At 71.1% G+C, this 57,671-nt stretch carries 45 protein-coding genes and 1 pseudogene (1 of these 46 running past the window's edge); 20 read left to right on the forward strand and 26 right to left on the reverse strand.

The annotated features are described in order from the left end of the window. The first annotated feature begins 453 nt into the window (after positions 1–453). The 5 genes from ACFRMN_RS08565 to ACFRMN_RS08585 all read left to right on the forward strand — a co-directional run bounded on the left by ACFRMN_RS08565 (position 454) and on the right by ACFRMN_RS08585 (position 11,595). Positions 454–1,209: a thioesterase II family protein gene (locus ACFRMN_RS08565; protein ID WP_383015315.1), complete on the forward strand. Its 756-nt coding sequence runs from the start codon at positions 454–456 to the stop codon at positions 1,207–1,209. Positions 1,210–1,904: 695 nt separating this feature from the next. Continuing rightward, positions 1,905–4,811: an AAA family ATPase gene (locus ACFRMN_RS08570; RefSeq protein WP_383015318.1), complete on the forward strand. Its 2,907-nt coding sequence runs from the start codon at positions 1,905–1,907 to the stop codon at positions 4,809–4,811. A 24-nt stretch (positions 4,812–4,835) separates the two neighbouring features. Further along, positions 4,836–7,679: an AAA family ATPase gene (locus ACFRMN_RS08575; protein ID WP_383015321.1), complete on the forward strand. Its 2,844-nt coding sequence runs from the start codon at positions 4,836–4,838 to the stop codon at positions 7,677–7,679. Then, positions 7,669–10,509 (forward strand): AAA family ATPase, encoded by a 2,841-nt coding sequence (locus ACFRMN_RS08580; RefSeq protein WP_383015324.1) that lies wholly within the window; start codon positions 7,669–7,671, stop codon positions 10,507–10,509. Before ACFRMN_RS08575 ends, ACFRMN_RS08580 begins: the two co-directional genes overlap by 11 nt. Positions 10,510–11,013: 504 nt before the next feature. Beyond that, positions 11,014–11,595, forward strand: a complete 582-nt coding sequence (locus ACFRMN_RS08585; RefSeq protein WP_383015803.1) for a LuxR C-terminal-related transcriptional regulator — start codon at positions 11,014–11,016, stop codon at positions 11,593–11,595. Positions 11,596–12,423: 828 nt separating this feature from the next. Here the strand turns inward: ACFRMN_RS08585 and ACFRMN_RS08590 are convergent. Further along, entirely contained in the window at positions 12,424–13,158 is a 735-nt protein-coding gene (locus tag ACFRMN_RS08590; protein ID WP_383015327.1) for a hypothetical protein, read from the reverse strand. 494 nt (positions 13,159–13,652) lie between these two features. Between ACFRMN_RS08590 and ACFRMN_RS08595 the strand changes: the two genes are divergently transcribed. Continuing rightward, positions 13,653–15,800, forward strand: coding sequence for an FUSC family protein (locus ACFRMN_RS08595; RefSeq protein ID WP_383015330.1), 2,148 nt, complete (start codon positions 13,653–13,655; stop codon positions 15,798–15,800). 108 nt (positions 15,801–15,908) lie between these two features. Here the strand turns inward: ACFRMN_RS08595 and ACFRMN_RS08600 are convergent, their stop codons facing one another. The 6 genes from ACFRMN_RS08600 to ACFRMN_RS08625 form a co-directional block, all read right to left on the reverse strand. Next, complete coding sequence (locus tag ACFRMN_RS08600; protein ID WP_383015333.1) at positions 15,909–17,186, reverse strand: acyltransferase family protein; 1,278 nt, start codon at positions 17,184–17,186, stop codon at positions 15,909–15,911. Between the two features lie 158 nt (positions 17,187–17,344). Then, a complete protein-coding gene (locus tag ACFRMN_RS08605) occupies positions 17,345–18,382 on the reverse strand; it encodes an iron-siderophore ABC transporter substrate-binding protein (RefSeq protein WP_383015336.1) in 1,038 nt (345 codons plus the stop codon). A gap of 24 nt (positions 18,383–18,406) precedes the next feature. After that, entirely contained in the window at positions 18,407–19,219 is an 813-nt protein-coding gene (locus ACFRMN_RS08610) for an ABC transporter ATP-binding protein (protein ID WP_383015339.1), read from the reverse strand. Between the two features lie 24 nt (positions 19,220–19,243). Next, positions 19,244–20,287, reverse strand: coding sequence for a FecCD family ABC transporter permease (locus ACFRMN_RS08615; RefSeq protein ID WP_383015806.1), 1,044 nt, complete (start codon positions 20,285–20,287; stop codon positions 19,244–19,246). 65 nt (positions 20,288–20,352) lie between these two features. Beyond that, the gene (locus ACFRMN_RS08620; protein WP_383015342.1) at positions 20,353–21,408 is read right to left on the reverse strand and encodes a FecCD family ABC transporter permease; all 1,056 of its coding nucleotides are present in this window, start codon (positions 21,406–21,408) and stop codon (positions 20,353–20,355) included. A gap of 140 nt (positions 21,409–21,548) precedes the next feature. Beyond that, the gene (locus tag ACFRMN_RS08625) at positions 21,549–22,406 is read right to left on the reverse strand and encodes a LysR family transcriptional regulator (protein ID WP_383015345.1); all 858 of its coding nucleotides are present in this window, start codon (positions 22,404–22,406) and stop codon (positions 21,549–21,551) included. A gap of 184 nt (positions 22,407–22,590) precedes the next feature. Between ACFRMN_RS08625 and ACFRMN_RS08630 the strand changes: the two genes are divergently transcribed. The 5 genes from ACFRMN_RS08630 to ACFRMN_RS08650 all read left to right on the forward strand — a co-directional run bounded on the left by ACFRMN_RS08630 (position 22,591) and on the right by ACFRMN_RS08650 (position 26,028). After that, positions 22,591–23,523, forward strand: coding sequence for a DMT family transporter (locus tag ACFRMN_RS08630; protein WP_383015809.1), 933 nt, complete (start codon positions 22,591–22,593; stop codon positions 23,521–23,523). Continuing rightward, the gene (locus ACFRMN_RS08635) at positions 23,516–23,863 is read left to right on the forward strand and encodes an MmcQ/YjbR family DNA-binding protein (RefSeq protein ID WP_383015812.1); all 348 of its coding nucleotides are present in this window, start codon (positions 23,516–23,518) and stop codon (positions 23,861–23,863) included. Before ACFRMN_RS08630 ends, ACFRMN_RS08635 begins: the two co-directional genes overlap by 8 nt. 658 nt (positions 23,864–24,521) lie before the next feature. After that, entirely contained in the window at positions 24,522–24,743 is a 222-nt protein-coding gene (locus ACFRMN_RS08640) for a hypothetical protein (protein WP_383015347.1), read from the forward strand. Next, complete coding sequence (locus ACFRMN_RS08645; RefSeq protein WP_383015350.1) at positions 24,740–25,333, forward strand: sigma-70 family RNA polymerase sigma factor; 594 nt, start codon at positions 24,740–24,742, stop codon at positions 25,331–25,333. Before ACFRMN_RS08640 ends, ACFRMN_RS08645 begins: the two co-directional genes overlap by 4 nt. A gap of 5 nt (positions 25,334–25,338) precedes the next feature. Beyond that, positions 25,339–26,028, forward strand: a complete 690-nt coding sequence (locus ACFRMN_RS08650) for a hypothetical protein (RefSeq protein WP_383015353.1) — start codon at positions 25,339–25,341, stop codon at positions 26,026–26,028. A gap of 266 nt (positions 26,029–26,294) precedes the next feature. On the opposite strand, the gene ACFRMN_RS08655 is transcribed toward ACFRMN_RS08650, so the two are convergent. The 7 genes from ACFRMN_RS08655 to ACFRMN_RS08685 all read right to left on the reverse strand — a co-directional run bounded on the left by ACFRMN_RS08655 (position 26,295) and on the right by ACFRMN_RS08685 (position 34,243). Then, on the reverse strand, positions 26,295–27,293 hold the full coding sequence (locus ACFRMN_RS08655) for an alpha/beta fold hydrolase (RefSeq protein ID WP_383015356.1): 999 nt from the start codon (positions 27,291–27,293) through the stop codon (positions 26,295–26,297). 203 nt (positions 27,294–27,496) lie between these two features. Then, positions 27,497–28,030, reverse strand: a complete 534-nt coding sequence (locus tag ACFRMN_RS08660; RefSeq protein WP_383015359.1) for a DinB family protein — start codon at positions 28,028–28,030, stop codon at positions 27,497–27,499. 88 nt (positions 28,031–28,118) lie between these two features. Continuing rightward, positions 28,119–29,087: a polysaccharide lyase family 1 protein gene (locus tag ACFRMN_RS08665; RefSeq protein WP_383015362.1), complete on the reverse strand. Its 969-nt coding sequence runs from the start codon at positions 29,085–29,087 to the stop codon at positions 28,119–28,121. 130 nt (positions 29,088–29,217) lie between these two features. After that, complete coding sequence (locus ACFRMN_RS08670; protein WP_383015365.1) at positions 29,218–30,726, reverse strand: ATP-binding protein; 1,509 nt, start codon at positions 30,724–30,726, stop codon at positions 29,218–29,220. After that, a complete protein-coding gene (locus tag ACFRMN_RS08675) occupies positions 30,723–32,381 on the reverse strand; it encodes an FAD-dependent oxidoreductase (protein ID WP_383015368.1) in 1,659 nt (552 codons plus the stop codon). The genes ACFRMN_RS08670 and ACFRMN_RS08675 overlap by 4 nt, the downstream gene beginning before the upstream one ends. A 96-nt stretch (positions 32,382–32,477) precedes the next feature. After that, a complete protein-coding gene (locus tag ACFRMN_RS08680; protein WP_383015371.1) occupies positions 32,478–33,674 on the reverse strand; it encodes a thiolase family protein in 1,197 nt (398 codons plus the stop codon). Next, the gene (locus ACFRMN_RS08685; protein ID WP_383015373.1) at positions 33,671–34,243 is read right to left on the reverse strand and encodes a winged helix-turn-helix transcriptional regulator; all 573 of its coding nucleotides are present in this window, start codon (positions 34,241–34,243) and stop codon (positions 33,671–33,673) included. Before ACFRMN_RS08685 ends, ACFRMN_RS08680 begins: the two co-directional genes overlap by 4 nt. A gap of 243 nt (positions 34,244–34,486) precedes the next feature. Here ACFRMN_RS08685 and ACFRMN_RS08690 point away from each other — a divergent pair, with 243 nt between their 5' ends. The 6 genes and pseudogenes from ACFRMN_RS08690 (at position 34,487) to ACFRMN_RS08715 (ending at position 40,434) form a co-directional block, all read left to right on the forward strand. Further along, on the forward strand, positions 34,487–35,449 hold the full coding sequence (locus ACFRMN_RS08690) for a RimK family alpha-L-glutamate ligase (RefSeq protein WP_383015376.1): 963 nt from the start codon (positions 34,487–34,489) through the stop codon (positions 35,447–35,449). Further along, the gene (locus tag ACFRMN_RS08695; RefSeq protein WP_383015379.1) at positions 35,446–36,276 is read left to right on the forward strand and encodes a RimK family alpha-L-glutamate ligase; all 831 of its coding nucleotides are present in this window, start codon (positions 35,446–35,448) and stop codon (positions 36,274–36,276) included. Before ACFRMN_RS08690 ends, ACFRMN_RS08695 begins: the two co-directional genes overlap by 4 nt. A gap of 124 nt (positions 36,277–36,400) precedes the next feature. Beyond that, complete coding sequence (locus ACFRMN_RS08700) at positions 36,401–36,904, forward strand: O-acetyl-ADP-ribose deacetylase (protein ID WP_383015382.1); 504 nt, start codon at positions 36,401–36,403, stop codon at positions 36,902–36,904. A gap of 94 nt (positions 36,905–36,998) precedes the next feature. Beyond that, positions 36,999–38,204: a cysteine desulfurase-like protein gene (locus ACFRMN_RS08705; RefSeq protein ID WP_383015385.1), complete on the forward strand. Its 1,206-nt coding sequence runs from the start codon at positions 36,999–37,001 to the stop codon at positions 38,202–38,204. Between the two features lie 201 nt (positions 38,205–38,405). Next, a pseudogene (locus tag ACFRMN_RS08710) lies at positions 38,406–38,702 on the forward strand (nucleotidyltransferase domain-containing protein); the annotation flags it as partial. Positions 38,703–38,952: 250 nt separating this feature from the next. After that, positions 38,953–40,434, forward strand: a complete 1,482-nt coding sequence (locus ACFRMN_RS08715) for an MFS transporter (RefSeq protein ID WP_383015388.1) — start codon at positions 38,953–38,955, stop codon at positions 40,432–40,434. Between the two features lie 155 nt (positions 40,435–40,589). On the opposite strand, the gene ACFRMN_RS08720 is transcribed toward ACFRMN_RS08715, so the two are convergent. Further along, a complete protein-coding gene (locus tag ACFRMN_RS08720) occupies positions 40,590–41,585 on the reverse strand; it encodes an alpha/beta hydrolase (RefSeq protein WP_383015391.1) in 996 nt (331 codons plus the stop codon). A 232-nt stretch (positions 41,586–41,817) separates the two neighbouring features. After that, positions 41,818–43,479, reverse strand: coding sequence for an ATP-binding cassette domain-containing protein (locus ACFRMN_RS08725; RefSeq protein WP_383015393.1), 1,662 nt, complete (start codon positions 43,477–43,479; stop codon positions 41,818–41,820). A gap of 497 nt (positions 43,480–43,976) precedes the next feature. Here ACFRMN_RS08725 and ACFRMN_RS08730 point away from each other — a divergent pair, with 497 nt between their 5' ends. Together ACFRMN_RS08730 and ACFRMN_RS08735 are read left to right on the forward strand one after the other, a co-directional pair. Then, positions 43,977–44,801, forward strand: coding sequence for an LLM class F420-dependent oxidoreductase (locus tag ACFRMN_RS08730; RefSeq protein WP_383015396.1), 825 nt, complete (start codon positions 43,977–43,979; stop codon positions 44,799–44,801). Between the two features lie 16 nt (positions 44,802–44,817). Next, positions 44,818–45,249 (forward strand): TIGR03668 family PPOX class F420-dependent oxidoreductase, encoded by a 432-nt coding sequence (locus tag ACFRMN_RS08735; protein ID WP_383015399.1) that lies wholly within the window; start codon positions 44,818–44,820, stop codon positions 45,247–45,249. Positions 45,250–45,298: 49 nt separating this feature from the next. Here the strand turns inward: ACFRMN_RS08735 and ACFRMN_RS08740 are convergent, their stop codons facing one another. Next, the gene (locus ACFRMN_RS08740; RefSeq protein ID WP_383015402.1) at positions 45,299–46,492 is read right to left on the reverse strand and encodes a hypothetical protein; all 1,194 of its coding nucleotides are present in this window, start codon (positions 46,490–46,492) and stop codon (positions 45,299–45,301) included. A gap of 220 nt (positions 46,493–46,712) precedes the next feature. Between ACFRMN_RS08740 and ACFRMN_RS08745 the strand changes: the two genes are divergently transcribed. Further along, the gene (locus tag ACFRMN_RS08745; protein ID WP_383015405.1) at positions 46,713–46,943 is read left to right on the forward strand and encodes a hypothetical protein; all 231 of its coding nucleotides are present in this window, start codon (positions 46,713–46,715) and stop codon (positions 46,941–46,943) included. A gap of 111 nt (positions 46,944–47,054) precedes the next feature. Here the strand turns inward: ACFRMN_RS08745 and ACFRMN_RS08750 are convergent, their stop codons facing one another. The 9 genes from ACFRMN_RS08750 to ACFRMN_RS08790 form a co-directional block, all read right to left on the reverse strand. Further along, complete coding sequence (locus ACFRMN_RS08750; RefSeq protein ID WP_383015408.1) at positions 47,055–47,969, reverse strand: S1 family peptidase; 915 nt, start codon at positions 47,967–47,969, stop codon at positions 47,055–47,057. A gap of 196 nt (positions 47,970–48,165) precedes the next feature. Further along, on the reverse strand, positions 48,166–49,128 hold the full coding sequence (locus tag ACFRMN_RS08755) for an amidohydrolase family protein (protein ID WP_383015411.1): 963 nt from the start codon (positions 49,126–49,128) through the stop codon (positions 48,166–48,168). 203 nt (positions 49,129–49,331) lie between these two features. Beyond that, a complete protein-coding gene (locus ACFRMN_RS08760; RefSeq protein WP_383015414.1) occupies positions 49,332–50,171 on the reverse strand; it encodes an HpcH/HpaI aldolase/citrate lyase family protein in 840 nt (279 codons plus the stop codon). Then, the gene (locus ACFRMN_RS08765) at positions 50,168–51,379 is read right to left on the reverse strand and encodes a CaiB/BaiF CoA transferase family protein (protein WP_383015418.1); all 1,212 of its coding nucleotides are present in this window, start codon (positions 51,377–51,379) and stop codon (positions 50,168–50,170) included. The genes ACFRMN_RS08760 and ACFRMN_RS08765 overlap by 4 nt, the downstream gene beginning before the upstream one ends. 61 nt (positions 51,380–51,440) lie before the next feature. Then, positions 51,441–52,838, reverse strand: coding sequence for an ADP-ribosylglycohydrolase family protein (locus ACFRMN_RS08770; protein ID WP_383015421.1), 1,398 nt, complete (start codon positions 52,836–52,838; stop codon positions 51,441–51,443). Beyond that, positions 52,838–54,010 (reverse strand): ADP-ribosylglycohydrolase family protein, encoded by a 1,173-nt coding sequence (locus ACFRMN_RS08775; protein WP_383015424.1) that lies wholly within the window; start codon positions 54,008–54,010, stop codon positions 52,838–52,840. Before ACFRMN_RS08775 ends, ACFRMN_RS08770 begins: the two co-directional genes overlap by 1 nt. Continuing rightward, positions 54,007–55,185 (reverse strand): ADP-ribosylglycohydrolase family protein, encoded by a 1,179-nt coding sequence (locus ACFRMN_RS08780; protein ID WP_383015815.1) that lies wholly within the window; start codon positions 55,183–55,185, stop codon positions 54,007–54,009. Before ACFRMN_RS08780 ends, ACFRMN_RS08775 begins: the two co-directional genes overlap by 4 nt. Before the next feature lie 59 nt (positions 55,186–55,244). Beyond that, positions 55,245–56,351, reverse strand: a complete 1,107-nt coding sequence (locus ACFRMN_RS08785) for an ADP-ribosylglycohydrolase family protein (protein ID WP_383015427.1) — start codon at positions 56,349–56,351, stop codon at positions 55,245–55,247. 37 nt (positions 56,352–56,388) lie between these two features. Then, positions 56,389–57,671 carry the 3' portion of an ABC transporter substrate-binding protein gene (locus ACFRMN_RS08790; protein WP_383015429.1) on the reverse strand. The gene runs 37 nt beyond the window's last position, so the window shows 1,283 of its 1,320 coding nt (coding positions 38–1,320); the start codon falls outside the window, past its right edge; the stop codon is at positions 56,389–56,391.

Genomic DNA, 57,671 nt, shown 5'->3' on the forward strand with positions numbered 1-57,671 from the left:
CCCGTTGGTGGGGCGGCACTCGTTCCACTACCGGGTTTGGTCGCCACGGGGGGGGGGCCGGGCCCCGTAACCGTCCCCCCCCCCACCCCCGCAGTCGGCCGGGAGCGTCGAAGGCGACGAAGGCGGTTCCTTCACTCACGAGTGGGTTCCGCCATCGATGTCCATACGAAGTCCATACAGAGACTAGGGAATTTCCCACTGTCCGTCCTAGTGGAATGGGGTGGTCGGTCCCCGGGCCGACAAGTGGCGGTCGGTGAGACTGCGAGACGGGTGACATGAGTCGCCCGCCCGCTCTGTTGGGTAGGAGTGCCGCATGGAACGTTCGGTCGCGTCGGCGAGATCACGGCGCTCGCGGTGTGCCACGTCCCGTCAGGTTCCGCTGTCACCGGCCCGGAGGCCTGGACCGCTGCGCGGTCCGGACCGCTTGGCCCACCTCTAGGAGGATGCAACACGATGACGACGTCCACCGAGGAGAGCCTTTGGGCGCGGTGCTTTCATCCAGCACCGGCCAGCTCGGAACAACTCTTCTGTTTCCCCCACGCGGGTGGCTCGGCGTCTTTCTACTTCCCGGTATCCGCTCAACTGTCGTCCGTGGCCGAGGTGTTCTCGGTGCAGTACCCCGGACGTCAGGACCGGCGCAAGGAGACCACCCCCGGCGATCTCGGGGTCATGGCCGATCAGATCTACGAGGCGCTGCGCAAACAGCTCCGCGCCCGGCCGACCACATTCTTCGGGCACAGCATGGGCGCGACGATCGCTTTCGAGGTCGCGCGGCGGTTCGAGGCCGATGGCGGTGAGCTGTCCCATCTGTTCGCCTCCGGTCGGCGCGCCCCGTCGCGCCACCGGGACGAGAGCGTGCATCAGCGCGACGACGACGGCATCGTCGCCGAGCTGAAGCTGCTGTCCGGTACGAATACGGCGCTGCTCGGCGACGAGGAGATCCTGCGGATGATCCTCCCGGCGATCCGCAGTGACTATCGGGCCATTGAGACCTACCGCTGCGATCCAGCGACGACGGTCCGGGTCCCGATCTCCGCGCTGACCGGCGACAACGATCCGAAGACCACGCTGGACGAGGCCGAGGACTGGCGTGGCCACACCACGGGGGCCTTTGACCTGAAGGTCTACCCCGGCGGGCACTTCTTCCTCAGTTCACAGGCGCCGGCGGTGATCGCGCTCCTGCGGAAACATCTCTCCACTCAGGCCTAGGCCACTCAGGCCTGGCCCACTCAGGCCTACCCCACTCAGGACTGGTTCGCTCAGACCTGGCCCACTCAGGACCGGCCCACTCAGGACCGGCCCACCCAGGCCTTGTTCGCGGGACCGGGCTGAAGACGGGATCGGTCGCGGCGACCGCGGCGACCGATCCCGCTGGGCGATCGACTCCGATGAGCGACCGAAATCACTGAGCGACCGACCTGTCCGCGTCGCCCACCCCAGTGATCAGGGGCTCCGAGTGGTCAACACCTATCGGATGATCAACACCTTCGGGTGGTGTGTGCCCTCTGACGCGCTTCTAGCGCGAGTGGTGGCGTGGTCGTGCTCGCCGCTCTGGAAGAATGTCTTCTTGTTCGGTCATCCGGATCATCCGGTTGTCCGGACATCCGGGTTTCCGGAGCGGGGTGCTGCCCGGAGAACGGGCGGCTCTCCGGGCGGGCGTGCCACCAACTCCCGGACGGTGCAGTGGCGTCCAGCGGACAGTAGTGCTTGATCCAGTTCGCGCTGGGTAGTCCCCAAGTGCCGAAACGGGCCTCGTGGGCTTCGTGGGTTACGGGATCTTGTGATCATGTAACCTCGCGCCGTCGATCGTGGAACGTTCAGCTGTTTTTGCGAGATGTGCGGGATGTGCGGGACGCGTCGACGAGTCATCGCGTCTGTTGTGTCCCCCGAGAGGCGAGGAGACCATGATGCTGGAACGGGCCGACCTCTCCGGTTTGTCCAGCACTCTGGTCGGTCGCGCCCGTGAGCTGCGGGTGCTGAGCCGCCATGCCGAGGCCGCGCGCGCCGGACGCGCGGGCCTGGTGATGCTGTCCGGCCCCGCGGGCATCGGGAAGACCTGCCTTCTGCGGGCGTTCCTCAAGAGCGACGCGTGCCACAACATGGCCGTGCTGTACGGCTCGTGCGGCGAAGTCGCCGCGGGCGCGGGGTACGGCGGCGTACGGGAGCTGTTCGGCTCGCTGGGGCTCAGCGGCGAGGACGCCAGGAACTCCCCGCTGCTGCGCGGTCTCGCCCGTCGCGCGCTGCCCGCCCTCACGGCCGGCCCCTTCGAGCAGGAGACGTTGGGCGCGTCCGCCACCTATCCGGTGCTGCACGGGCTGTACTGGCTCGCGGCGAATCTGATGGTGGACCGCCCGCTCGTGCTCGTACTGGACGATGTGCACTGGTGCGACGAACGCTCCCTGGCCTGGGTGGACTTCCTGCTGCGCCGCGCGGACGATCTGCCGCTGCTGGTGGTGCTCGCGCACCGCAGCGAGGCCGAGCCGGTCGCGCACTCCGCGCTGGCCGACATCGCCGCGCAGCGCCGGCCCGCCCTGATGCGGCTGGCGCCGCTCACGCGCGCGGCCGTCGGTGAGCTGGCCCGGCAGGTCTTCCAGGTGCCTGTCGAACCGTCCTTCACCGAGCGCGCCGCCGCCGTCTCCGGCGGCAACCCCCTTACGCTCAGCCGGCTTCTGGGCGAACTGCGCGCCGAGGGCGTGCAGCCCGACGAGAAGGGCGTACGGAGAGTGGCCGAGGTGGGCGGCCAGGTGATCGCGTCCTCCGTGAGCGCGCTGCTCGACAACCAGCCGCTCTGGGTGCGTGAGGTGGCCCGGGCGATCGCGGTCCTCGGCGAGGAGTCGCCCGATCTGGTCGGCATGCTCGCAGATGTGCCCCCCGCGCTCGTCACGGAAGGCGTTGTCGCCCTGCGGCGCGCCGAGGTGCTCGCCGCGGACCGGGCCGACTTGGTGCATGACGTGGTGCGCTCGGCCGTGCTGGAACCCCTCGGCGCCGAAGCGCTGGCCGGGCTGCGCACCAGAGCCGCCCTGCTGCTGAGTGACGCGGGCCGGCCCGCCGAGGAGGTCGCGGGCCGGCTCATGCTGTTGCCCGCCCTGACTCAGCCGTGGATGCCGGCGGTGCTCCGTGACGCGGCCGTCCAGGCCGAGGGGCGCGGCGCTCCCGAGGCCGCGGTGCGCTATCTGCACCGTGTGCTGGAGGTGGAACCGGACAGCGTGCCGGTACGTATCCAGATGGCCACGTCCCTCGCGGAGATCAATCCGGTGGAGGCCATCCGGCTGCTTGAGGAAGCGCTGTCGCTGGCCGATGACCCACGCGCCAGGGCGATGGTCGCCGTGCGGTACGGAATGGTCTGCCTGGCCGTTCAGCGATCACCCGCCGGCGTACGGGTCCTCGAAGAGGTCCTGGCGGAGCTGGAGGCCGAGCTGGGTCCTGGCCCGGATCCCGCCGACCGTGAACTGCACACGCTCGTCGAGTCGGTCCTGCTGATCGTCGGGGCGGACGAGAAGGCGACGGTCCCCGCGACCCTGGACCGGGCCGCGCTGCTGACCGCGCCTCCCGGCGATACGCCCGCCCAGCGCCAGATGCTCGCGATGATGACCGTACTGACCGCGATGGAGGGCCGCTCGGCGGAGCGGACGGTCGAACAGGCCCGCCGCGCGCTGGGTTCACCCGGGACGGAGCTGGAGAGCTGGCCGCTGCTCGCCTCGTCGTTCGCGCTCAGCCTCGCCGACGAGGTCGACGAGGCGCTGGACGCGCTGGACCGCATGCTCCAGCACAGCCAGGACAACGCCGCCGTCTGGACCTTCGTGCTCGCGCTGTCGACCCGCGCCCTGGTGCTGCACGGCGCGGGCGCGTTCCCCGACGCGCTGGCCGACGCGCAGACGTCCATCGAGATCATCGGCGAGGAGAGGTGGGGTGACGGCGCGGCGCTGCCGCAGATCGCGCTCGCGACGATGCTGGTCGAACGGGGCGAGGCCGAACGGGCCGAGGAAGTGCTCCGCGGTATCAAACGGGGCGGCCTCGACCGGTTCGTCATCGAGTACCACTGGTCTCTGATGGCGCGAGCCCGCGCCAGATCGGCGCTCGGCGACCGGGAGGCGGCGCTCGGTCTCTACCTCGAATGCGGCAGATCGCTGGAGGAGTCCCGGTTCAGCAATCCGGCGTTTCTGCCCTGGTGGTCCGAGGCGGCCTGTCTGCTCGCGGTCATGAACCGCGGCGACGAGGCCCGGGAGATGGCCGAGTACGGCGGCGAACTGGCCCAGCGATGGGGCACCCCGCGCGCCCTCGGACTCGCCGCGCTCGCCCGCGGTGTGATCGCCCCCGGCGGCACGGGCATCGAACCGCTCAAGGAATCGGTCCTCACCCTGGCCGCCTCGCCCGCCAGAGCGGAGCACGCCAACGCGGAATTCGTCCTCGGCCGCGCGCTGCTGAAGACCGGCGACCAGCGCGGCGCCCGTGAGCATCTGCGGACCGCCACCGACCTCGCCCAGCGCTGCGGGGCCCTGGCACTCGCGGGGGTCGCCCGCAGGCTGCTGGTCACCGCCGGCGGCAGGATGCGGAAGATGAGCGCCTCACCGCTCGACATGCTGACCGGAATGGAACGCAGGGTGGCCGGCCTCGCCGCGGCGGGTGCCAGCAACCGCTCAATCGCGGAGACCCTGTTCGTCACGGTACGCACCATCGAAACACATCTGACCGGCGTGTACCGGAAACTGGGGGTGAGCGGGCGTACCGAACTGGGCGCCGTACTGCGCACGCCCGACATCCCCGATGGGCAACCACCGGGCTGGGTATCCGAATCACGCTGGCGACGCTGAAGCGAACGGGGCGAGGCGGTGCGTGTGACTGGCCGGAACGACAATTGTCTGAGCACGCGGTCCCTGGAGTGGACGTACGGACCGGACACCCGTCGAGACGGGATGGACCTGCTCGAACGCGGGCGTGAGCAAGCGGCGCTGACCTCCCTGCTCAGCTCGCTGGGCACAAGACGCGCGGGCCTCGTGACCCTGACCGGGAGACCGGGCCACGCGCAGAACGCTCTGCTGAGATGGGCCGCCCGGCGAGCCCGGGACGCCGGACTGTGTGTGCTGCACGCCCAGGCGGCCCCGGCCGAACGTGAGGTGCGCTACGGCGTGATCGCGCAGCTCATGACATCAATGGCAGGTCAGGCCGAGGAAGGCCCGGCCGGCGGCTCGCTACGGGAACTGATGGAGCACCGGCAGCCCGATCCGCTGCCCGGACTCGACGGAACTCTTCACTTCGCACAGACGATGCCTACCCTGCTGGTGATCGAGGACACCCAATGGCTCGATCCCGCCTCCCTGCGCTGGCTGCACGCGCTGGTCCGGCGGCTGACCCCGGACACACCGGTCGCGGTGCTGGCGAGCGGCAGCGGCGTGTCGGCCAAGGGCAGGGACTGGCTCAGCCTGCTGCCCGCCTCCCCGGTGCCCAGCAAGCAACTCGTACTGCGCGGACTGACCGAGAACGGCGTCGCCACCGTCGTGGAGACGATGTGCGGCACCCCCGGCGACCAGCGGTTCACCGCGACGGCCGCGGCGGCCACCGAGGGCAATCCCGCCGTACTGTGCGATGTGCTGCGCCGGTTCACCGACCGCGGCCATGAACCGGTCGCCGCCCGGCTGCCCGAGTTGCGTACGATCACCGCCGCCGTCGTCGGCGACCACGCGACGCGCTCCCTGAACGGCCTGCCCGCCGAGGCCGTCGCGCTGCTGCGGGCGCTGGCCGTCTGCGGCGAGCTGCTCAGCTTTCCCCTGGTCCGCGCGCTGGCCGGGCTGAGGCCCGTACGCGGCCAGGAAGTACACGTGATGCTGGAGGCGGCCGGACTCACCGTCTCCGGAGGAACGAAGACACAGGTACGCCACCCCGCGGTGAAGACCCGGGTGCTGGAGGACATGGCCACCGACGAACGGGCCCAGCTGTACTCCCGGGCCGCGGAACTGGCCCACCGGGCCTGGGCGAACGACGAGGACGTCGCCCAGATCCTGCTCCGTACGCCACCCCTGGGAGCCCCCTGGGTGGTCAGCACGCTGTGCGAGAGCTTCGCGTCGGCCCTGGAAACGGAGGACCACGGCCGCGCCGCCGCGTATCTCTCCCGCGCCCTGCGCGAACCGCTGGAGCCGGGCGAGCGTGCCCGGCTCACCCTGGAACTGGCCGCGGCCGAAACGATGTCGGCGCCGCTGGCGGGGGACCGAAGGCTCGGTGAACTCGTCCGGTCCGGCAGCGGCGCCCCCGAGGGACTGCGGGCCCGCGCCGTCGACCTCGGACTGGCCCGCGGCGACAGCGACTGGGCACGCCGCGCGGCGGCCGAGGCGCTGTACGACGTCCTGCCCGGCGAACGCGACAGTCTGACCGCGCTGTTCTGGCTCGCCGCCGAGTCCCTGGACGACGCCGAACCGATGGTGCCCGAGGTGCCCGTACTGCCCGACCGCCCCTCGACCCCCGCGCAGAGCGGCGTACGCGCCTGGCAGCTCGCCGTGCGCGGCGAGGACCTGGAGACGACCAGGACGCTGGCCCGCGCCGCCCTCGCTGGCGACGGCCCCGCCACGCCCCTGGTACTGCCCAGGCTCGCCGCCTGCCGGGCGCTCATCCTGACCGATGACCACGAAGAAGCCGCCGTCGAGCTGGACGCGCTGCTCACCGTCGTACGGCACGGCCATCGCAGGGCGGCCACCGCGCGGATCCTGACGGCGCGCGCCGAACTGTCCCTGCGCGCAGGGCGGTTGGACGCCGTCGAGCGGGACATCGAGGCCGCCGAGCGGGCCCTGCCCATGCCGAACAGGCATCCGCTCATCGTCCCGAGCCTGACGGCCCTGCGCATCTGTACCGCGGTGGAAGCCGGCAGCCAGGGGTACGCGCGCTCGCTCGCCGCCGCGCCCATGCCGCCCGGGGCGGAGGAGGGCGTGCCCTGGTCCGCCCTCCTCTTCGCCAGAGCGCGGGTCGCCGCCGTCGACGGGCGCTGGACCGAAGCGATGGAGCTGGCGAAGGAGAGCGGCCGACGGCTGCTGCGCAGACAGTGGAGCAATCCGGCGCTGCTGTGCTGGCGTCCGCAGGCCGCCGCGGCCTGCCACGCCCTCGGCGACCGCGAGGAGGCGGCGCGGCTGAGCCTGGAGGAGCTGCGGCTCGCCCGCCGGTGGGGCTCGCCGAGCGCGCTCGGCCTCGCCGAGTTGTGGACCACCCCGATGACCGGCGCCGGCGGCAGGCCCGTGATCGCCGCCCGCGAGGCGGTCCGCGTCCTGGGCGACTCGCCCGCCCGGCTGACCTACGCGTGGGCGCTGGCCCGACTGGCCTCCTGCGAGCTGAGGGAGGGCGACGGCCGGGCCGCCGCGCGCTCCCTCGCCCAGCTCTCCCCGTTCACCGCGGCTTATCCGTCGAGCCGACTGGCGGCGGCGGTACGCGGGCTCACCGAGCGGCTGGAAAGGCCGGCCGGGCCGGTGCCCCCCGCCCTTCCCCCGGAGTGGACCACGCTCTCGGAGGCCGAACAGCGCACCGCGACCCTCGCCGGACGCGGCTACGCCAACCGCGAGATCGCGGAACTGCTCTCCGTGAGCAGGCGCACCGTCGAGCTACGGCTGAGCAACACCTACCGGAAGCTCCGTATCACCGGACGTGAGGAACTGTGCGTGCTGGTGGAGAACATGGGAGAACGGCAGAGCGATGCTTCTTGAGCGGGATTCGGAACTGGCGCGGGTCGGGGCCGCGCTGAGCGCCGCGGACGAGGGCACCTCATCGGTGATCCTGCTGTCCGGACCTCTCGGCATCGGAAGATCCGCCCTGCTGCGACAACTGCCCTGTGTCGTCCGCGGCACGGACGTCCGGGTCCTGCGGGCGAACGCCGCCCCGATGGAGCGGGACTTCGCGTTCGGTGTGGTCAGGCAACTGCTCGACAGTCTGCTCTCCGGCGCCCCGCAGGCGGACCGCGAGCGCTGGGCGCGCGAACCCGACCGGGCCACCGGCCTGATGTTCGGCGCCGACGACATCCCGTCCGGCCGGCCGCTCGCCCACGACACGCCAATGGGGGACTCGCCAGGCGACGCGGGCGCCGACGGCATCCCGGGCGGCGCCGCGTCCGAGGCGGCCCTGCACGGCCCGCGCTCGCTGCTCGCCGACATCAGCGAACACGCCCGGCTGCTCATCCTCGTGGACGACCTCCAGTGGGTGGACATTCCCTCCCTGCGCTGGCTCGCGTACCTCACCAAACGACTGCGCGGACTGCGGGTCGTGCTCGTCTGCACGCTCCGGGACGGAGACCAGGGCGCCGGACACGCCCTGGTGCGCGAGATCGCCGCCGCCTCGACCGAGATTCTGCGCCCCGCCCCGCTGTCCCGCGACGCCACCCGGGCGGTGATCCGCGAACGGTCCGGCATGCCGGGGGACGAGGAGTACGTACGCGTCTGTCATGAAGTGACCGGCGGCAACCCGCTGTTCCTGATGTCCGTACTGCTGGGCATGGAAGCACGGGGCTACGAGCCGACCGCCGACCACGCCGACCGGGTGCGCGCCCTGCGGCCCGCAGCGCTGCGGGAGCGGCTGGCGAGCTATCTGCGGACCCGGCCACAGGCGGTACGTGACACGGCCGCGGCGATCGCCGCCTTCGGCGGCCATGGAGACCCCGGGCTCATCACGGAACTCGCCGGACTGGACGAGATCGGCTTCGGCGCCGCCCGGCGCGCGCTCCGCGAGGCGGGGCTGCTGACCGACGCGCGCGAACCGCGCTTCATTCACCGCGTCGTCCAGGACGCCATCGAATCCGCGATGTCCGTGGCCGAACGCGAGCGCTGGCACGCCGCCGCGGCCGACCTGCTGTACCGCAGCGGCCGTCCCGCCGAGCAGGTCGCCGCCCATCTGATGGCCGTCACCACCTTCGGCCGCCCCTGGTCGGTGATAGTGCTGCGCGGCGCCGCCGACAGCGCGCTGCGCCGGGGCGCGCCGGAGACCGCGGCCCGCTATCTGCGCCGCGCTCTGCTCGGACACCGCCCCCAGGACGAGAGCCGGGCCAGACTGCTGATCGAACTGGCCACCGCGGAGCGCGGATTCGACCCCGAGGCATGCCGGCGCCATATCGTCCAGGCGATGCCTCTGCTGACCACGGTCAGGGACCGGGCCGCCGCCGCGCTGCGCATCCCGCCGCCGCTGCTCGGCGCCGTACCGCCCTCCACCGCCGCGCTTCTGCGCGGTGTCAGCGAGGAGCTTGGACGGCCCGCCGAACTGGACGGGCCGGCACGGGAGATGGCCCTGCGGCTCGAAGCCCGGCTCAGACACGACGGACACGAGAACCCGGGAGAGCTGGCGTCGGCCATGGAACGCCTGCGCGAGCTGGGGGAGGAACCCCCGCTCGGCTCCGCGGCCGAACGCGAGCTGATGGCCGTACTCCTCTTCTCCGGCACGCTCACCGGGGGCCTGACCGCGGCCGAGGCGGCGCGCACGGGCGGCCGCGTCCTGGAACGCGAACCGGCCACCTCGGCGGGCGCGCACACCGCGCTGCCGCTGGTCGTCATCACCCTCTTCGCCGCCGAGTCGGTACAGGACGTGGGCTCGTGGCTGTCGACCGAGCAGCAGACCCGATGGCAGAACGCGACCGGCGCCGACAGCGTCCTTCTCCTCGCGGAACGGGCGTTCGTCCTCGTCTCGCAGGGCAGGCCCACCCAGGCACGCGAATATGTCGAGCGTGCCATGGGGGCGGCCGAGGCGGACTGGCGCGAGGCCTCCATCATGATTCTCTCCACGGTCGCGCTCGAACTGCGTGACCCCGCGCTCAGCGAGCGGATCCTCGCCAGGGCCCTGCGCCGCCGGACAGCGGGGCTGGCTCTGACCGCCGCACTCCAGATACTCCAGGCATCGGTGGACGCCCAGCGGGGGCTGCGGCCCAGAGCGCTGGAGAGTCTGCTCGCCTGCGGCCGTCAACTGGACGTCTCCGGCTGGCGGAACTCGGCGCTCTTCCCATGGCGTCCGCACGCCATCGGCCTCTACCAGCGGCTCGGCGACTCCCGTTCCGCGCTGCGGCTCGCCGAGGAGGAACTGGCCTGGAGCACGGCGTGGGGAGCACCCGCCGGGCTCGGCCGCGCCCTGCGGCTGAAGGGCTGGCTCCAGGGCGCGCAGGGTGTCCCGCTGCTGCGCGAAGCGGTCGCCGTACTGCGCGGTTCATCCTTCGAACTGGAACTCGCGAGGACGTTGGTGTTGTTGGGCCGGCAGCTGGGCACCGGCCCCGAGGCCGAGGCGGCGCTACGGGAGGCGGGCACGATCGCGGCCGCCTGTGGCGCCCCCTGGCTGGTCGAGCGGGCCGAGCACGGCCTCGGTACGGCCTCCGCGCCGAAGACCGCCGTGCTCACCCGCAGCGAGCGCAGAGTGATCACTCTCGTCGGCCGGGGGCTCACCAACCAGGAAATTGCGGGTGAACTCGGCGTGAGTTCGCGCGCCGTTGAGAAACATCTTACGAATTCCTATCGGAAGCTTGGCATCTCGGGCCGGCATGAGCTGGCGGATGCTCTTCCCGCGTAGACTCCGACGGAAACTGTTAACGGCATGCTACGTGACGCTGTGGCCTGTGCGGCCCCTGTGCGGCCTGGTTCGGCCCGGTTTGCCGCACGAACCTCAACGGAACCTCAAACAAGGCTGAATTGCGCGGATGCGTCGCCAATCCGTCCCGCCCGGCATGCCGGGTTTTTCCCACCGTAGACATCGTCATTGCGGACCGAACCTTCCCGGGGTGGGACCACAGCTTTAGCCATGTGAACAGGGCTCTTGTTGACTAGCAACCGCAAGGCTACCTACTCTCAATTCAGTAAATGGATAACCCCCGTCAATGAGGTCACGTGAGACCGACTGCCGGTGTTATCCGCCCCGGATAACGATGTCGAGTATTCCCAATGAATCGGGGGGACCCGAAAGGATGGCGGTCTCGTGGCGATTGCTGCACTCGCAGATTCGGCGCAGGTCACAGCGAGCGACCTCAAACCCGACCAGAACGGGCACGGACGCGCCCAGCAGTTCGACCAGCCGGGGCTGTGCATGGCCTCACTCGACCCGGCTCTGACCATCCAGCAGGCGAACGAGGAGTTCTTCCGCCGGTTCGGCGGCTCCTCGGCAGGTGTCTGCGGCCGCAGCTTCCGCGATCTGGTGCATCCCAGCGTCCAGCAGCCGCTGATGCGCCAGTTCTCCCGCCTGGTGGAAGGCAAGCGCCAGCGGTTCGCCTCGCACGTGGTGGCCGTGGGACCGGAGGACTCCGCGTTCGCCGGGACACTGACGGCCGCGGCCGTCAGCGGGGAAACCCCCGACGTGGCCGCGATCCTGGTGCTCATGCGTTCCTCGGAGGGGTCCGAGGACGCGGGCGTGCTGACCAACCAGAAGAAGATCCTCACCGAGATCGACGCGCGCATCCTTGAGGGCATAGCCGCAGGTCTGTCCACGATCCCGCTGGCCTCCCGGCTCTATCTGAGCCGGCAGGGCGTCGAGTACCACGTGACAGGGCTGCTCAGGAAGCTCAGGGTGCCCAACCGGGCCGCCCTGGTCTCCCGGGCCTACTCGATGGGCGTGCTGAACGTCGGCACCTGGCCGCCGAAGGTCGTCGAGGACTTCATCAAATGACTACGGCGGCGGAGCCGGCCGCCAACGGCTCCGTCCGACGCGGTCGATACCGCCTGTAGCGCGGGAATCCGCCGCACCGCGCATCCACCCGCCGGACCGTGACGCCTCTACCGGGCGCCACGGTCCGGCGGGTTTCTGCGTTCTTGTCCGACTTCCCTCATCGATCCGCTCCGCCGGTTATTTCGCCCGGTAAGCGTCGCGGGTTCGGTTGGTCATGCGACCGTAAAATCTTTCTCGCCGAGTCCGCTTGCGCCTTCCCGGTTGTCTGTTTGCCCGGAGCATTGCCGAGGATCGCGCCGAAGGCGTCCGGCGCGGTCGCGCGGTGAGTGAACCCGGCGGCATGGCGATAGTGGAGTTCACATGTATGTGCTATTTCTCATGGATGGCGTGCGAGAAACGTTCCACTTCGGCTGTACGGTGCGCACCCCGCGCCATCGAGATCGAAGGGTCCACAGTAATTGTGCTGTGCGGCACATTTCGAAGCCCGATGTTCGAATGGAATGGTTACCGTGTGGTTTTGGCCACCGCGGCTTGTGGTTTCGCTGACCGATTCGACCGGCGATTCGGGCCGGGGCAACGGCGATCGGGGATACCGTCGAGCGGTATTCGGCCGGAACATGTGGCCGAGAAGTGCCAGGCGCATAGTCACGCGTCCCGCGGTGTCGCCGGACGGCCTTTCCCCTCAAGTCATCCTCTTAATCCTGTGGCCGCGACCGAATCCGGACCGACCATGGCTGAGCCACAGTCGGTCCGGAAGGAACCTCGATACGCTCGATACGAGGGGCGGACACAGGCGGTGTGGGGGGCGGTGGTTGATCAGACCGGTCCTCAGCCGGCGGAGGCCTGGTAGAGGCCACGGCCGGCGCGGTGGGCCCGCGAGCTGCCGACGAGCCGGTCGAGGGTGCTGCGTACCGCGTTGATGCTGCCGGGGGTGCCGTCACGGCCGAGCGCCTGCGCCACATCGCGGGCACGGACGGGGTTGCCGTCGGATGCCGCGAGCACCGCGAGGATCTGCTCGGTCAGTCCGCTCGCCTGCTCGTCCGCCGTGGCGGGAGCGGCGGCAGCCGTCTTCGCCGCACGGGTCTTCGTGGCCTTGGCGGGCGCGGACTTCTTGGCCGGGCTGCTCTTCCGCTCCTTGGGCGCCTGCGACTTCGCCTCGGAGCCCCCGCCGGAGGTACGCGCCGACGCCGACGCCGAAGCGGACTTACGGGACTTGCCCGCCTTGGCGGGTGCGGGCTTCTCCGCGGCGGGTGCTTCTTCGACGGGTGCTTCCGCGACGGGCGCTTCTTCGACGGGAGTCACCACAACGGGAGCCTGGGCGGCGGGAGTCTCCAGAGCCGACGGCTCCGCGGCCCGCTGCTCCGGCACGGTCTCCTGCGCCTGGGGCGCGGGGCTGAGTGCCTGTAGGGCGCCCAGGGCGATACGTACCGACTCCAGGCGTTCGGTGACGCCGGCCAGCTCCCGTTCGAGGGACTGCTGCTGTGTTTCCAGCTGCGGCAGTTCACCGCGCAGGAGCGCCGTCGTGGTTTCGATGCTGTCCGGTGTGTTGGATGGGGATGTCATGGTGTAGCCCTCTCGTTCTGCGTCACCGCTGTAGTTGCCCCCGTTGGTGACCGCTGGAGAGCAGACTAGGCGCTGTTGCGTTGTGATTGGTAACGGATGAACGCGGTACGGCCCAGGGTTCGCGGCGCGACGCCCGTACGCCGAGGTGTGAAACGGTCGCCACCGCGGGTCAACTCCCGCCTGATTCAAGGGTGGTGTGAGCCCGGGGAGTGAACTGCCCCCCGAGTCGGAGCCGTCGGATCTGCCGCCGGGTCCGGAGAGGTGTGGTCGCGGGATTCGAACGGAGAGCCTGGCGGCCCGAGCGGAGCCGGGGGCCGCACAGACCGGGAGCCGCACCGGCCAGGAGCCGCACCGCCTCGGAACGCGTGTGACATCCGCGCGTAACAGAACGGCGGCTCGAAGGGCGAACGTTGGTGTTACGGTCGGGACACGCGGTCGCCGCTGCCCGCCGGTCTGCTTCCCTCGCTCTACGAGACCGGTCGTACAGGAGACTCGTGCCCGCACCGCCTTCCTCCCGCCCCTCTTCCCCCGCCGGGCGGTCCCTGCCCGCGTGGCTCACGCACCCCCTGGGCTGGCGCTCCGCGCCCATCCCGTGGACCGCCGCGCTCCGCGGCGCCCTGAGCGCCGGACCGCTGCTGGCGCTCGGACTGCTGTCCGGACACCTGAGCCCGGCGGTCCTCGCCGGGCTCGGCGCGATGCTCGCCGGTGTCAACGACCGGCCGGGTACACGGCGCACCGGTGTGGTCCACATCGGTCTGCCCGCCGTCGGCGGCGCCCTCGGGCTGCTGTGCGGCGGACTGCTCGCCGACGCCGGGAGCCGCTGGACCGCCGTACCCGCGCTCTTCGTGGTGGGCTGGCTCTCCGGCGCGCTGAGTGTGACCGGCCCGGTGTGGTCGGCGGCGGCCATGCAGTATCTGGTCACCGCGGCTATCGGCGCCGGGATGCCGATACCGGGCCCCGCGTGGTTCAAGGCCGTCTGCTATCTGGGCGGCGCGGTCTGGCTCCTGCTGCTCCGGTTCCTGCTGCGCGCCCCGCGGCACATCCTGCGGCGCGGCGCCCGCCGCGAGGGCGAACGCGAAGCCGTCGCCGCGGTCTTCGACGCGCTCGCCGACGCCCTGCACGCCCTCGGCGGACCCGACGCGGAGCCCGCCCGCCGACGGCTGATCGCCGCACAGCACCGCGCCGACGAGTCACTGCGCCTGATGCGGCTGCTGCCCTTCCCCGGCCGGCGCGAGGGCCGCGGCTCCGCTCAGGAGCGTCGGATAACGGAGCGCTTCGCCGCCGCCACCGCCCTGTGCGAGGCCGGGATCGCACTGCTCTGGGAGGGCAGGCCGCTGCCCGGGCAAGTGACGGACGCACCGCGCCTGCTGGCCGCCGCCGTACGCGCCGACTCCGCCCCCGGTGCTCTGGCGAGCCCCGTCTCCGACACGGTCCAGCGCGGCGCGTTCGACCGGGCGCTGCTGGCCGCGGCGGTGACTTTCGACCGCACAGCGCTGCGCGAGAGGCCCGTACCGCCTGTACCGCCCGTACAACCCCTACCGCCCCTACCGTACGAGCCGACGCGCCCGGTGCGTCCCCCGCGTCGCCCGCGTCCGTCCCTGAACACCCGAAGCGCCCGCCGGGCGCTGAAGGAGCTGACCGGGCCCGGCTCGCTCCGTACGCTCGGCCGCGCGTTCGCCCCCGCCAGGCGCGAGAACGCGCTGCGCGTGGCGCTCTGCGTGGCGGCCAGCGCCGCCGTCGCGCTCAGCCTCCACCAGACCCACTGGTACTGGCTCCCGGCCACCGCGGCCTTTCTGGTGAAGCCCGATCTGGGGCCGCTCTTCTCCCGTGTGGTCAACCGTGTCGCCGGCACCGCCACGGGCGTGCTCGTCTTCACCGTCCTCACTCTGGCCATGGCGGGACTCGGCGGCCTGTGGTGGCTGGTCGCCGTGGTCGTGGCGGGCGGCGCGCTCATACCGGTCGCCACCCGCCACTTCGGCTTCCAGACCGCGGTGGTGACCCTGCTCGTCCTCTCCTTCGTGTACGCGGTGGGCGACACCGAGGCGACCGCCGCCCGGCTGCTGGACACGGCACTCGCCTGCGGGATCGTCCTGCTCGTCGGCCACCTTCCGCATCTGACGGACCCGCGCGTGCGGGTGGGCCACCGCTTCGCCGTCGCGCTGCGCCATACGGAACGCTATCTGCGGCACGTTCTGGACGACCCGGGGACCGCGCCCGCCACATCCACGGGCGCGCCGGGCCCATCGGTGGCGCCGCGCGGCGGAGACGCGACGGGCATCGCGCTGCGGTACGCCGCGTACCGGGCGCTCTCCGAGGCGCGGGCCGCGGCGGAGACGGCCGCGGCCGAACTGCCGGGGCTCCACCGCGCACACCGCCACGACTGGCTGGCCGTCATGGCACGCGCGGAGCGCGTCGTCGACGCCGCCACCGTCTGCGCCGTACGCGTCGAGCAAGGGGTGCCCCTGCCCACGGCCACCGAGGCACGGTGGGTGACCGGAGCACTGGCCGCGATGGCGGACGCGCTGGAGGGCGGTCGTGGCACCCCGATGCCCGCGCTGCCGCCGGTCCCGAAGGACTGCCGTTCGCTGCGCGATGTGATGACCGAGCTGCACGGTATCCAGTCCCTGACCACCGTCGCCTGAGACGGTGCCCGTCACCACCACGGCACCACCACGGCCGTCGATCCCGTCCCGGCCCGTCCCTGACATCGTCATGCCATGACACCGTCATGCCGTCATGCCGTCATGCCGTCAGGTGACCGCGGGGACGGCGGGGACGGCGGCGGGCCGTGCGCGTGCCCGCCGGGTGAGCGGGTTCTCGATCAGGTAGTGGGAGGCCGTGGCGGCGGCGAGGCTGGCGGCGACCGTGACGGTCGCGTGCCACGTGGCGCCCACCCCCAGATCGGAGACGAGCCGACTGAGCGGGTAGTGCCACAGGTAGAGGCCATAGCTGAGGTTGCGGCCGACCCAGACGAGCGGGGCCAGGGACAGTCCCCGGGAGAGCCAGGTACGCGGCTGGAGTTCCAGTGCCGCCACCACCGTCGCCGACAGCACGGCGGTCATCAGGAAGCCGACGGTGTACCAGGGCATGGTCCAGGCACTCGCGCCGGTCATCGGTACGTACCGGACGATCAGCGCCAGGACCCCCAGCGCGGGCCAGGCCAGCCGCGCCGACCAGCGCCGCAGCGCGGCCAGCCGCGGGTCGTCCGTACGCAGCCGGGCCACCAGGAGCGCCAGTACCGCACCGGCCAGCAGCTGGTCCGCGCGGGTGTCGACGCCGTTGTAGATACGGTGCGCCGCGGTCGGGTTCCACAGGATCACGCGCCAGACCAGCGGCAGCAGACATAGCACCGCGGCGCAGAGCAGCACGGTCCGCGCGCCCACCCGCCGCAGGAGCAGCACCAGTACGGGCGGCCAGACCAGGTAGAACTGCTCCTCCACACTCAGGGACCAGGTGTGGGACAGCAGAGAGGTGTCGCTCGAATAGACGCCGGGCTGGGCGGCCCTGACGATATTCATCAGGAAGGTGGCGGCCAGCACGATCGCCGCCCAAGCGCCGTCGAAACTCCGCAGCCCCGTGGTGAGCGCCAGCACGGCGCACACCGCGCAGACGGCCAGCAGGGCGGGGACCAGCCGCAGCCAGCGCCGCCAGTAGAAGGACCGCATGGCGACATCGCCGGTGCGGGCGAACTCGGCCAGCAGCAGCCGGGTGATGACGAAGCCGCTGATGGTGAAGAAGACATCCACCCCCAGGGCGCCACCCGGCAGCAGGCCCGGTTCCAGGTGATAGACGATGACCACCCCGACGGCCAGCGCCCGCAGACCGTCCACGCCCCGGACCCGCCCGTCGGCCCGTAGCGCGGAGGGGAACCCGCGCCCGCCCCGGACGAGCCGGCCCTCGACCCGTCGTGGGAGGAGAGCCAGGGCGACAGCGGGTCGGGTGGTGTGGTGTCCGGCCCGGTCGGGTAGGTGTGCGGCAGCGGTGCCCGCGCTGCCTCGTGTGTCCGCGGTGGTGGGTGGGGAGTCCATTCAGTGCCCGTGCCCACGATGCGGCGAAGCACGCGGGAGTTAATCGAAAACTCAGAAACACCACCCGTCCGTCCCACACCACCCGTCCACCCCACACCGGTGTCCCCGGGCCCGCCCTCCGGGCGAACGACGCCACTTCGGACCTGCTCGTCCAGCGGCTACCTCAGCGGTTCGGCGAACAGCGGGACGACCTTCTCCAGCGCGTACGCCACCGAGATCACCGAGTCCGTCGAGAAGGCCGCGCTGAGGGTCTCGTCATCGAACACCACCGAGCGGCCTGCCTTGACGGAGGGCACGGCCCGGTACAGCGGGTCGTCGCTGATCTTCGCGGCGGGGATCCCGATGGGCGTCATCACCGTCAGCTCGGCGTCGAGCAGATCGAGGTTCTCGCGCGAGACGTCGATGTAGAACGACGCGCCGGCCTTGGCGTCGACCGCCGGGTTGTTCTTGAAGCCGAGGCGCTCGACGAAGTCGACACGGCCCGTGCCGTGCACATACGCGCCGAAGCCATCGCTGGTCCGGGAGCCGAGGGTGATGGTCTTGTCCTTGAACTCGGGGTGGGCGGCGGCCGAGTCCCGGAACTTCTTCTCGGTCTCGGAGATGAGCGCCTTGCCCTTCTCCGGAACGCCGAGGGCGGTCGAGACCATCTCGGTCTGCTCGCGCCACGAGATCTTGTACTGATCGCCGCCCTTCGGGACGCCGACGGTGGGCGCGATCTTGCTGAGCGTGTCGTAACGGGACTGGTCGCCGCTGGACTTGGTGTCCAGGATGAGATCGGGCTGGAGGGCCGCTATCTTCTCGAACTCCGGCTCCAGTGTGCCGATCAGCTGGGGGCTCTTCTTGTAGAGGCCCTTCGCCCAGGGGCCGACCCCGTCGCCGCCGAACGCCAGCCAGTCGCTCGCTCCGACGGGCTGCCCGCCGAGCGAGAGCACGGCCTCCGCATCGCCCCAGCCCAGCGCGACAACGCGCTCGGGCCGCTTCCGCACGGTGATGTCGCCGAATTTGGTCGCGACGGTGGCGGGGAAGACACCGTCCTCGGCACCGGACGATGCTTCCGATGAGGCGCTGCCGGAGTCCGTCGTCGTGCCGCAGGCCGTCAACCCCACGACGAGGGCGGCGAGTACGGCCCACAGCGCGAGGGGCGCCGGCCGGGAACGGTGTGCGGGGGGAGCGGAGGGATTCTTTCGCGATGACATGAGATTAGGTTAGCCTACCCTAAATCACGCCTGAAGCGGGGTGATGTGATGACGCCCGATCGGTACGATCATGGGCGTGCCCGACGCGGGGTCCTCGGCGATCGAGCAGCGCATCCCGAACACCTCCGTCACCAGCTCCGCCGTCACGATCTCGGCGGGAGCGCCCTCCGCCACGATCCGCCCGTCCTTCATCGCGACCAGATGGTCGGCGTACCGGCAGGCCAGATTCAGATCGTGCAGGACGACCGCGATGGTGGAGCCGTACTCACGGTTCAGATCGGTCAGCAGGTCCAGTACATCGAGCTGGTGGCTGATGTCGAGGAAGGTCGTCGGCTCGTCCAGCAGCAGGATGTCCGTGCGCTGGGAGAGCGCCATGGCGATCCAGACCCGCTGCCGCTGGCCACCGGACAGCTCGTCGACCGGCCGCCCGGCGAGCTCCAGCACATCGGTGGCCAGCAGCGCCCGTGCCACGGCCTTGTCGTCCTCGGCCGTCCAGCGGCGGAACCATCCCTGGTGCGGATAGCGGCCGCGGCCCACCAGATCGCTCACCGTGATGCCGTCCGGCGCCACCGGGCTCTGCGGCAGGATGCCGAGCACCGACGCCACTTCCTTGGTCGGCATCTCCTGGACGCTCCTGCCGTCCAGGAGCACACTGCCCGAGGACGGCGCCAGCAGCCGGGCCATCGAACGCAACAGGGTGGACTTCCCGCAGGCGTTCGGGCCGACGATCATGGTGATCGCCCCGGGCGGTACCTCCAGACTCAGCCCGCTGACGACCTCGCGGCCGCCGTAGCCGAGCCGGACGTCCCGCGCCGCCAGCGTGTGCTCCGCACTCATGCGCAGCTCCTTCCGTTCCATCGATCAGCCGCCCTTGCCGACACGGTTCGACCGGGCGAGCAGCCACAGCAGATACGGGGCGCCGATCATGCTCGTCACCACGCCCACCGGGAGCTGGACGGGGCCCAGATGTTGTGCCGCGAAGTCGGCGACGCTCACGATCAACGCTCCCGTCAGCGCGGCGGGCAGCAGGGCGGCGCCCTGGCGCGGCAGCAGCCGGCGCGCGATCGGCGCCGACAGGAGGGCCACGAAACCCACCGGTCCCGCCGCGGCCGTCGCCACCCCCGCGAGCGCTACCGCGCAGCCGATCAGCGCCAGCCGGCCACGCTCCACCCGAGTGCCGAGCCCCCGCGCGGTGTCGTCCCCGAGTTGCAGCGCCGGCAACGACCGGGCCGCCAGGAACGTCAGTGGTACGAGCACCACCATGGACCCGAGCAGCGGCCACATCTGCTGCCAGGACAGGCCGTTGAGGCTGCCCGTCAGCCATGCGAGGGCCTTCTGCGCCTCGGTCACCTCAGAGCTGGTCAGCAGGTACGAGACCAGGCTGGACAACCCCGCGCCGATGCCGACACCGACCAGCACGAGCCGGTATCCGGCGACGCCCTCCCGCCAGGCCAGTACGTAGATCGCCACCGCGGTCAGCACCGCGCCCCCCAGGGCACAGACCGAGAGCGGGAGACCGCCGGCGCCGAAGAACGCACTGGCCAGCACGCCGGCGGCGCTCGCACCCCAGGTGATACCGATCATGTCGGGGCTGGCCAGCGGGTTGCGCAGCAGCGTCTGGAACACCGCCCCCGAGAGTCCGAAGGCGGCCCCCACCAGCAGACCGGTCAGCGCGCGCGGCAGCCGCAGCTCGATGATGACGAACCGCGAACCGGGGTCGCCCCCGCCCGCCAGGGTGGCGATGACCTCGCGGAGCGGTACGACGAAATCGCCCACGGACAGTGCCAGACCCAGCGCGGCGAGCACGGCGGCCAGCAGGACGACCGAGACGGTGGTGGCACGGGCCCGGCCCGCCCGGCGCACCAGGGCGACCTCCCGTACGGCGCCGGCCAGTCGCTCATCCATGAACGCGCCGCCGGGGGCCCGTAGCTTCCCGGCCACGTCACGTGTCACTTCCGCCGTCAACTTCCTCACAGCTCCACCAGATTGCGGCGGCGCACCAGCAGCACGAAGGGAACCGTACCGATGGCGGCCGTCACGATTCCCACCTGTGCCTCGCCGGGCTGGGCGATGACCCGCCCCACGATGTCCGAGACCAGCACGAGAACGGGCGCCAGAAGCGCGCTGTACGGCAGGATCCAGCGGTAATCGGGGCCGGTGATGACCCGCGCGGCATGCGGGACGAGGAGGCCGACGAAGCTGATGGGTCCCGCGATCGCGGTGGCCGCGCCGCACAGCAGCACCACGGCCATGGCCGACGCGAGCCGGGCCAGGCCCACACGCTGCCCCAGCGCCCGCGCCAGGTCGTCACCGAGTGAGAGGGCGTTGAGCCGTGGCCCCAGCGCCAGCGCGAACACGGCGCCCACCGCGATGAACGGCAGCGCCTGCCAGAGCACCGCGGTGTCCCTGTCGGCGATCGATCCGACCTGCCAGAAGCGGAACTGGTCGAAGGTCTGACGGTCGGCCAGCAGCATGGCGGTGGTCAGCGAGGTGAGGACGGCGCTGGTCGCCGCGCCGGCGAGCGCGAGTTTCACGGGCGTGGCGCCCTCCCGGCCGAGCGAACCGACTCCATAGACCAGGAGAGCCGCGCCGAGCGCACCGAGAAACCCGAACCAGATGTACTGCGGCGGCTCCGTCAGTCCGAGCACACCGATCGCGAACACCACGACCACCGACGCACCCGCGTTGATCCCGAGGATGCCCGGGTCGGCCAGCGGATTACGGGCCACCCCCTGCATCAGCGCACCGGCCAGGCCCAGCGCCGCGCCCGCCAGAAGGCCGGCGACCGTACGCGGAACACGCACCTCCCGCACGATCAGCTGCCCCTTGTCGGACATATCGGGATCGAGTAGCGCGCGCAGCACATCACCCGCGCCGGCGTCACCCGAACCGATCGCCAGGCTCGCCCAGATCACCACCGCGAGCACGCCCGCGGTCACCAGCAGACCCGCGACGAGCAGCGGACGGCTCCGGACCGCACGACCGGCCTTCTCGGTCTCCACGCCGGTCAGCGAGTCCGCCGTCACGCCCCGCCGGCCTTCGAACCGATCGCGCCACCGCGCATCTGAGCCGCCCTCACTGCCTCTCCGCCACCGGCTGTCCACCGGGCGGAATCTCACCGTCCAAAAAGTAAGGTGACCCTAACATTGAAGACGGTGCGCGTATGTCACCGGGGAGGCCGGTACAACTCGGTCAGAAGGGTGACGGCGGCGTCCGTCGCCGGATGGGGGTCGTGCCGGGGCCAGATGAGCCGGACCGCGATCGGCGGGGCGTCGCGCAGCGGCCGGAAGACGATCCCATGACGTCGGTACTGGCTGACGGTGCTCTGCGGAGTGATCCCGATGCTGCGGCCGGTGGCGATCAACGCCAGCCAGTCGTCGATGTCCTGGGTGTACTCCACCGTGGGCCGGGCGCCGTCCGGCCAGAGACCGGCCGTGGTGGTGCCGGTACGCCGGTCGATGAGGATCGTCCGTTCCCGGACTTCGGCCAGCCCGAGGGAGCGGCGCTTGGCCCAGGGATCGTCGGTGGCCAGGGCGCAGTAGCGGCGCTCCCGGCCGACGACCGCGCTCGCGAAGCGCCGTTCGTCGAAGGCGGCGCGGGCCACGGCGAGATCGCAGAGGCCTTCGGCCAGACCGCCGGTGGGGGAGTTGGTACGGATCAGCCGGAGCTCGATGTCCGGGTGCAGGACGGCCCAGCGGCGCTGGAACTCCGCGGTGTGGCGACCCATGGCCGACCAGGCGTGGCCGATACGCAGCCGGGTGTGGCCGGTGGTGGCCTCGGCTATCAGATCGTCCGCCTCCGCCAGCAGTTGCCGGGCCCGCGTCAGGACCAGTACGCCCGTGGTGGTGGGCGTGACGCTCCTGCTGGTGCGGTGGAGCAGCCGCACACCGAGGATCTCTTCGAGCGACAGCAGTGTGCGGGAGACCGCCGCTTGCGAAACACCCAACTCGATCGCGGCGTCGGTGAAACCGCCGGTCTCGACGATCGCGACCAGACAGCGCAGATGCCGCAGTTCCATATCCATAACCCCAGCGTATGGATGGCGGCGCCGGGGCATTTTTCGCATGGGTGTGCCACCGGGCATGCTCCGCCGCATGAAGATGCCTGTACGAGCGCGACGGGCCGGGGGCACACGGGCTCCCGGCGGTGATTCCGACGGGGTTTCCGGCGGTGTTTCCAGCGCCTCCGGCCGGCTGGCCGGCGTGGCGATGATGTTCGGCAGCGGACTGTCCAACCAGGTCGGCGCGGCGACCGGCGCGCTCGCCTTTCCGGTGATCGGACCGGCAGGGGTGGTGGCCGTACGGCAGTGGGTGGCCGGAGCCGTGCTGCTGGCCGTGGGCCGTCCGCGCGTGCGCTCGTTCACCTGGCGGCAGTGGTGGCCGGTGCTGTCCCTCGCGGTGGTGTTCGCCACGATGAATCTGTCCCTGTACACCGCGATCGACCGCATCGGCCTCGGGCTGGCGGTCACGCTGGAGTTCCTTGGACCGCTGGCCGTGGCGCTGGCCGCCACGCGTCGCGCGGTGGACCTCGGCTGCGCGCTGATCGCCGGAGCCGCCGTCGTCGTACTGGCCCGCCCCCAGCCGACCACCGACTATCCGGGCATCGCGCTTGGACTGCTGGCCGCGATGTGCTGGGCCGCCTACATCCTGCTCAACCGCACCGTCGGAAGCCGGCTCCCCGGAGCGGAGGGCTCGGCGGCGGCCGCCGGGCTGTCCGCGCTGCTGTACATACCCATCGGTGTCACCGTCCTCATCCACCACCCGCCGACGACGGGCGCGCTCGGCTACGCGGCCACCGCGGGCATCCTCTCCTCAGCGGTCCCGTTCCTCGCCGACCTGTTCGCCCTGCGCAGGATTCCGGCCCACTTCTTCGGCGTCTTCATGAGCGTCAATCCGGTGCTGGCGGCCCTGGTTGGCCTGGTCGTCCTGGACCAGACCCCGCGCGCGATCGAATGGCTCGCCATCGCGGCGATCGTGACCGCCAATACGGTCAGCGTCCTCACGACCGGCCGCGGCTCATCGGCAGACGGCTCCGTACCGGACAGGGCTAGTAGCGCCGCGGGGTGGTTCGCGTACCGGCGGAACCGGCGTGCGGGGCGAGCGCCGGACGGCATTTACCATGGTGGACGTGACCGTGATTGATGCCGAGGAAGTCCGCCGTATCGCGCTGTCCCTCCCGCAGACAGTGGAGAAGGAGGCGTGGAGCATGCCCACGTTCCGCGTCGCCGGGAAGATGTTCGTCACGGTCCCGGACGATCAGACGTCGTTCGCCGTGCGCTGCCCCCGGTACGAACGGACGGAGCTGATCGCCGCCGAGCCGGAGAAGTTCTGGGTGCCGCCGCACGAGGCGAGTTCCGCGTGGGTGCGGGTGCGGCTGAGCGCGCTGGAGGATCTGGACGAGCTGCGCGACATCCTCGTGGACTCCTGGAAGCAGGCCGCTCCGGACCGCCTCGTGGAAGCGTTCCCCACCCCGAAGGGCTGAGCCGCACAACAACGACGCCCCCTCCGTCGGAGGGGGCGTCGTGCTGCTCGATTACGTCAGCGTGCTGCTCGATCACGTCAGCCGGGACTGGCGGCGGGATTCGTACCCGCGAACTGAGAAGACCATAGCCCGCGATCGACCCGCATCGGTGGAGTTCGGCGGAGACACGGGCCGACACGGAAGTGAATTCACCCGGTCGGCCGAACGGCGGGCGGTACTGATGTCGATGGGACACCGGGGTCGGCATGCTGCTCGCCGCCGAGTCGCGGACGCCCGTCCCGCGACGGCGTCCGCGCTGATTGGGCGTCGGCTGAGAGTACGTGCCAAGTAGTGCGCCACAACTGAGTGATCTGCACCACATTCGGATCGAATATGGATTGAGCTCGACGCGAGGGCGACTGACGGCGGCTCTGTTCACGCTGTCGCGTCGACGCAGGTCGGAGCCTACCTGACGGTGTTCTTCCGCTCACGCGGTGTGGCGTATGAGGCGGATGGGATGGCATCTGTATGTAAGGGGATGATCGCTTTCCGTATTTTTCTTGGGTGCCGCATTGCACGTTTGACCACCCCGGTCCGAAAAGCTGCTTCTTGAGGACACCGAAGTCCTCCAGCACCAGCGGGGGTTCGAGGGTGCTGCTCAGTAGAAGAAGGACATGACGTGACGCCCAACGACGTCTTCGCCCTGCTGGTGCTCGCCACCGCCGTGCGCGTCTTCGCCTCGGACCTGCGCCACCTGACGCGGCGTCTGCTGCGCGCCGGGGTGCGGGTGGGAGCCGCCGCGCTGATAGAGGACCGCCACCACGGCGCTCCCCGTGCTCCTCGTGCTCCCCGGACCGAAGTGCTCACACCCGCCGCCCACGACGAGGAGGCCCAGCCGTGAACACCGACCTCCCGTCGCCGGACGACCACGGCGAATACCTGGCCGAGGTGCAGTACACCCTGCCGCCCGCCCTGGAGGCCTTCCACGACCTGTATGTGAAGGCCTATCTGAACTACGCCCACGCCATGCTCGGTGACAAGGCCGCCGCGGTGGCGGTGGTGCGCCGCTGCTTCTCCCATCTGGCCCTCAACTGGGAGCGCGTCATGCGGGCGGAGAGCCCGGAGGCATACGCGTGGGCGCTGCTGAAGGCGCGGGTGGACACCCATCTGCGGCTGGCGGGCCTGGACCCGCAGCTGGTGGAGACCGCCGCGTTCCAGCGCACCGCCCGTGCGGTGCTTGAGTCGGTGCGGTGCACGTTCGAGGTGATGGAGACCTCCCTCGGCCTCTACACCGCCATCGCCTCCCTGCCCGAGCGGCAGTACGACGTGATCGTGCTGCTGTACGTGCTGGGCTATCCCTCGTACCGGGTCGCCCGCATCATGGGTGTGGAGCGCGACACCGTCCGTTCCCACCGGCGGCTGGCCAAGCGACGTATCGCCCAGAAACTCGGTCTGCCCCTGTACGCGGACGCCGGCAAGGAGAAGGAGTGAACCCCATGCAGCCCCCGCGCGGCATCGACGAGGTCCTGGAAGACGCTGTGATCCCCGACGCGTTCGCCGAGTACGATCTCGCCGCCTCCAAGGCACAGCTCGCCCGTGATGTCGCCGACACCCTCATGTTCGACGGCTCCGTCGCCCGCGGCGCCGGTATCGACCGGCCCCGGCCGATGGCCCCGGCCGATGTCTTCCCGACCGTCCACGATCAGGCGGGCAAGGATCTGCACGCCCTGTCGGCCGAGGCGCTGCACGGCATCGACGCGGCCGGGCAGCTGTCCCGGCTCGCCAACTCCCGCCGTATCGACCCCGATGGCGCGCTGTACTTCGCCTGCCTGCTGAACCTGGCCGGATGGCACGAAGGCGCCCAGTTCTGGTGGCAGTTCGCGGCCGGCGCGGGCAACCCCACGGCCGCCTACTGCCTCTATCTCCTCCACCTCGGCAGAGGCGAGCGGCGCGACGCCGCGCACTGGGCGGACCAGGCCGCCGATCTCGACTCCGGGCTCGTGGCGCTCCCGGCGGGGCGGCTCAGCGTCTGCCACCCCACCACACACCACCGACGCCCGCCCAGCCCGGCGCTGCGCGCGGCCGTACAGCGTCTGACGATCGAGGAGGACGAGGAGTTCGGCAGCGTTCCCCACCCCGACCCGCATCTCGCGGAACAGATCGGGGAACTCGCCGACGCGCTGTGAACGCGCCCGGCACGCGGATTCAGGGTCCGCGGACGAGTGGTCGGCCGTGAGGTGCCGCGGCCGACCCCTCGCCCGCCCCCTCCTCACCTCTCGGGCCTCCTCACCTCTCCTGGCCTTGTCACCGGCGGAGGGCCGTGTCCCGGAAGGCGTTCAGCACGGCCGGCGGCCAGGACGTACAGCGGGGTACGGGCGATGCTGTCCAGGGAGCAGTGTGCGGCGACGGCCGAGTCGTGGAACGCGCCGGTCAGCTCCGCGCCCGTCCCCGGTCAGCTCCGCGCCCGGACCGGCAGGGAACGCAGCCAGTCGGTCAGCAGCCGGCCGACCTCGTCGGCGCGTTCCTGCTGCACCCAGTGCCCGCAGCCTTCGAGGATGTGCGAGGAGACCAGACCGGGGAGGGTCGTGGGGTACGCCGCGATCGCGTCGGCCAGCCAGGTCGTGGACGCGTCGAGCGCACCGCCGATGAACAGCGAGGGCTGGGTGATCGGCGCCCCGTCCCACGCCGCCAGATCCTCCCAGTCGCGGTCCATGTTTCGGTAGCGGTTGAGCGCTCCGGTCAGCCCGGTCCGCTCGAACTCGTGTGCGTAGACGTCGAGATCGGCCTCGCCGAGCCACGAGGGCAAGGAGGCGTCCAGGAAGCGGTCCGAGAGTTTCCCGCCCGCCGGGACGAAGTGTGGGTCGCCGCCGTCGGCCGGGGGAACCGCGTCGCCCGAGAACGCGGCGTAGAACCCCGCCAGCCATCCACGGACATCGCGCTCGATCTCCGCCTCCGCCCGGCCGGGCCGCTGGAAGTAGCTGACATAGAACTCTTCGGGGCCGCCCATCAGGGAGAAGGCGTCCGTCGGCCGGAAACCGCCGCGGGGCGCGTAGGGAACGCTGAGCAGTCCCACGGCGGTGAAGACATCGGGCCTGAGCAGCGCCGTATTGGCGGCGATGGTCGAACCCCAGTCATGGCCGACGACGACCGCGGTCTCCTCGCCGAGCGCGTGCACGACACCGACGTTGTCGGCGACATGGGCCAGCATCCGGTACGCCTCGATGTCACGGGGCTTCGAGGAGCGCCCGTAGCCCCGGACATCGACGGCCACCGCCCGGTACCCGGCCTCGGCGAGCACCGGGAGCTGGTGGCGCCAGGAGTACCACGACTCGGGGAACCCGTGGACCAGCAGGACCAGAGGACCGGTGCCCTGCTCGACCAGATGGATCCGGCCGCCCGGAACATCCACCAGCCGGTGTGTCACATTCGGTACCTGAGCGGGCTGAGACATGTGTCCTCCTTGAACGTTCCTGCGTCGGTCGTGCCGACGGCGTACCACGGCGGGGCAACCGCCTGTCGGCGCCGCGTCGTGATGAGCGCCGCCGTCACGACCATGGCGCCGCGGCTGGACCAGGGGCAAGTTTCTTTGCCGACTCGGCAAACCGGCTCAGGGAGAGGACGCGCTCAGGGAGAGGACCTGCTCAGGGACACGCCCTACGGGGTGTCCGCGGACGCCGTGCGCAGCAGCCGGAGTTGGCCTATCTCGGCCGCGTTCTTCATCAGCTCGGAATTCACCCAGCCGGCCATATGGGCGACGGTGTGCTCGGGGTCGTTCTGCCACGGGAACGGGGCGGTGGCGTCCAGGTCGGCGTCGGTGAGCCGGTCCAGTACCGTCAGCCACTCCTCCCGGAGGGCGCGCAGCCAGGCGATGGCGGCCTCGCCGTCACCCGGCCATCCGATCTCCTCCCGCTCCCGCGGCGTCCGGCCCCGCGCTTGATCGATGGTCACACTCCACCACCATCCGATGTGCCAGCTCAGCCAGCCGATCGTGGGGACAGGGATGGGATCGGGCTCGGTCTCCGCCCAGTCAGGCACCCATGTCCCGTCGGCGTCCCGCCGTACCGTCCAGCAGTGGGACGCCGGCTCCCACAGGAAGTCCGCGGGCTCCAGCCGCACCAGGTGGTAGTCGAAGAGCTGCCAGGTGAGGCCGAACTGCCAGCGCAGCAGCTCACATCGGGATTCGTTCATCGGCCGACCCTGCCACGCCGTCGCCGTACCCGGAAAGCCGTTTTCCGGCGGTGGCCCCGGTACGGGACGCCTCGGGCCGCGGCGTGCGTCAGATCTTCCCCGTTCCCGCACCCGCCGTCACCGAGGCGACGACACTCGACGCCGGTTCGGCCGTGTAGCTGTACGGCGGTGCGGTGAAGGAGCCGGTCTGGGAGACCTCGGTGGCGGCGCCCCCGAGGTCGTTACCGCGCAGCACCGCGTAGCCGTCCACATCGCTGCTGCGGTTCGTGGTCACCGCGACCTTCGTGTCGCGGAAGACATTGTTCTCGACGAGCATCTGCGCCCCCATCCGGGAATGGCAGGCGGTCTCGGCACCCTGGACGTAGTTGTCGTAGAAGTGGCCGGTGCCGAAGCGGAGGCTGGGCAGGCGCGAGTAGACGTTGCTGAACTGGTTGTGGTGGTACGTCACGCGCAAGTGCCCGGTGTCCTCACCGCTGTTGTTGTCGCTGTGACCGACGAGCGAGCCCTTGAAGTGGTCCTTGAACGTGTTCCAGGAGACCGTGACGTGGTCGGACGCGTGCGAGATGTCCAGCAGGCCGTCGTAGTAGTCCTTGTCGTGGTCGCGGTCCGCCGAGAAGGCGTTGTGATCGATCCACACCTTCGTGGACTTCTGCACGGTGATGCCGTCGGCGGGCGCGACGGGCTTGCTGATCCGGAGATTGCGGATGATGACATTGGTCGATTCCTTGACGCGCAGTCCGCCACCGGTGAAGCCCGACTCAGAACCCACCCCCAGCACCGTGGTGTTGGAGCCGATGTCGACCTGGCCGCTGAGCGTGATCAGCCCGGAGACCCGGACGACCTTCGCGGACTCACCCGCGACGGCGGAGGTGAACGCGGCAAGCGTGCTGACGGTGACGGGCGTCGCGCTGCCGCCGCCGGTGGTGCCCGCGCCGAAGCCGACAGGCCCGGTCTCCGCGGCGATGGCGGACTGCTGCGGTATCGCGCCGAGGGCGGCGACGGCGACGGTGGAGGCGAACAGGGCCGCCAGGCGACGCCGGCTGATGATCGTGGACATGGAGGTGTGTCCCTTCGAGGGCAAGGAGGGGGGGACGGGCGCTGTGCGCCCGGGACGTTCACCCTCTTGTCGCCGACGAGGACGGAAAGGTTGCCGGTCCGCGAGGGACAGGCCCGGTGACCGGCGGAGGTCACTCCCCGGCAGCGGATCCGGCGGAGCCGGCCGTGTCAGCCGTGTCAGCCGGATCGGCGGCCGGGTCGGCCGGGTCAGCCGGATCGGCGGCCGGAGTGATCGGCAGGCACACCTGGAACCGGGTACGCCCCGGCTGTGAATCCACCCTGATGTCACCGTGGTGCTTGTTGACGACGATGCGGTACGAGATGTCCAGGCCCAGGCCGGTGCCCTCACCCACCGACTTCGTGGAGAAGAACGGTTCGAAGATCCGCGGCCTTACCTCCGGGGGAATACCGCTCCCGGTGTCCGTCACCTCCACGAACAGCCGGTCGCCCTCCCTCCTCGTCCCCAGCGTGAGCGTGCCCTCTCCCTCCATGGCGTCGACCGCGTTGTCGATCAGATTCGTCCACACCTGGTTCAGCTCGGCGCCGAACGCCGGGATCGGCGGCAGCGTACGGTCGTACTCCTTGACCACCCGGATCCCGGCGGGGATCTTCGCCCGCATCATCGTCAGCGTGGCGTCGAGCAGCGCGTGCACATCCACGACCTGATGGGGAGCCCGGTCCAGCTGGGAGTACTGCTTAGCCGCCCCGACCAGGTCCGAGACACGGGTCACGGCGTCATCGATCTCCCCCATCAGGAGCTCGGTGTCGATGGTGTACGCCAGCCAGCGCACCGCCGAGTCCAGATGGTCCTCGCCCACCGCCTCGGCGACCGACGCCAGCCATGACACATTGACCCCTCCGGAGACCAGGACGGGCGCCACATCCCAGGGGGTGGCCACCTCGTGCTCATCGAGCCAGTCGGTGAGCTCGTCCTCGGCGTCCGAGGCGTCCAGCGCCGGCAGAGGGGATGCCGCGGCGGCCTGCTTGACCGCCGCGTCCTGGAGCTCCACCAGTTCGCGCAGCCGGGTGCCGTCCAGCCGGCCGTCCGCGATCAGGGCGAGTTTGTGCCGCATCCCGGCCACCCGCTCGCGCAGCGCCTCGGTGGCCCGCACCGCCGCCGCGGCCGGATTGTTGAGTTCATGGGTGAGGCCGGCGGACAGCGCCCCCAACGCGACCAGCCGCTCCCGCTCACCCAGGATCGTGTCCGCCGCGCGCGACCCGAAGAAGAGCCCTTCCAGCAGATGGAGCGCCATCGGGAACCAGCTGCGTATGGCGGCGGCGAACTCATCGGCCGGCAGGGCGAAGAACTCCGCGTCGCTGATGGCCCGCAGTGTGTTCGGATAGACCTGGTCGACACGGTTACCGAGGTACGCCTGGGTCGCCCCGCTGTAGACACCGCGCCGGTCGGTCCTGGTGACCTCGATCTCGTCACCGTGCAGCCGCCGGCTGAGCGTCACAGCACCGCTGAGCAGCACGAAGAAGCAGGTGGCCGGCTCACCCTCGGTGTAGACGGCGCTTCCGCCCGTCCGCTGCTCGACCCTGCCCCGCTCCGACAGCCAGGCCAGCTGGTTCTCGTCGAGCGCCTCGAACAGGAACAAGGTGCGCAGTTCCGCCGGCGTCAAACGGTTCGAAGCACTCACTGTGACTCCAAGTAGCGGTGGACCAGGGAAATGGCCATCGCGCCGTCACCGACGGCGGAGGCGACCCGTTTGAGCGACGCGGCACGGACGTCACCGGCCGCGAACACCCCCGGCACGCTGGACTCCAGGTGGTAAGGGTCCCTCGGCAGCGTCCAGTTGGCCGGCCGCCGCCCGTCGGTCACCAGATCGGGGCCGGTGATCACGAACCCCCGCGCGTCGCGCTCGACCACGCCCTCCAGCCACTCCGTACGCGGCTCGGCGCCGATGAACACGAACAGCCAGGACGAGTCGACCGAGTCCGTCGCCCCCGACCGGACGTCCCGCAGCGTGAGCTGCTGCAAATGGCCGTCTCCCTTCCCGCCGACCGCCTCGGTCCAGGGGTGGACGACGATGTGGTCGATGTCGCTGATCTGCTCGATCAGATAGCTGGACATCGAACCGGTCAGATCGGCGCCCCTGATCAGCAGGTGCACCTGCCGCGCGTACCGGGAGAGATACACGGCCGCCTGCCCGGCCGAGTTGGCGCCGCCCACCAAGTACACCTCCTCGCCCGAGCAGGTGGACGCCTCGGTGACGGTGGACCCGTAGAAGACCCCCGCTCCGGTGAACTCGTCCAGGCTGGAGGTCGCCAGGCGGCGGTACGACACGCCGGTGGCGAGCACCACCGTATGGGCGGTGATGGCGCTGCCCTGCCCGAACCGCACCACCCGGCCCGAGCCGGCCGCGTCCAGCCCGACGACCTCGCGGGCACTGAGGATCTCGGCGCCGAACTTCAGCGCCTGGCGGCGGGCGCGGTCGGTCAGCTGGGCTCCGGAGACACCGTCGGGGAACCCGAGATAGTTCTCGATCCTGCTGCTCTGCCCCGCCTGCCCGCCGGTCGCCTCGCGCTCGACCAGTACCGTACGCAGCCCCTCGGACGCGCCGTACACGGCGGCGCCGAGCCCGGCCGGTCCGCCGCCGACCACCACGAGATCGTAGAAGTCCGAGGTCGGGACGGTGCTCAGGCCGACATGCGCGGCGAGCTCCTTCTCCGCCGGTGCCACCAGCGACGTGCCGTCGGCGGTGACCACCAGCGGTACCTCGCCGGGGGCCACTCCCGCGGCGGCCAGCAGCCGGGCGCCCTCGGGCTCGTCGGCGGGCAGCCACCGGTACGGCACCAGATTGCGGGCGAGGAAGTCACGTACGGCGAAGGACGGGGCGGACCAGCGATGCCCCACCACCCGGGTCTCGGTGATGCCCGGATCCGGGGTGGTCGCCCAGGCGTCCAGCAGCTCGTCGATCACCGGGTACAGATGCTCCTCCGGCGGATTCCACGGTTTGAGGAGGTAGTGATCCAGATCGACGACATTGATCGCGTCTATGGCCGCGCCCGTGTCCGCGTACGCCGTCAGCAGTACGCGTCGCGCGAGCGGGAAGAGGTCCATCGCCGCTTCAAGGAACTCGATGCCGTTCATCTGCGGCATCCGGTAGTCGGCGAGCATGACCGCGAGCCGTTCACCACGCAGCTTGATCTCGCGCAGCGCCTCCAGCGCCTCCGCCCCGGAGACGGCGCGTACGACCCGGTACTGGCCGCCGTATCTGCGCCGGATATCGCGGGCGACCGCTCTGGAGACCGCTGGATCGTCATCGACGGTCAAGATCGTCGGGTTCGCCATGCCATCACCATCGCCTGAGGACGAAACGGCCTTCAAAGAAACAGTCTACGAGCGCCCGCCCGCTCCGCCTCCAGACACATGGCGTACGCAGGCCGCTCAGACGAGCCGTTCGATGATCGTCGCGTTCGCCAGCCCTCCGGCCTCGCACATCGTCTGGAGGCCGAACCGCCCGCCGGTCTGTTCCAGCACGGAGAGCAGCGTCGTCATCAGCCGCGCGCCACTCGCCCCGAGCGGATGGCCGATCGCCGTGGCGCCGCCGTTGACATTGACCCTCCGCGGATCGGCACCGGTCTCGGCCAGCCAGGCCAGGACGACACTGGTGAACGCCTCATTGACCTCGAAGGCGTCGATGTCGTCCAGGGAGAGACCGGCGCGCCGCAGCACCTTCTCAGTGGCCGGGATGATGCCGGTCAGCATCAGGACGGGGTCGTCCCCGGTGACCGCGAAGGAGTGGAGCCGGGCGCGTGGACGCAGCCCCAGGCGGGCGGCGGTCTCGTCGCTGGTGATCAGTACGGCGGCGGCCCCGTCGTTGATCGGCGAAGAGTTACCGGCGGTGATATGCCAGCCGATCGAAGGGAAGCGCTCGGCCCAGTGCTCGCCGCGGAAGGCCGGTTCGAGAGCGCTCAGCACTTCCGTGGTGGTGCCGGGACGGATCGATTCGTCCCGGGTCGCCTCGACCGGCGTGCCGTCGACGCCCGTGGTCTTGACCGGTGCTACCTCCGCGTCGAACAGACCGGCGCTCCAGGCCGCCGCCGCGCGTCGATGGCTCTCGGCGGCGAAGGCGTCCAGCCGCGTACGGGAAAGCCCCCAGCGGGCCGCGATGAGCTCGGCGCTGACGCCCTGCGGTATGAGTCCTTCCGGATAGCGCTCGGCGACGGCGGCACCGAAGGGATCCTGGCCCGCGATCTGGCTGCCGATCGGGACACGGCTCATGGACTCGACACCGGACGCGATGACGATGTCGTACGCCCCGCTGATCACTCCCTGAGCTGCGAAGTGGACGGCCTGCTGGCTGCTGCCGCACTGCCGGTCGACAGTGACCGCGGGGACGGACTCCGGAAATCCGGCCGCGAGCGCGGCCCAGCGGGCGGTGTTCATGCTCTGCGGCCCGATCTGGCCTACTGCCCCGCTGATCACGTCGTCGATCAGCCCGGGATCGATTCCCGTACGGTCGACCAGGGCGCGAAGAGCGTGGGCATGCAGGTCCACGGGGTGCAGCCCGGACAGAGAACCACCCGGTTTGCCCTTCCCTATCGGGGTGCGGACCGCGTCAACGATGACAGCTTCCGTCATGACTCTCCCTGCCGTTCTTCCCGCCCCGCTTCGTCGCGGGCCGGTTTCCGGTCGGCTGCCCGGTCGGGACGCCGCGTGGCGATCGTGGCGACGGCGGACGTCTCGCCGATGGCGACGTCATGGCCTTCCGCGCACCGCACCCGTGGTTCGATGCCGGCGCCGCAGCCGCTGTGCGTCCAGCTGATGCCGCCGCTCGCGTCCGCCAGATAGGAGTCGCCCCAGTTCATCAACGAGGCGAGTACGGGGAAGAGCGCGCGCCCCATGTCGGTGAGGACGTACTCGTGGCGGGTGCGCTGTCCCGCCTCCCGGTAGGGGACGCGTTCGAAGACGCCGATGCCGACGAGTGCGCGCAGCCTCTTGGCCGTCACGGTCTCCGTGATTCCGGCGCGGCGGGCCAGTTGGTCGAACCGCCGGGCGCCGTAGAACCCCTCGCGCACGAGGAGCATCGCCGACCGGGTGCCGACGACGCCCAGTGCCCGTTCCAGGGGGCACCACCCCCCACTGCCCTCTCGTTCCCGGTCGGCCAGGAGACCGGTCGGAGTCACCGCATCGGACGTCTCGGACATCATGGCTCCAGGCTACTCCCTGGCTACATTTATGTGTAGTCAGGTGACGTCGTGACCCGTGGCCCCATTACCTCGGCAGCGGACCCTGTCGGGCGGTCAGGGCGGCCCGGGCGGTCAGGGCGGTCAGGGCGGTCAGGGCGCCGGATGGGACGGCGGGGCTGGTGACGGGCCCGATTACGGTGGGGCAGATCATGGTCTCCGAGATGTCAGCTGTCCGTTGGTGTCCGGGGGTTGCGGGGAGGGCCGATGAGACTCTGTTTTGTGGTGGAGGAGCAGTACCGGTTCGACGGCATGCCGGTGGAGGTGATCGGTCAACTCGTCGGCTGGGGGCACCGGGTGGACGTGGTGCGGCCGGGCACGTCACTGCTGCGGCTGTCGGAGGTCGTACGGGCCGGCGGTCATGACGCGTGGGTGCTGAAGACGGTGTCCGGGGGGCCGGGGCTGGCGTTGCTGGAGGCCGCCGCGGCGGTCGGGCTGACGACGGTGAACGACGCGCGGTCGATCCGTGGCGTACGGGACAAGGTGGCGGCGGCGGTGGTCGGCCACAGCCGGGGACTTCCGGTTCCCGAGACATACGCCGTCGCGCGGCCCGAGTTGCTGGCGGAGCTTCCCGCCGCGGCGTTCCCGCTGGTGGTCAAGCCCGCCGAGGGGAGTTCCGGGCGGGGCGTACGGCTGGTGCGGTCGCCGGACCGGCTGGCGGCGGCGAGCGCCGGGCTGTCGGAGGAGGGGATGCTGATAGCCCAGCCGTACATACCCAACTCGGGCGTCGATCTGAAGGTGTACGGGGTGGGCGGCGAGCTGTTCGCGACGGAACGGTCCTCACCGCTTCACCCCGGGCAGCCCCAGCGGGAGCGTTCCGTTCCGCTGTCGGCGGAGGTGGCGGGGATGGTCGCCGAGGCCGGTGAGATCTACGGGCTCGATCTGTTCGGTGTGGATGTGCTGCTGGGCCCGGACGGTCCGGTGATCGTCGATGTGAACGACTTCCCGAGCTTCCGACGCGTGCCGGACGCGACGGCGCGCGTGGCGAGGGCGGTCCTTGAGCTGGCGCGTACGGGCGGCACCGCCCGTGGCGCGGCGGCGGTTGGCCCGTTCCCGCTGCCGGAGCCCGTGTCCGAGTCCGCTCCGACGGCGGTGCCGGAGCGCGTATCGCTCCTGACGTCCGCCGGGGTGCCGTTCCGGATACCCGCGACGGCGGGTGAGGCCGGATGAGGATCTGTCTGCTCACCTCCCGGCCCGGCCACCCGGTGCTGGCCGCCATGACCGCGCTGCTGACCCCCCGCCACGAGGTGGAGTCGATCGACCCGGAGTCGCAGAGCGACGGCTCGACCGGAGACCCGGCCGCTCCCGGCCCGCTCGCCGACGTCTATCTGCTGAAAGCACGGACACCGCGGGCGCTGGCCCTGGCCGGATCCTTCGAGGAACGTGGAATCCCGGTGCTGAACTCGGCCGCGGCGACGGCGCTGTGCCAGGACCGTACGGAGATGGCCGGCCTGGCCCGGCGCGCCGGGCTGCCGTTCGCGGACACCCGGACCGTGGTGAGCCTGGCCGGACTCGCCGACGAGCGGGACCTGCCGTATCCGCTGGTCGTCAAGAGCCGGCACAGCCGACGGCACGACCTCGTCACCCGGGTCGACAACGCCGCGCGGCTACGCGCACTGCGCTCCGACTGGGCCCAGGAGCCGGTAGTGGTCCAGGAGTTCAGCGCGAACAGCGGCTGGGACCACAAGCTCTGGGTGATCGACGGCCAGGTCTTCGCCGCCCTGCGCCGCTCGGAACTGGCCGAGGGCGAGCGAGGTCCGACGCTCCCGCTCGAACTCGGCGAGCTGCCCCACGGCTGGCAGGACTTGGCGCGCACGGTCGGTTCCGTCTTCGCGCTGGAGGTGTACGGCGTCGATGTGATCGACGCGGGAGACGGCACCCCACTGATCGTGGACATCAACGCGTTTCCCGGGATACGCGGCCAGAAGGGCGCCCCGGAAGCCCTCGCGGCCCTTGCGCTACGGGCGGCCCGGCGCTCCGGGCGGCGGGCACGCTGACCGGCGACATTGTGCCGGTGCGCCGCACACCTCGGGCATGCCGTAGCGACGGCGCCCGGCCTCGCCGGTGTCGACGAACACGCCGCGGAGGGAATCCGCCGGGTTCGGTGGCATCATCGGGCGCATGGCTCTGATCGAGGTCGTACAGGGTGACATCACGCGCCAGGACGTGGACGCCATCGTCGCGGCGGCGAACGAGTCGCTGATGGGCGGAGGCGGTGTGGACGGCGCGATTCACCGGGCGGCCGGGCGGCGGCTGGCCGAAGCGGGCGCCGCGATCGGGCCGTGCCGGCCCGGCGACGCGATGGCGACCCCCGCCTTCGACCTCGACCCACCGGTCACGCATGTGATCCATACGGTCGGTCCGGTCTGGACGGGCGGACAGCAGGGCGAGGCCGAGGTCCTCGCCTCCTGCTATCGCCGCTGCCTTGAGGTCGCCGACGAACTGAGCGTCAGAACCATCGCCATTCCGGCCATCTCCACCGGTGTCTACGGGTTCCCGGCGGAGGAGGCGGCGCGGATCGCCGTCGCCACCCTCGGATCGTCACCGACCTCTGTCGAGCTGATCCGGCTCATCGCCTTCGACCGGGGGACATACGACCTGCTGACAGCCGCCCTCGCGGAGTGACGCGCCTCCAGGACCGGATCCGGCACTTCCCGTACGGCCCGGTCCACGCCAGGCTGGGGCCGGCACGAGTCATCAGCGAGAGGAGCCCACGGCCATGACGTTCGACGTGGCAGCGGTACGCGCGTCCTATCCCGCGCTCAGCGACGGTACGGCCTATCTCGACGGCGCGGCCGGCACACAGGTGCCGACCGCCGTCATCGACGCCATCACGGACGCCTACCGGTCCGGGATCGGCAATGTGGGCGGCTCGTTCGCGGCCAGTCGGCGCGCGGGAGAGATCGTCGCCGAATGTCGCCGAGCCGTCGCCGATCTGGTCGGCGGGGTCCCCGAAGGCATTGTCCTCGGCCCGAACACCACGTCGCTCATCTACCGCTTCTCCCAGGCTCTCGGCTCGACCTGGCGGCCCGGTGACGAGATCGTGGTCTCGCGGCTCGACCACGACGCGAACATCAGGCCCTGGCTCCAGGCGGCGGCCCGCGCGGGCGTGGTCGTCAGGTGGGCCGAGGCCGACCCGGCGACCGGCGAACTGCCGGTGGAGCAGTACGACACGCTGCTGGGCGACCGTACCCGCCTGGTCGCGGTGACGGCGGCCAGCAATATCCTCGGCACCCGTCCCGATGTCGCGGCCATCACGGCCAAGGCGCACGCGGCCGGCGCCCTGACGTTCGTGGACGGGGTCCACGCCACCCCGCACGGCCCCGTCGATGTCGGACTGCTGGGCGCGGACTTCTACGCCACGAGCGCCTACAAGTGGTCAGGTCCGCATATCGGCGCGGTGGCGGCGGACCCGCGACTGCTGGAGTCACTGAGCCCGGACAAACTGGTCTGTTCGCCGGTCGCCGTGCCGTCCCGGTTCGAGACCGGCACGGCGCCCTTCGCGGACCTGGCCGGGGTCACGGCCGCCGTCGACCATCTGGCCGCCCTCGCCGGCCCCGCTCCGGGTGACCGGCGCGAGCGACTGCTCCGGTCGATGGCCGCCGTGGAGGCGTCCGAACGCGAGCTGTTCGCCGTGCTGCGGCGGGGGCTGGCGGAGCTGCCCGGGGTCACGCTCTACGGCGAGCCCGCGCACCGCACCGCGACCGTCTACTTCCGGGTGGCGGGCCACACGCCGAGAGAGGTCTCCGAGCGGTTGGCCGCCCGCGGGGTGAATGTCTGGGACGGGCACTGCTACGCCTGGGAACTGGCCGGCGCGCTGGGGCTCCGGGACACCGGCGGCGCGGTACGGGCCGGGCTGGTGCACTACAACGACCGCTCGGACGTGGACCGGCTGCTGGCGGCCGTCGCGGAACTGGAGGACTGACGGGTGACGCCGTCGCCGCCGAACGTCGTTTCACCGGAAACCCGTTGGGTCCGTGGCAGTCGGTTGCCCACGATGCGGACGACGTAGGCCCCTGCCCCCTTTGCCGTCGCCGCGGCTGTATCTCGTACGAAGGGACGCCCAGTGACAGGTGCGGATACCGGTCCAGGCACCAGTCCAGGGACCGGTCCAGGGACCGACGACATCGTTCGCCTGGTTCACAAGGTGCTCGGCGCCGACGTCATCGGCGGCTACCTGCACGGCTCCGCCGTCCTCGGTGGTCTGCGGCCGCACAGCGACATCGATGTGTTCGTCGTCGTCCGGCGGCACACAGCGGCACGGGAGCGACGCGCACTTGTCGACGGGCTGCTGGAGATCTCAGGCCGGAAGGCCCGGCGCGGCCCCGCTCGTCCCGTCGAGTTGACCGTCGTCGTCCAATCCGACGTCAACCCGTGGAGTTACCCGCCGCGTTGCGCGTTTCAGTACGGTGAGTGGCTGCGCGTTCGCCGTGGACCATCCGTGCGGCGGCCTCCCGGACGACTGAGCCGGCGCATGGCGGACGGAGCGCCGATGGGTCGCCCGTGGACGTGTCTCGGCGCTGGCGTGTCAGTCCCGGGCGCGCGGCGTACGGACGTACGCTGAGCCGGCGACCCGGCCGGACCTCGGGCGGCGCACCACGAGGACGGCACAGAGGCCGGTGCACGGCGCGCGAAGGGTCCGCGGTCCTTCCCTCTCGGCCCCGGAGGCGTCCTTGCGGTTCAGCTCACCCTCGCCGCGTCTGTTCAGCCGGATTCCGCTGGCCGGGCGCTATCCCGCGGCGGTGGCGCTCTCACTGCTCGCGCTGAGCCCGTATCTGATCCTCACCACGGCCACCTCCCTGGCGGAACCGCGGATCATGGGGGACATCGGCGCCACCGCGTTCGAGCTCCAGATCGCGAGCGGCATGTCGAACGCGGCGTACGCCTTCGGCGCGGTGGCCGCCGCGGACCTCGTCCAGCGGGTGGCACGGCGCCGGATCTACCTCATCTGTGAGGCGGCCTTCGTACTCAGTTCGGTGCTGGCGCTCAGCGCGCCGGACGCCGGCCTGTTCACGGCCGGTGTGGTGCTTCAGGGCCTGTTCACCGGCATGCTGCTGGTCGCGGCGCTGCCACCGCTGGTCACCGGACACCCCGTCGAGCGGCTTCGGACGACCGCGGCCGTTGTCAGTCTCGGGCTGTTCGGCATGGTGGCCTTCGGGCCACTGGTGGGCGGGCTCGTCGGCAGTCTGGGCGGCTGGCGGGGTCTGTTCGCGGGCCTCGCCGCGCTGGCGGCGATCGGACTGACCGTCGGCGCCCTGACGTTCGAGGGCAACGAACCGCCGGCCCGCCGGGCGAGGTTCGACTGGTCCGCCATCCCGCTCGCGCTCGCCACCACCGCGCTGCCGTTCTTCGGCGTCTCCTGGCTGACCCGCGGATCGTTCAGCGACCCCGCGTTCTTTGTGCCGGTCGTGTGCGGCCTGATCTGCGGCGTACTTCTGGTGGGAGGCCAGTACAAAAAGACCGCTCCGCTGATGCCGGTGCGGCCCATCAGCAACACACTGCCGGTCGTCGGAATGGTCAACGCGATGCTCGTCGGCGCGTGCTTCACCTCGCTGCTGGAACTGACCGAGGCCTTTCTGACCAGGGAGGCGCACTACGCGCCGCTACGCGTCGGGGTGCTCGTCACGCCCCAGATCGTCGGCGTGTTCGTGGCCGCCGTCCTGTTCCGGCGGCTGGTGTCGACCCGCTGGACCCCGTATCTGGCTCTGTCGGGCACCGTCAGCGTGGCCATCGGCGCCGGCGTCCTGCTGACCGCGTCCACGGCGAACGCCTCCGTGGTCGTCCCCGTCGCCGCGCTCTTCCTGGGTTTCGGCGCGGGCGCGGGCGTGACGCCGGGACTGTTCCTGGCCGGCTTCTCCGTACCGTCGGCACAGATCGGTCCGACCTTCGCTCTGGTCGAACTGCTGCGATCGGAAGCGGCGTTCCTGGTCGGCCCCGTCCTGCTGCACATCGCCCTGACCATCGGCCTGGCGGACGGCTTCCACCTCGTCGTGGGGATCACACTCGCGCTCACTGTGATCGGCGCGCTGCTTCTGGTGGCCCTCTACGCCCTGGGCGGCGCCCGCCCCGAGCCACCGGATCTCGAATCCTGGCTGGCCGGGCCCTCGACGGCCTACCACTCACCGGCACTGCTCGCCGCGATCCGCAAGACCTGAGCAGCCGAGTGGGGGCGCCGGTGAAGGCGCGCTCGGGGGCGCACCCACTGAGGTGCGCCCCCGACCCGGCCGGGATTTCCTGTGCCCGGATGATGGAGATGGAGAACGAGCGTTGAGAACGAGCGGTTGAGAACGAGAGATTCAGAACGAGAGATTCAGAACGAGCGGTTGAGAACGCGCCGCAGCCAGCGGACCCTGGCCTCTCGCGCGTCCCGGGAAACCGCGGCGTCAGGAGCCAGCTGATCGAAGCCGTGGAAGGCACCCGGCCAGATATGCAGTTCCGCCTCGCCTCCCGCCTGCCAGATCCGGGTCGCGTAGTCGGCCGCCTCGTCGCGGAAGGTCTCGGCGGCGCCCGCGTCGATGAAGGCGGGAGCCAGGCCGGACAGATCGCGCGCCCGGGCGGGGGCCGCGTACGGTGGCACGTCGGCCCCGCCGCGCGCCGCGCCCAGCAGGCATGTCCAGCCGACTTCGTTGGCATGGTGGTCCCACAGCCCGCGCCCCGTCATCTGGTGGGACGACGGAGTGTTGTTGCGGTCGTCGAGCATGGGACACATCGCCAACTGACCGATGATCCGCGGGCCCTCGCGGTCGCGGGTCATCAGGGCGAGGGCGGCGGTGAGACCACCCCCCGCGCTGCCGCCGGCCACGATGATCCGGTCAGGGTCCCCGCCGATCTCCCCGGCGTGCCGGGCGACCCACAGCAGACCGGCGTAGCAGTCCTCCACCGGAGCCGGATGAGGGTGCTCGGGTGCGAGGCGGTACTCGACGGATACCACGACGAGGCCCAGCGGCTCGGCCCACTCCCGCAGGATGACGGCCATGCCCGAACGGTTGTTGCCGCCGATCATTCCGCCACCGTGCACGTGATAGATGACCGGTGCCGCTCCGTCCAGACCCGTGGGACGGGCCACGAGCAGTGAGATCTCCGGGGCTCCGTGCGGCCCCGGGACCCTCCGCTCGTACACCTCGAAGCGACCGTCGCCGCGCAGCTCCTCCGGCGTCGAGTCCTGCATCGCGCCGGCCTGCTCGGCCCTCCACCTGGGAACCAGGGCCGGTGCCGGCGGGAAGCCATCGCGAAGGTCACCCATCGCGTCCAACGCCGCGGCCAGTTCGGAGTCGAAGGGCACGGGCCGGGACCGTGTGTCGTTCATGTTGTCCTTCATGCTTTTCCTCTCTCGGGCGGAAACGGGATACCGGGCGTGGAGCTGCCCGCACGCGGCGTCGATGGAGGAACCGAACCGCCGCCTGCGCGTCGCCCGCGCGCCCAGAGCGCGCAGTTGTGCCACGAACGCAGCCCGCCTGGGCGAAGACGCAGATCGACGACCATCGTGAGGTGTACGGAGGAGGGGTCCTCCGTACGAGAGGGCCGCCGACGTGACCGCGTCAGCCTGCTTCCGGCGCCTCCAGCAGACCGCGGACCTCTTCCGCGGTGGTTTCCTGGAGTTCTTCCGTGAGGAGCAGCCAGCGGGTGATGCCGGCCGCTTCGAGGAACGGCAGATCGTGGCTGGCGATCAGGAGTGCGCCCTCGTACGACGCGAGCGCGCTCGTCAGCTGTCGCACACTGGCCGTGTCGAGGCTGTTGGTCGGCTCGTCCAGCATCAGCAGCTGCGGGGCCGGCGCGGCGAGCATCGTCGCCGCGAGCGCGGCGCGGAAGCGTTCTCCGCCCGAGAGTGTGCCCGCCGGCTGCTCGGCGCGCGCACCCTTGAACAGGAACCGCGCGAGCTGGGCGCGGATGTGGTTGTCGGTCACCCCGGGAGCCAGCCGGGCCACATTCGCCGCGACGCTCAGCTCGTCGTCCAGCACATCCAGACGCTGCGGCAGAAACCGTAGCGGTACGAACGTCCTGGCCTCGCCGGACAGCGGAGCCAACTCCCCGGTGAGCGTGCGCAGCACCGTGGTCTTGCCCGCGCCGTTCCGCCCGACCAGCGCGATCCGCTCGGGCCCGTGCACCTGGAGGTTTCCCTCGCGCAGCCTGCCGAACCGGGGACGCAGCTCACGCAGGCTCAGGACAGTGCGGCCCGCGGGCACGGCCGTATGCGGAAGGCTCACGCGGATCTCCGCGTCGTGACGGATCGCGTCCGCGGCCTCCTCCCGGCGCTCGCGCGCCTCATTGAGCCGGTCCTCGTGCAGGCCGCGCAGCTTGTCCCCCGATTCCTGCGCGTTACGTTTCCGTTCGCCCGCCACGATCCTCGGGGCCCGCCGCTGGGCGTCCATCTTCTTGCTGTGCCGCTGCCGCCGGGCCACCTTGACCAGGGTCTCTTCCAGCTCGCGCTTCTGCCGGCGTACGTCCGCCTCCGCGGCCCGCAGCATCCGCCCGGCCGCTTCCTGCTCCGTGGCCAGAGCTTCCCGGTAGGCGGACCAGCCGCCTCCGTACCAGCTCACGGATCCTGCGCGCAGTTCGGCGATACGGTCCACGCGTTCGAGTAGTTCGAGGTCATGGCTGACGACGACGAGCACACCGGAGCGCCAGGAGTCGACGGCGTCGTACAGTCTGCGGCGCGCGGACAGGTCGAGGTTGTTGGTCGGCTCGTCCAGCAGGAGGATGTCGGGACGCTCCAGCAGCAGGGCCGCCAGCCGCAGCAGGACGGTCTCCCCGCCGGACATCTGGCCCACGGTGCGGTCGAGTTCAACGTCGCCGAGGCCGAGAGAGCCCAGCGTCGCCAGGGCGCGTTCCTCGACGTCCCAGTCGTCACCGATCGTCTCGAAGTGTGTTTCGCGGACGTCTCCGGCCTCGATGGCGCGCAGCGCGCCGCGCCGCTCGGAGATGCCCAGTGCCTCGTCGACGCGCAGTGCCGTGTCGAGAGTGACGTTCTGGGGAAGGTGGGCGAGGCTGCCGCCCGCGCTCACCGACCCCTGGGAAGGGCGCAGCAGGCCGGCCAGCAGCCGCAGCAGTGTGGACTTGCCTGTGCCATTGGCACCGACGAGACCGGTGCGGCCCCGGCCGATGGTGAGGGACAGCCCGTCGAAGACGGTGGTGCCGTCGGGCCACTGGAAGGACAGGGCGGAGCAGGTCAGGGAGGCGCTGGGAATGATGGGTAGGGCCATGGGGATTCTCGCAGTCGAAAGCGCGGTGGACGGGGGGCTTCGTATGCGAGCACCACGCGGCGACCAAACCGAGAAAAGGGAGGGTACGGCGGTCCGGGAGACGGAGAGGACGGCTCCCTGCACCGAGGTCGCTTCCACGCGTGTGTCACGGGCGGCACGAAATGCCGCTGCTACGTGACAGACGTACGGCGAGAGCCGTACGGCGGGGTGATCGCGAACCTCAGATGCGCAACGTCCACCTCAATCGGAGACAACAGGACCGTCGGAAACCATAGCGACCCGTCCGGCGAAAGGCAAAGCCACGTCGGCGGCGGGGTCTGTCCGGCAGTGTTTCCCCGGTCGCCGCGCGCTCTGCTCGCCCGGTCGGCCGTACGGACTGTTGTGCCGGGACCGATCGGGGTACGTGGCCCTTGACCGCGAGTTCGCGGACCCCGTGAATCCCGCGAATCCGCGACCGATCCACCACCCCCGAGAACCCGGAATCCGAGGGAGCCGCTGTGAAGTTCGGTGTATCGACCTTCATCACCGACCAGGGCATCGCGCCCACCACGCTGGGGCGCGCCATCGAGGAGCGAGGACTCGACTCCTTGTTCATCGCCGAGCACACCCATATCCCGGTGGACCGCCGTACGCCGTACCCCGGCGGCGGCGAGCTGCCGGAGATCTACTACCGCACCCTCGACCCGTTCGTCGCGCTCAGCGCGGCCGCCGCGGTGACCGAGCGGATCCTGCTGGGCACCGGCATCGCCCTGGTGGTCGAGCGGGACCCGATCATCACGGCCAAGGAGGTGGCGTCCCTGGACCTCGTCTCCGGCGGCAGATTTCTCTTCGGGATCGGCATCGGCTGGAACGAGGAGGAGATGGAGAACCACGGCGCGAACCCGCGCACCCGTGGCCGCCTCGTGGACGAGCGGCTGCAAGCCATGCGTGAGCTGTGGACGAAGGAGAAGGCCGAGTTCCACGGGGAGTTCGTCGACTTCGATCCGGTCTACTCGTGGCCGAAGCCGGTCCAGCGCCCTCACCCGCCCATCTACGTGGGCGGCGGCGAGGGGGCCTTCAAGCGCGTGGCCTCCTTCGGCGACGCCTGGCTGGCCAACAGCACCGGGGCCGAGGAGCTGGCGCCGAAGATCGAACGGATGCGGAGCGTCGCGGGCCGGGAGGTGCCGGTGACCGTCTACGCGGTGGAGAAGGAGCCCGAGCTCGTCGAGCGGTACACGCGGCTCGATGTGGAGCGGCTGCTGTTCTATCTGCCGACGATGCCGGAGGCCGGGACGCTGACGTACCTGGACGAGATCGCCGGCGTAGCGGAACGCTTCCGGTGAGCCGTCGGACGCCGCGATGCCGAGGATGACGAGCGGCCAGGCCCGGGAACACTTCGCCCGGGCCCGGATCGCCCGCCTCGCGACCGTCGGGGCCTCCGGCCACCCGCACCTGGTCCCCGCGGTCTTCGCGCTCACCGGCGACACCGTGGCCTTCGCGGTGGACCACAAGCCGAAGCGGTCGACCCGGTTGAAGCGGCTGGCCAATATCCGCGCCCACCCCGAGGTCTGCCTCCTCGTCGACGGCTACGACGAGGACTGGGACCGCCTGTGGTGGGCGCGCGCGGACGGAACGGCCACCGTTCTGCCACCGGCCGCGGACTCGGCGGCGTCCGCGCGATACGTCAGCCTGCTGACGCGGAAGTACCGGCGGCAGTACGCCGACCGCCCGCCGGAAGGACCCGTGGTGGAGATCGCGGTGACCCGCTGGTCCGGATGGCACGCCACCTGACGGGAATCTCTGCCGGGAGTCCCCGACGAGAGGCCTGGCCGAACAGCGGTCAGTTCCGCGGACTTCCGACCCGCGTGATGGTCCAGGACGCCCGCGACTGTACATACAGCAGGTCATGCTTCTTCGGGGTGGCCACTGCCGTGAGCGCCCCCTCGCCCTCGACCAAGGAGCGCCCGAGCGTGAGGTCCGGGCGGAGTTCGTGGAGCGAGAACGCGCTCCCGTCGTGCTGGGTGACGCGCAGCGGTGTCCGGCCGCCGAGGCAACGGAAGACGTAGGAGCCGTGGGCGCGCAACTCGTCCTCCAGGACCGGAACGCGCTCCAGTGAATGGAGCCAGGCCCGCCACGCGCCCCGGGTGTGTGCCTGGATCCGTATCCGCTCCTGACCGTCGGCCTCCACGGGGACGATCACCCGGGACAGAGCGGAGCCGTGCGTGAGGATCGTCCTGGGCTTTCCGCCGCGGCCGGCCGGACTGGTCAACTCGACCCAGGATCCGTTCGTCCGGCCGAGGTGGAACACCAGCAGCGCGGGCTTCCGGGGGTCGGTCCGTACCAGCTGGAGTCCGGTGGCGCCCCGGCCCTCCCGGCGTTGCGGTACGCCTGTGTCCTCGGGCCAGGTGTCGTACGGGTCGGACGGCCGGGGCGGGAGCCGCTGCCCCGAGGTCACGGGCGGGCGGGGGCCGGGCCGCCGTCCGGTCCGGGGCGTCTGTACGGCGGAGGCGGTCGGGGGTGCGCTCTGCCGGACTTCCGGGCGCTGCGCGGTCGGCTCCCGGCGCCCGGTGTCGATGGGCGGCATGCCCTCGGACAGGCGTATCGCGTCGGCCGCGCACACGGCGACCGTCCGGGCCGCTCCCTCGGGCGGTGCCCACTGGATCTCCCCGGTGGACGGCCCGTGGCGGGGGTCGAAGAAGCAGAGCGGACGCCGCTCGGGGCGGGCCCGGCCGGCGGCCACCGCCTCCACACAAGCGAGCGCGTGCCGCCCCTCGTCGAGGGCGCGCATCACATCCGCGGCGTCCCGGAGGTTCCGGTCGCCGACGAAGTCCCGCTTGGCTTGCTCGTACGCGTCCAAAGCCCGTTCGTAATCGGCGAGGAGCGCCTGGTCGTCGGCGTGCCGGCGTGGCACGAAGGAGTGTTGGGCAAGGGCCTCCCCGAACGCGGTGATCTCCGCGTCGACTTGAGCGATCTCGTCCTCGCGCCTGCGTCCCCGGAACATACCGGTGAACGCCCCCATTATCCCGTCGGCCACGAGGGCGATCGTAGCCGGGACGGTCAGGACCGGACCAGCTCGCCGTGCCTGGCCCCGGGCGACGGGGCGGCCGGCAGGACTTTGAAACCCCGCATCACAGCGGAAGCCGCTTGTCCTGTTTTGCTGGGCCGAGCGAGTGACATAGTCCCAGATTTTGTCGAAAAGGCGGTATACCAGGGCATGCATCCGATGTTCGCTTCACCCGACGTAGGGAGCTCACATGCGTATCCGTACGGCGCTCGCCGCCACCGCCCTCGCCGCCACCGCTCTGCTGGGTGGCGCCAGTTCGGCGTTCGCCTGGGAAGATCACGAGGCGACCGCTGCGGCGGGCGGCTTCGGGGCGGCGGGCGGCTCGGGTCACTACGAAAACCTGGGCGGCGACGCGGGAATCACCGAGGCCGAGTTCTCGGCGTTCGAGGCCGAGGGCTGGTTCGGCTTCCTCCACCTCTGACGTCCGCCCCGCCGTTGCCGCCCCGCCCTCTGCGCCGAGCGCAGGGGGCGGTCGGCGTTTCGCGCGACGTGGGCCGGCTCGATCCCCGTCGCGGCGGAAGCCCGGGACCGGTCAGTAGACGCTGACGCCGTACGCGTTCAGCACCGGGATGATCGGCTGGAAGTACGACCCTCCCGCGCCGCTGGAGCAGTCTCCGCTGCCGCCCGAGAGCACACCGATGGCGCGATTGCCCGAGTAGAGAGCTCCGCCGCTGTCGCCGGGCTGTGTGCAGATGTTGGTGGCGATCAGACCGTTGACGATGTCGCCGTTGCCGTAGTTCACCGTGGTGTTGAGACCCGTGACGACCCCGCTGACGACGCCGGAGACCGCGCCGCGGAAGGTGACGGGCATGCCGACGGTGGCATTGGCCGCGCCGGTGATGTCGACGCTTCCGACGGTGCCGGAGACGGGGACCGCGGGGTTGGTGTAGCGGACGAGGCCGTAGTCATGGTTGGGGAAGCTGGACCCGACGGTTGAGCCGATGAGCGTGGTCTGTGTGGCGTTCGTGTACCAGGTTGACCCGCCGCTGGTGCAGTGTCCCGCGGTCACCAAGTAGTACGTACTGCCGCTGACGACATTGAAGCCGGCCGAGCAGCGCGCGCCCGCGGAGTAGATGCCGTCACCGCCGGAGAGCTGGGGTGAGAGCCGGCCGGCTGTGCGCTCGATGCGCAGAGCACCGGCGTCGGGGCCCGCGGCGCGCTCGATCGCGGCGGTCCGCGCGGCGGATACGGTGCTGTCCACGGTGACGACCACGGTGCCGGCCGCGGGGTCGGCGTACCAGGCGGTGCCCGCCACACCGGCGTCCAGGACCGCGTCGGCGACGGCGGCGAGCCCGCTCGCGGCGGACGTGTCGGTGACGCTCCCGGCGTTCGCGGCGTTCGCGGCGGGGACCGCGAGCGCCACGGCGGCGGCGAGTCCCGTGGCGACGGCGAGCAGACGGGAATGTCTGGAGGTGCGGGCACGGTGAGAGGTGCGCTTGATCCTCACGTGGGGATTCTCCCGGGGAATCGGGGGCCCTCGGAGGGATACGGGCCCGTGAGGCGCGGCGTGGGCGGCCGTGCACTCCGGCCGGACCGCGCGCCCCCGACCGGTGTTGCTCGGGAGTATCGGGGGCCTCAACTCGACGCGCAAGGGCGCCTTTTGGCCGTGCCTCGGGCTCGTCGGCCGGACACCGGGCGGCCTGTCAGCCGAGGTGCAGAAGGCGCTCGGCGTTGCCATGGGCGATTTTGCCGAGGTCGGCGTCGCTGAGAGGGAGGGCGCGGAGGAAATCGGTGGCCTGGGTGCTCGACTCGTACGGGTAGTCGATGGCGAAACAGACGTTGTCGATACCGATCGCGAGGACGGCCCCCAGCAGGGCGCTGGTGGCCATGACGCCGCTGGTGGTGATGTGGAAGTTGTCGATGAAGTACTCGGAGGGCTTCTTGGCCAGCTTCACGTCGGAGTCGAGGTAGCACAGGCGGGTGTCGACCCGGGACAGGTGGAAGGGCAGCATCTCACCCATGTGGCCGAGGATGACCTTGGCGGTGGGGAACTGGTCGAACAGTCCACTGCAGATCAGGCGGAGCGCGTGGGCGCCGGTCTCGATGGTCCACGCGTAGGTCGGCCCGATCAGCTCGGGACGGCCCTCGAACACCGACCAGCCCAGGGGCGCGCTGTTGGGGTGCAGATACAGCGGCACGTCCTGTCCGGTGAGCGCTTCCCAGAAGACACGGAACTGGGGTTCGTCGAGGTAGTGGCCCAGGGTGTGGCCGTTGACGAGGACGCCGGACAGGCCGAGGTCGTTCACGGCGCGGTCGAGTTCGCGAACGGCGGCGGCGGGATCCTGTAGGGGCATCGCGGCGAGCCCCGCGAACCGGGTGGGGTGGTCGTTGATGACGCCCGCGAGCACGTCGTTGGCCAGTTGCGCGTCCGAGACGGCGATGGCGGCGTCCGGCTGCATCTGTACGCCGGGATTGGTCAGGGACAGCACCTGCATGTCGACGCCGTGCTCGTCCATGTCCTTGAGGCGCAGTTCGTTGAAGTCAGGCAGCCGGCGCTCGAACTCGGCCAGCACGCTGGGCCGGAAGTTCGACGGCTGGTGGAGGGACGCACCGGCGGTGGCCATGCCGGGCACGCTGAAGGCTTCCTCAAGCGCGATGATCTTCATAGTGGATCCCGTCTTCGCCATGGCCGTCGGCGGCGAGGCCGTGTGTGCGGAGGTGCTGTGCGGGCGTGCTGTTCCGAATATGGGGGACGCCGGTGCCGGCCGCAAAGCGGGGCTGGGCCGCTTGGCACCCCGGCGCACGCGGCGGACGCCGCGGGTGACGCGCGTCCGGCACAGCGAAGAGCCGCCGCTCTACGGCGTACGCCTCAGGGCGCCGCGGTCGTGGTGTTCCGTCGTTCCGTCAGTGTCAGCACCCGGCGTGCGTCGGCGACGACGGCCGCGTCCACGAAGCGGCCGTCGGGGAGCGCCAGGGCGCCCGCGTCCGCCGCCGCCGTCCGGACGATCTCGCGGGCCGCCGCCACCTCACGCTCCGTCGGCAGGAAAGCCTCCTCGATCACCGGGAGTTGCCTCGGATGGATCGCCGTGCGGCCCAGAAAGCCCAGCGCGCGGCCCTCGGCGCAGGAGCGGGCCAGGCCCTCGGTGTCGCGGACGTCCGGGTACACCGACTGCGGCGGGGGCGGCAGCCGCGCGGCACGCGCCGCGACCACCGCGCGACCGCGCGGCCAGGCGAGGCCCGCCGGGGCCGTGACACCGAGCTCGGCGCGCAGGTCCGCCTCGCCGAGCGCGATGCCGTGCACAGCCGGATGGCCGGCGATGGTGTAGGCGTGCTCGATACCGAGGGCCGACTCCAGCAGGGCGTACAGGGGCGGCACGTCGACCGCCCAGTCCAGGACGCGGGTGATGTCGTCCGGGCCGCTCACCTTCGGCAGACGCAGCGCGTCCAGGCCCGGCAGCGGGGTGAGACGGCGTATCTCCCGCTCGGCGAGGGGCCCGTCGAGGGCGTTGACGCGGACGTGGACCGGCACCTCGTGCTTGTCGGCGAGGAGTTCGGCGGTGGCGTCGAGGGCGTAGCCCTTGCGGTCGGGGGCGACCGCGTCCTCCAGGTCGACAAGCACCACGTCGGCCCCGGAGCCGAGGGCCTTGGCGACGACGCCGGGGCGGTCACCGGGAACGTACAGCCAGGTCAGATACGCAGGGTCCGTCATACCGCACCTGCCGAGCGCAGCGTCGTGATCTCCGTGTCCGTCAGGCCGAGTCCGGCAAGGATCTCGTCCGTGTCCGCGCCGTGCGGGCGCCCGGTCCACTTGATGGAGCCCGGGGTCTCGGAGAGACGGAACAGTACGTTCTGCATCTTCACCGTGCCGAAGTCCGGGTCGGGCAGCTCGGTGATCGAGTCGAGTGCCCGGTACTGCTCATCGGCCATCACATCGCGGATGTCGTAGATCGGGGCGATGGCCGCCTCCGCGTTCTCGAAGGCCGTCACGACCTCGTCGCGGGTGTGCGCCGCGATCCACGAGCCGACCGCCTCGTCCAGCTCGTCGGCGTGCGCGGCACGGCCGGAGCCCGTGGCGAACCAGTCCTCGCCGATGAACTCGGGCCTGCCGACCAGACGCATCACCCGCTCCGCGATCGACTGCGCGGAGGTCGAGACCGCGACCCACTTGCCGTCGCCGGTGCGATAGGTGTTGCGCGGCGCGTTGTTCGTGGAGCGGTTGCCTGTGCGCGGCTGTACGTAGCCGAGCTGGTCGTACCAGAGGGGCGCCGGGCCGAGGACCGTCAGCATCGGCTCGATGATCGCCATGTCGACGACCTGGCCGCGGCCCGTCCCGTCGCGGCCGCGCAGGGCGGCCATCACCGCGTACGAGGTGGAGAGCGCGGCGATCGAGTCGGCGAGACCGAACGGCGGCAGCGTCGGTGGACCGTCCGGCTGCCCGGTGATCGCCGCGAAGCCGCTCATCGCCTCGGCCAGGGTGCCGAATCCCGGGCGCCTGGAGTACGGGCCGAACTGGCCGAAGCCGGTGATACGCGCCAGGACGAGGCGGGGGTTGGCGGCCGACAGCTCGTCCCAGCCGAGGCTCCACTTCTCCAGGGTGCCGGGGCGGAAGTTCTCGATGAGGACGTCGGACTCGGCGACCAGTTTGAGGAGCACGTCCCGGCCGCCGGTGGTGGACAGGTCGAGCGTGAGGTTCTTCTTGTTGCGTCCCAGCAGCTTCCACCACAGGCCGATGCCGTCCTTCGACGGGCCGTGGCCGCGGGACGGGTCCGGCTTGCCGGGGTGCTCCACCTTGATCACCTCGGCGCCGAAGTCACCGAGCATCGTGGCGCACAGGGGGCCGGCGAAGAGCGTTGCCAGATCGAGGACGCGCAGGCCCTTCAGCGGGCCGTCGTGCCGGGGGAGCGGGGTCTCGTTCATCGTGCCTTCCGTACGTGGGCGACCGCGGACATGGTGGCCGGGCCGAGGGCGGTCGGACGTGTCATGCGCGGACCTCCAGGGTGAGGCGGGCCAGTTCGTCGAAGCCGATGCCGTCGAAGCCGCCGACCGTGGTGGCGAGGCGGTTCTTCAGCGGGGCCGTCCAGCGCTCACCGAGCGCCCCGGGGCTGCCCGCGAGCAGGCCCGCGATCGAACCGGCGGTCGCGCCGTTGGAGTCGGTGTCCCAGCCACCCGACACCGCACGGCAGATGGAGCCCGTGAAGTCGCCGTCGGCGTGGGTGAGCGCGGCGGCGAGCAGGGCGGCGTTCGGCAGCACGTGCACCCAGTGGTGGTCATGGGCGTAGCGGGCGTGCAGGGCGTCGGCGACCCGCTCGAACCCGGCCGGAGTGCCGGTGTGTTCCGCCCGCGCCGTCTCGGTGCCGAAGCGGATCGCGCGCGCGTAGCGGGAGTGCGGCGGGATGTGGGCCAGTGCGGTCGCGAGGGTTTCGTGGATCGTGGTGGGGGCGGGGCCGGCCGCGTGGGCGATCGCCGCCGCCACGAACATCTCGCCGTACACGCCGTTCGCCGTGTGCGACAACATCGCGTCCCTGCGGGCGAGTTCGGCGGCCCTCGCCGGGTCGCCCGGGTTCGTCCAGCCGAAGACGTCCGCCCGGATCTGAGCGCCGATCCACTCGCGGAACGGGTTGTGGTGCGTCGCCGTGTGCGGTGGCTCCAGGCCGTCCAGGAGGTTGCGGTAGGCGACGCGCTCCGCGGTGAACGTACGGGCCGCCGGGAGTTCGTCCAGCCACAGCTTCGCCACGTCGTCCGTGGTGAAGTCGTGGCCGTGGCGCTGGAGCAGCAGCAGGCCCAGGAGCGGGTAGTTGAGGTCGTCGTCCTCCGGCATGCCGTCGATGTTCTCGGCGAGGGAGGTGGGGCGGGAGCGGCGGTTCCAGGGGTACGCCGCCGCGATCCGCGGGTCGAGGTTCTGTTCGGTGAACCAGGTGTTGAGGGGCCAGTTGCCGGTGGAGCGGGCGATGGCGCGGATACCGTCGAGGGGAAGTTTCTCGACGGGCTTGCCCAGGACGCAGCCGACAGCCCGGCCCAGCCAGGCCGCGTGCAGGCGGTCGGTCTCCGATCGCGGGTCCTTCTCCGATCGCGGCTCCGGCTCCGGTCGCCGCCCGTACGGCTCGTCGTCACGTACCGTACGGGCCTGGAACACGGTCGGTTCCGCCGCCGCGAGGGGGGACGGGAGCCGCGCCAGTTCATCCAGCAACGCCTGGGCGAGCGCTCTGAGTTCGGGTGAGGCCGGTTCCGGTGACGCGCCGGCTCGCTCCGGCGCCGGGTGGCCGCCCGCCGCGATCCAGCGGCGTTCGATCTCCGTCGCGTCACGGCCGTCCTGGGCCGCCTGGCGCAACTCGTGCCCGATCAGGTCCTCGGGCTGTACCCAGGTCAGACGCAGCATCAGAACCCCGCGAGCGTCGTGAAGGCGGCCTCGTGGGCGCGGCGCCGTTCCAGGTCACGGGCGTACACCTCGCGCGTGACCCGGGCGAGGGAGAGTGCCGGGGCGTGCAGATCCAGCCTGCTGGCCCGTGCGATCTCCGTGCTCCACTCCTTGGGCACCGACTCCTCGCCGTACAGGGCGCCGACGATCGCGCCGCTCATCGTGGCGATCGAGTCGCAGTCGCGGCCGTAGTTGACCGAGCCGAGCACCGTGTGCCGGAAGTCGCCGCGGCCCACCAGCAACATGCCCAGGGCGATGGGCAGTTCCTCGATGGAGTGCAGACGGGAGGGGCGGCGGGCGCCGAGGGACGGCGTGCGATAGTCGGGGCCAACCGTGTCGAACGGAGCCACCGCCTCGCGCAGCGGGGCCAGCGCGTCCTCGAAGTCGTCGTAGCGCGCGGCCACGTCGCACACCGCCTCGATCGCCGACTTCGTGCCGTCCTTCGCGAGCTTCAGGACGTCCTCGACGACGGACCCGGGCGTCGCGCCCGGCGTGAACGCGGAGGCCACCGCCGCCGCGAAGACACCCGCCGCCTCGCGGCCGTACGACGACTGGTGCGCGCCCGCGACCTCCAGCGCCTCCTCGTACGCCTTCAGCGGGTTGCCCGCGTTGACCACGCCGACCGGCGCCATGTACATCGCCGCACCGCAGTTGACGATATTGCCGACGCCCGCCTCGCGCGGGTCGACGTGTCCGTAGTGGATACGGGCGACGATCCACTTCTCCGCGAGGAAGATGCGCTGGAGCGGAAGTGCCTCGGCCTCCAGCTCCGGGATCCAGCGGGGGTTGGTGATCAGGTCGGGGACCAGATGGTCGGCGACCGCGTACGCGTCGAGGTGGTCGCGGACCTTCTCGTAGACACGGATCAGGGCGTGGGTCATCAAGGTGTCGTCGGTGACGTGGCCGTCGCCCTTGTGGTACGGCGCGATGGGCCGCGCGGTCTTCCACTCGTCCTTGTAGAACGGTGCCACGATGCCGCGCACCCGGCCGCCGTGCCGCTCGGCGATGGCCTCCGGGGTCCAGCCCTCGACCGGACCGCCGAGTGCGTCGCCCACGGCGGCTCCGACGAGGGCGCCGGTGGTGCGGTCCTCCAGGGAAGGGACAGGGGTCGTCGGGCTGCTGGGCGTGGTCATGCCAGGATTCCTTCGGGAGAGGGGGAGTCGGTCGGGCTGCTCATGGTGGCCAGGCGCTCCGCCAGGCCGATCAGGTCGGTTCCCGCCAGGCGCGGCAGCGCGCAGCCCGCGAGTGTGCGGCAGGCCGCACGCCAGCTCTCCGGGAACGCGTCGCCGCCGCCGAGCGCGCCGGTGAGGGCGCCGGCCAGGGCGGGGGCCGAGTCGGCGACGCGGGAGAGACAGGCCGCGGTGGGGACCGCTTCGCTGACGGCTCCGGCCGCCGCCGTGGCGACGGCGAGGGCGACGGGCACCGTCTCGGCCGCGGCGATGCCGTAGCTGTAGACGTGGTCGACGATCTCGTGTTCCAGAACGGGTACGAGGGCGAACGCGTTGCCGGGCAGGCCGGGGTGCGCGGTCACCGCGGTGCGGGCCAGGTCGACGGCTCGTACCGCGTTGCGGTGAATCTCGGTGCCCTCAGGCAGTTGGGTGAGGGCCGCGTCCACGCAGGTGTCGACGGGCGCGCCGCCGAGCGCCGCGGAGACGGCCGCCGCCATGGCGCGGGCGCCGTGCACGCCGTCGCCGTCCTGGGTGTAGCGCGCGTCGAACTCGGCCAGCTCGGCGGCGAGTTCCGGTTCGCCGGGGTGGACGACCGCGAGGACCGCGGCGCGTACGCAGGCCGCGTCATCGAAGTAGTGCGGGTTGTCGTGGCCCGTCGCGGGCGGCCGTAGACCGGCGGCGAGGTTGCCCAGGCCGGCCCGTACGGAGATGCGCGCGCGCAGCGGCATCTCGGCCGACTCGATCTCGTCCGCGCGGTCCGCCGCCGCCGCTATCTCGTCCGCGAGGGTGTTCCACGCGAGCGAGAGCGCGGAGCGTACGCGCTGGTCGGCGGGGAGGTCCCCGAGCCCGTCGGCGTAGGCGCCGAGGACGGAGTGCGCGGTGAAGGCCGCCCACTCCGCGTCGTCGGACGGGCCGAGGCGCAGCGGCTCGGGGGGCTGGTTCAGCGCGATCGGGACCGGCAGGGTCGTCGTCGCGTTCTGCTCGGCGAAGGTGTCCAGTTCGCGGGTGAGACGGCGCGTCCAGTCGGGCAGCCGGGCGGCGCGGTGCCGCCCGGAGGGCCATCCGGCGGCGTCACCCGCGGCGATGCCGAGGAGCAGGCCCTCGATGCGGTGGGTGGCGTCCGCCGGTGCGGGGAGCATGGGGATGAGGGGCCTTTCGGTGGTACGGGACGGTACGGCGGCGAGGTCCCGGCGTCTCGTCACGCCGTCGTCCCCGCCCGGTCCGGTGCGGTGGGCGTCAACCGGTCCGCGATATCGAGGATGTGCCGTCCGGCCATGGACGGGAGGCAGCTGCCGCGTACGGGGCCGATCGTGTCCGCCCAGTCGGCGGGGATCGCGGACTCGCCGCGCAGGGCGCCGGCGAGGGCGCCCGCCACGGCGGCGGTGGTGTCGGCGTCGCGGCCCATGTTGACGGCGATCAGGACCGACTCGCGGAAGTCGCCCCGGGCCACCGCGAACGCGCCGAACGCCAGGCCCACCGCCTCGGGCGCCAGGTCCGTCCACGGATAGCCGCCGATGACGACGGCCTTGCGCACTCCTCGCTCCCTCGACAGCTGGGTGGAGTCGGGGTCGCGGCGAGCCCGGCGTGCCGCCGACACCGCGCGGTGCAGTGAGCGGGCCGTCCACGAGTCGTCCGGTACGACGGAGAGCGCGGCCTGGACGACCGCGTCCGGGGAGTGGCTGACCATGGCCGCGGCGACCCCCGCCGCCACCGCCCGGCCGCCGAGGATGCCTTCGCCGTCGTGCGACACCGTGCCGTCGATCGCGACCAGGCGGGCCGCCTCGGCCGGACGCCCGGCCGCGTACACCCCGAAGGGCGCGGCGCGCATGGCGAGACCGTCGCTCCAGGCGTGCCGGTGCTGAGCGGAGATGGGCGCGGCGAGGCCGCGGCGCAGGTTCTCCAGGGTGCCGCGCTCGCTGAACCCGGCTCCCTTGAAAGGTCCTTCGTCGCGGTCGGCGATCCCCTCGTGCCAGGCCGCCTCGACATGGGCCATGGTGAGCGCGGAGCCGTGGTCGGCGAGGAGCAGCCCCGAGAAGATCGCGTACTCGGTGTCGTCCGTACCGGCCGGGTCGTCGGAGACAAAGCCTTGGATACGGCCCCAGCGCTCGCGGATCTGGGAGGGCTTCATGTTCTCGGCCGGCGCGCCGAGCGCGTCGCCGACGGCGAGGCCGAGCAGGGCGCCGCGGGCGCGATCCCGGAGCGGAACCGCCGCGGCGGACCGGGAGAGGGGGATGGTACGGCGCCCGCGGGCATCCGGTGCGCCCTCGGCCGGCGGGGCGGGATCGGAGTCGAGCCTGACACTCATGGTGGGTTCGTGCTCTTTTCTGGGGTTGTGCTCGGGTTCAGCGCTGATAGCGGTCGAGGATGCGGTTGCCGTCGTCCGCCAGGCGTTCGCGTAGTTCCGCGATGCCGAACGCGTTGTTGTAGTACTCCTGGTAGGCGGGGGTCGCGATCTTGTCCTTCCACTCCGCGTAGCCGCGCACCCCGAGCACCGGGGACGGGCGCAGACCGGCCGCGATGGCGGCGCCGGTCCTCCACCCGTATGTGTCGGTGTTGAGGGACGGGTCCTTCAGGGCCTTGGTGCTGGTGGGCAACAGCCAGTCGCCGCGTGCCAGTCGCAGTTGGTGCTCGGGCTGGTTCAGGAAGGCGATGAAGTCGACCGCCGCCCGCTTGTGCGCGCTGTCCTCGGAGACCGAGAGGGTCTGCGGGATCGTGCCCTGCGTGGGCTCCCCCTCGCCGCTGGGCATCGGCAGGACTGTCCAGTCGAATCCCTTGGGAGCCTGCTGCTGTACCTGCTGGCGGAAGGAGAAGTTGAGCGGAAGCATCGCGTAGCGGCCCGCGAAGAAGCCGGGCAGGGTGTCCGAACCCGACATACCGAGGCCGTTCTTGGGCGCGGTCCGGTCCTCGTTGACCTGTCGGTCGATCAGCCGTGCGACGGAGGAGTCGGCGCTGTCGTAGCGGATCTCGTTCTTGCCGTCCGCGTCCTGGTAGAAGATCTTGCCGCCGGTGGACAGCGACAGGTTGACGGACTGGGCGACCGGCTCCTTCATCGACCAGGCCACGCCGTACTGGTCGGTCTTGCCGTCGTTGTTCTTGTCGCGTGTCAGCTTCTTGCTCACGTCCTCGAACTCGTCCCAGGACCAGGGACGTTGGGGCGTGGGGATGCGGACCCGCGACTGGTGGAGAAGTTCCGTGCCGGCGATGAGGACGCGTGGCTCCTGGACGAACGGGACGCCGTACGTTCCCTTGCCGTAGGCCGTGGTGTCCCAGGAGGCCCGCGGGATGTCCTCACGCAGTGACTTCGGCAGATAGTCGCTGAGGTCGGCGAGGTAACCGCCGTTCGCGAAGTCCGTGAGGTCGGAGGCGTCGTCGTGGATGATGTCGGGAGCCTCACCGCCCTCGAAGGAGGTGAGGAGCTGGTCGTGGATGTTGTCCCAGCTGCCCTGCACGTATCTGACCTGGATATCCGGGTGGGTCGCGTTCCACTGCTCCACCAGCGCCTTGTTGGCGTCGACGGACTCCTTCTGCCAGGCCAGGCTGAGGAAATCAAGGGTGATCCGGCCCTCGGAGGAGTCCGGCCCCGAGCCGGTGCAGCCGGCGACCAGGGTCAGCGCGAGGGCGGTGG

The organism is Streptomyces sp. NPDC056835, assembly GCF_042789485.1.
Taxonomy (GTDB): Bacteria; Actinomycetota; Actinomycetes; order Streptomycetales; family Streptomycetaceae; genus Streptomyces.

What these genes read in the sequence shown, in the direction of transcription:
- ACFRMN_RS08565 (WP_383015315.1), top strand. Translation starts at nt 454, where the DNA reads ATGACGACGTCCACCGAGGAGAGCCTTTGGGCGCGGTGCTTTCATCCA.
- ACFRMN_RS08570 (WP_383015318.1), top strand. Translation starts at nt 1,905, where the DNA reads ATGATGCTGGAACGGGCCGACCTCTCCGGTTTGTCCAGCACTCTGGTC.
- ACFRMN_RS08580 (WP_383015324.1), top strand. Translation starts at nt 7,669, where the DNA reads ATGCTTCTTGAGCGGGATTCGGAACTGGCGCGGGTCGGGGCCGCGCTG.
- ACFRMN_RS08590 (WP_383015327.1), bottom strand. Translation starts at nt 13,158, where the DNA reads ATGACATCCCCATCCAACACACCGGACAGCATCGAAACCACGACGGCG.
- ACFRMN_RS08600 (WP_383015333.1), bottom strand. Translation starts at nt 17,186, where the DNA reads ATGGACTCCCCACCCACCACCGCGGACACACGAGGCAGCGCGGGCACC.
- ACFRMN_RS08605 (WP_383015336.1), bottom strand. Translation starts at nt 18,382, where the DNA reads ATGTCATCGCGAAAGAATCCCTCCGCTCCCCCCGCACACCGTTCCCGG.
- ACFRMN_RS08610 (WP_383015339.1), bottom strand. Translation starts at nt 19,219, where the DNA reads ATGAGTGCGGAGCACACGCTGGCGGCGCGGGACGTCCGGCTCGGCTAC.
- ACFRMN_RS08615 (WP_383015806.1), bottom strand. Translation starts at nt 20,287, where the DNA reads ATGGATGAGCGACTGGCCGGCGCCGTACGGGAGGTCGCCCTGGTGCGC.
- ACFRMN_RS08625 (WP_383015345.1), bottom strand. Translation starts at nt 22,406, where the DNA reads ATGGATATGGAACTGCGGCATCTGCGCTGTCTGGTCGCGATCGTCGAG.
- ACFRMN_RS08630 (WP_383015809.1), top strand. Translation starts at nt 22,591, where the DNA reads ATGATGTTCGGCAGCGGACTGTCCAACCAGGTCGGCGCGGCGACCGGC.
- ACFRMN_RS08650 (WP_383015353.1), top strand. Translation starts at nt 25,339, where the DNA reads ATGCAGCCCCCGCGCGGCATCGACGAGGTCCTGGAAGACGCTGTGATC.
- ACFRMN_RS08655 (WP_383015356.1), bottom strand. Translation starts at nt 27,293, where the DNA reads ATGTCTCAGCCCGCTCAGGTACCGAATGTGACACACCGGCTGGTGGAT.
- ACFRMN_RS08660 (WP_383015359.1), bottom strand. Translation starts at nt 28,030, where the DNA reads ATGAACGAATCCCGATGTGAGCTGCTGCGCTGGCAGTTCGGCCTCACC.
- ACFRMN_RS08665 (WP_383015362.1), bottom strand. Translation starts at nt 29,087, where the DNA reads ATGTCCACGATCATCAGCCGGCGTCGCCTGGCGGCCCTGTTCGCCTCC.
- ACFRMN_RS08675 (WP_383015368.1), bottom strand. Translation starts at nt 32,381, where the DNA reads ATGGCGAACCCGACGATCTTGACCGTCGATGACGATCCAGCGGTCTCC.
- ACFRMN_RS08680 (WP_383015371.1), bottom strand. Translation starts at nt 33,674, where the DNA reads ATGACGGAAGCTGTCATCGTTGACGCGGTCCGCACCCCGATAGGGAAG.
- ACFRMN_RS08685 (WP_383015373.1), bottom strand. Translation starts at nt 34,243, where the DNA reads ATGATGTCCGAGACGTCCGATGCGGTGACTCCGACCGGTCTCCTGGCC.
- ACFRMN_RS08690 (WP_383015376.1), top strand. Translation starts at nt 34,487, where the DNA reads ATGAGACTCTGTTTTGTGGTGGAGGAGCAGTACCGGTTCGACGGCATG.
- ACFRMN_RS08695 (WP_383015379.1), top strand. Translation starts at nt 35,446, where the DNA reads ATGAGGATCTGTCTGCTCACCTCCCGGCCCGGCCACCCGGTGCTGGCC.
- ACFRMN_RS08700 (WP_383015382.1), top strand. Translation starts at nt 36,401, where the DNA reads ATGGCTCTGATCGAGGTCGTACAGGGTGACATCACGCGCCAGGACGTG.
- ACFRMN_RS08705 (WP_383015385.1), top strand. Translation starts at nt 36,999, where the DNA reads ATGACGTTCGACGTGGCAGCGGTACGCGCGTCCTATCCCGCGCTCAGC.
- ACFRMN_RS08720 (WP_383015391.1), bottom strand. Translation starts at nt 41,585, where the DNA reads ATGAACGACACACGGTCCCGGCCCGTGCCCTTCGACTCCGAACTGGCC.
- ACFRMN_RS08725 (WP_383015393.1), bottom strand. Translation starts at nt 43,479, where the DNA reads ATGGCCCTACCCATCATTCCCAGCGCCTCCCTGACCTGCTCCGCCCTG.
- ACFRMN_RS08735 (WP_383015399.1), top strand. Translation starts at nt 44,818, where the DNA reads ATGCCGAGGATGACGAGCGGCCAGGCCCGGGAACACTTCGCCCGGGCC.
- ACFRMN_RS08745 (WP_383015405.1), top strand. Translation starts at nt 46,713, where the DNA reads ATGCGTATCCGTACGGCGCTCGCCGCCACCGCCCTCGCCGCCACCGCT.
- ACFRMN_RS08755 (WP_383015411.1), bottom strand. Translation starts at nt 49,128, where the DNA reads ATGAAGATCATCGCGCTTGAGGAAGCCTTCAGCGTGCCCGGCATGGCC.
- ACFRMN_RS08760 (WP_383015414.1), bottom strand. Translation starts at nt 50,171, where the DNA reads ATGACGGACCCTGCGTATCTGACCTGGCTGTACGTTCCCGGTGACCGC.
- ACFRMN_RS08765 (WP_383015418.1), bottom strand. Translation starts at nt 51,379, where the DNA reads ATGAACGAGACCCCGCTCCCCCGGCACGACGGCCCGCTGAAGGGCCTG.
- ACFRMN_RS08770 (WP_383015421.1), bottom strand. Translation starts at nt 52,838, where the DNA reads ATGCTGCGTCTGACCTGGGTACAGCCCGAGGACCTGATCGGGCACGAG.
- ACFRMN_RS08775 (WP_383015424.1), bottom strand. Translation starts at nt 54,010, where the DNA reads ATGACCACGCCCAGCAGCCCGACGACCCCTGTCCCTTCCCTGGAGGAC.
- ACFRMN_RS08780 (WP_383015815.1), bottom strand. Translation starts at nt 55,185, where the DNA reads ATGCTCCCCGCACCGGCGGACGCCACCCACCGCATCGAGGGCCTGCTC.
- ACFRMN_RS08785 (WP_383015427.1), bottom strand. Translation starts at nt 56,351, where the DNA reads ATGAGTGTCAGGCTCGACTCCGATCCCGCCCCGCCGGCCGAGGGCGCA.